General features: G+C 69.7%; 40 protein-coding genes. 20 read left to right on the plus strand and 20 right to left on the minus strand.

Features of this window, described 5'->3' with window-relative positions:
- Window positions 1–191: 191 nt before the first annotated feature.
- Together Ahu01nite_RS32265 and Ahu01nite_RS32270 are read left to right on the plus strand one after the other, a co-directional pair.
- A complete protein-coding gene (locus tag Ahu01nite_RS32265) occupies window positions 192–743 on the plus strand; it encodes a TetR/AcrR family transcriptional regulator (RefSeq protein ID WP_203840473.1) in 552 nt (183 codons plus the stop codon).
- Window positions 740–1,639, plus strand: a complete 900-nt coding sequence (locus Ahu01nite_RS32270; RefSeq protein WP_203840474.1) for an aldo/keto reductase — start codon at window positions 740–742, stop codon at window positions 1,637–1,639. The genes Ahu01nite_RS32265 and Ahu01nite_RS32270 overlap by 4 nt, the downstream gene beginning before the upstream one ends.
- A gap of 309 nt (window positions 1,640–1,948) precedes the next feature.
- On the opposite strand, the gene Ahu01nite_RS32275 is transcribed toward Ahu01nite_RS32270, so the two are convergent.
- Genes Ahu01nite_RS32275 through Ahu01nite_RS32290 form a run of 4 tightly spaced genes read right to left on the minus strand, consistent with a single transcriptional unit; the run spans window position 1,949 to window position 7,044 of the window.
- Window positions 1,949–2,893 (minus strand): phosphotransferase family protein, encoded by a 945-nt coding sequence (locus Ahu01nite_RS32275; RefSeq protein ID WP_203840475.1) that lies wholly within the window; start codon window positions 2,891–2,893, stop codon window positions 1,949–1,951.
- Between the two features lie 17 nt (window positions 2,894–2,910).
- Complete coding sequence (locus tag Ahu01nite_RS32280) at window positions 2,911–3,936, minus strand: LacI family DNA-binding transcriptional regulator (RefSeq protein ID WP_203840476.1); 1,026 nt, start codon at window positions 3,934–3,936, stop codon at window positions 2,911–2,913.
- Between the two features lie 45 nt (window positions 3,937–3,981).
- Window positions 3,982–5,181, minus strand: coding sequence for a cysteine desulfurase-like protein (locus Ahu01nite_RS32285; RefSeq protein WP_203840477.1), 1,200 nt, complete (start codon window positions 5,179–5,181; stop codon window positions 3,982–3,984).
- A gap of 9 nt (window positions 5,182–5,190) precedes the next feature.
- Window positions 5,191–7,044, minus strand: coding sequence for a nucleoside-diphosphate sugar epimerase/dehydratase (locus Ahu01nite_RS32290; protein WP_203840478.1), 1,854 nt, complete (start codon window positions 7,042–7,044; stop codon window positions 5,191–5,193).
- Between the two features lie 89 nt (window positions 7,045–7,133).
- Here Ahu01nite_RS32290 and Ahu01nite_RS32295 point away from each other — a divergent pair, with 89 nt between their 5' ends.
- On the plus strand, window positions 7,134–8,606 hold the full coding sequence (locus Ahu01nite_RS32295) for a tyrosine-protein kinase domain-containing protein (protein WP_203840479.1): 1,473 nt from the start codon (window positions 7,134–7,136) through the stop codon (window positions 8,604–8,606).
- Here Ahu01nite_RS32295 and Ahu01nite_RS32300 read toward each other — a convergent pair.
- Window positions 8,539–9,171, minus strand: coding sequence for an arsenate reductase/protein-tyrosine-phosphatase family protein (locus tag Ahu01nite_RS32300; protein ID WP_203840480.1), 633 nt, complete (start codon window positions 9,169–9,171; stop codon window positions 8,539–8,541). The two genes, Ahu01nite_RS32295 and Ahu01nite_RS32300, sit on opposite strands and share 68 nt — an antisense overlap.
- Before the next feature lie 63 nt (window positions 9,172–9,234).
- On the opposite strand from Ahu01nite_RS32300, the gene Ahu01nite_RS32305 reads away from it, so the two are divergent.
- From Ahu01nite_RS32305 to Ahu01nite_RS32320, 4 genes are read left to right on the plus strand one after another with little or no spacing between them, the layout of a single operon-like run.
- Window positions 9,235–10,365, plus strand: coding sequence for a DegT/DnrJ/EryC1/StrS family aminotransferase (locus Ahu01nite_RS32305; protein WP_203840481.1), 1,131 nt, complete (start codon window positions 9,235–9,237; stop codon window positions 10,363–10,365).
- Window positions 10,362–10,967, plus strand: coding sequence for a sugar transferase (locus Ahu01nite_RS32310; protein WP_203840482.1), 606 nt, complete (start codon window positions 10,362–10,364; stop codon window positions 10,965–10,967). Before Ahu01nite_RS32305 ends, Ahu01nite_RS32310 begins: the two co-directional genes overlap by 4 nt.
- Window positions 10,964–11,932: an ATP-grasp domain-containing protein gene (locus Ahu01nite_RS32315; protein WP_203840483.1), complete on the plus strand. Its 969-nt coding sequence runs from the start codon at window positions 10,964–10,966 to the stop codon at window positions 11,930–11,932. The genes Ahu01nite_RS32310 and Ahu01nite_RS32315 overlap by 4 nt, the downstream gene beginning before the upstream one ends.
- A complete protein-coding gene (locus tag Ahu01nite_RS32320; protein ID WP_203840484.1) occupies window positions 11,922–12,575 on the plus strand; it encodes an HAD family hydrolase in 654 nt (217 codons plus the stop codon). The genes Ahu01nite_RS32315 and Ahu01nite_RS32320 overlap by 11 nt, the downstream gene beginning before the upstream one ends.
- A gap of 1 nt (window position 12,576) precedes the next feature.
- Here Ahu01nite_RS32320 and Ahu01nite_RS32325 read toward each other — a convergent pair whose 3' ends face one another.
- Genes Ahu01nite_RS32325 through Ahu01nite_RS32380 form a run of 12 tightly spaced genes read right to left on the minus strand, consistent with a single transcriptional unit; the run spans window position 12,577 to window position 26,361 of the window.
- Window positions 12,577–13,296, minus strand: a complete 720-nt coding sequence (locus Ahu01nite_RS32325; RefSeq protein WP_203840485.1) for a class I SAM-dependent methyltransferase — start codon at window positions 13,294–13,296, stop codon at window positions 12,577–12,579.
- 14 nt (window positions 13,297–13,310) lie between these two features.
- Window positions 13,311–14,693 (minus strand): hypothetical protein, encoded by a 1,383-nt coding sequence (locus tag Ahu01nite_RS32330; RefSeq protein ID WP_203840486.1) that lies wholly within the window; start codon window positions 14,691–14,693, stop codon window positions 13,311–13,313.
- The gene (locus tag Ahu01nite_RS32335; RefSeq protein ID WP_203840487.1) at window positions 14,690–15,673 is read right to left on the minus strand and encodes a CgeB family protein; all 984 of its coding nucleotides are present in this window, start codon (window positions 15,671–15,673) and stop codon (window positions 14,690–14,692) included. Before Ahu01nite_RS32335 ends, Ahu01nite_RS32330 begins: the two co-directional genes overlap by 4 nt.
- 19 nt (window positions 15,674–15,692) lie before the next feature.
- On the minus strand, window positions 15,693–16,976 hold the full coding sequence (locus Ahu01nite_RS32340) for an oligosaccharide flippase family protein (RefSeq protein WP_203840488.1): 1,284 nt from the start codon (window positions 16,974–16,976) through the stop codon (window positions 15,693–15,695).
- On the minus strand, window positions 16,973–17,710 hold the full coding sequence (locus tag Ahu01nite_RS32345) for a class I SAM-dependent DNA methyltransferase (protein WP_203840489.1): 738 nt from the start codon (window positions 17,708–17,710) through the stop codon (window positions 16,973–16,975). The genes Ahu01nite_RS32340 and Ahu01nite_RS32345 overlap by 4 nt, the downstream gene beginning before the upstream one ends.
- A 29-nt stretch (window positions 17,711–17,739) precedes the next feature.
- Window positions 17,740–18,960, minus strand: a complete 1,221-nt coding sequence (locus tag Ahu01nite_RS32350) for a glycosyltransferase family 4 protein (protein WP_203840490.1) — start codon at window positions 18,958–18,960, stop codon at window positions 17,740–17,742.
- Complete coding sequence (gene asnB, locus Ahu01nite_RS32355; RefSeq protein WP_203840491.1) at window positions 18,957–20,771, minus strand: asparagine synthase (glutamine-hydrolyzing); 1,815 nt, start codon at window positions 20,769–20,771, stop codon at window positions 18,957–18,959. The genes Ahu01nite_RS32350 and asnB overlap by 4 nt, the downstream gene beginning before the upstream one ends.
- Window positions 20,750–21,922 (minus strand): glycosyltransferase family 4 protein, encoded by a 1,173-nt coding sequence (locus Ahu01nite_RS32360; RefSeq protein ID WP_203840492.1) that lies wholly within the window; start codon window positions 21,920–21,922, stop codon window positions 20,750–20,752. Before Ahu01nite_RS32360 ends, asnB begins: the two co-directional genes overlap by 22 nt.
- Window positions 21,919–23,031, minus strand: coding sequence for a non-hydrolyzing UDP-N-acetylglucosamine 2-epimerase (gene wecB, locus Ahu01nite_RS32365; protein WP_203840493.1), 1,113 nt, complete (start codon window positions 23,029–23,031; stop codon window positions 21,919–21,921). Before wecB ends, Ahu01nite_RS32360 begins: the two co-directional genes overlap by 4 nt.
- A complete protein-coding gene (locus Ahu01nite_RS32370; RefSeq protein ID WP_203840494.1) occupies window positions 23,028–24,251 on the minus strand; it encodes a glycosyltransferase family 4 protein in 1,224 nt (407 codons plus the stop codon). Before Ahu01nite_RS32370 ends, wecB begins: the two co-directional genes overlap by 4 nt.
- Window positions 24,248–25,330, minus strand: a complete 1,083-nt coding sequence (locus Ahu01nite_RS32375; RefSeq protein ID WP_203840495.1) for a polysaccharide biosynthesis C-terminal domain-containing protein — start codon at window positions 25,328–25,330, stop codon at window positions 24,248–24,250. The genes Ahu01nite_RS32370 and Ahu01nite_RS32375 overlap by 4 nt, the downstream gene beginning before the upstream one ends.
- Window positions 25,327–26,361, minus strand: coding sequence for a polysaccharide biosynthesis protein (locus tag Ahu01nite_RS32380; RefSeq protein WP_275411796.1), 1,035 nt, complete (start codon window positions 26,359–26,361; stop codon window positions 25,327–25,329). The genes Ahu01nite_RS32375 and Ahu01nite_RS32380 overlap by 4 nt, the downstream gene beginning before the upstream one ends.
- 100 nt (window positions 26,362–26,461) lie before the next feature.
- On the opposite strand from Ahu01nite_RS32380, the gene Ahu01nite_RS32385 reads away from it, so the two are divergent.
- Both Ahu01nite_RS32385 and Ahu01nite_RS32390 read left to right on the plus strand, forming a co-directional pair.
- Window positions 26,462–28,267 (plus strand): DUF4012 domain-containing protein, encoded by a 1,806-nt coding sequence (locus tag Ahu01nite_RS32385; RefSeq protein WP_203840497.1) that lies wholly within the window; start codon window positions 26,462–26,464, stop codon window positions 28,265–28,267.
- Between the two features lie 62 nt (window positions 28,268–28,329).
- Window positions 28,330–28,947: an LPXTG cell wall anchor domain-containing protein gene (locus Ahu01nite_RS32390; RefSeq protein WP_203840498.1), complete on the plus strand. Its 618-nt coding sequence runs from the start codon at window positions 28,330–28,332 to the stop codon at window positions 28,945–28,947.
- 60 nt (window positions 28,948–29,007) lie between these two features.
- Here the strand turns inward: Ahu01nite_RS32390 and Ahu01nite_RS32395 are convergent, their stop codons facing one another.
- Together Ahu01nite_RS32395 and Ahu01nite_RS32400 are read right to left on the minus strand one after the other, a co-directional pair.
- Entirely contained in the window at window positions 29,008–30,720 is a 1,713-nt protein-coding gene (locus Ahu01nite_RS32395) for a DEAD/DEAH box helicase (protein ID WP_203840499.1), read from the minus strand.
- Window positions 30,721–30,743: 23 nt separating this feature from the next.
- Window positions 30,744–30,992, minus strand: a complete 249-nt coding sequence (locus tag Ahu01nite_RS32400; protein WP_203840500.1) for a hypothetical protein — start codon at window positions 30,990–30,992, stop codon at window positions 30,744–30,746.
- 203 nt (window positions 30,993–31,195) lie between these two features.
- Between Ahu01nite_RS32400 and Ahu01nite_RS32405 the strand changes: the two genes are divergently transcribed.
- The 10 genes from Ahu01nite_RS32405 (at window position 31,196) to Ahu01nite_RS32450 (ending at window position 39,390) form a co-directional block, all read left to right on the plus strand.
- Window positions 31,196–31,765, plus strand: a complete 570-nt coding sequence (locus Ahu01nite_RS32405) for a MarR family winged helix-turn-helix transcriptional regulator (RefSeq protein ID WP_203840501.1) — start codon at window positions 31,196–31,198, stop codon at window positions 31,763–31,765.
- On the plus strand, window positions 31,738–31,992 hold the full coding sequence (locus tag Ahu01nite_RS32410) for a hypothetical protein (protein WP_203840502.1): 255 nt from the start codon (window positions 31,738–31,740) through the stop codon (window positions 31,990–31,992). The genes Ahu01nite_RS32405 and Ahu01nite_RS32410 overlap by 28 nt, the downstream gene beginning before the upstream one ends.
- Before the next feature lie 99 nt (window positions 31,993–32,091).
- Window positions 32,092–33,366 (plus strand): amino acid ABC transporter substrate-binding protein, encoded by a 1,275-nt coding sequence (locus tag Ahu01nite_RS32415; protein WP_203840503.1) that lies wholly within the window; start codon window positions 32,092–32,094, stop codon window positions 33,364–33,366.
- A 7-nt stretch (window positions 33,367–33,373) separates the two neighbouring features.
- Window positions 33,374–34,249, plus strand: a complete 876-nt coding sequence (locus Ahu01nite_RS32420; protein WP_203840504.1) for a branched-chain amino acid ABC transporter permease — start codon at window positions 33,374–33,376, stop codon at window positions 34,247–34,249.
- A complete protein-coding gene (locus tag Ahu01nite_RS32425; RefSeq protein WP_203840505.1) occupies window positions 34,246–35,175 on the plus strand; it encodes a branched-chain amino acid ABC transporter permease in 930 nt (309 codons plus the stop codon). The genes Ahu01nite_RS32420 and Ahu01nite_RS32425 overlap by 4 nt, the downstream gene beginning before the upstream one ends.
- A complete protein-coding gene (locus tag Ahu01nite_RS32430) occupies window positions 35,172–35,948 on the plus strand; it encodes an ABC transporter ATP-binding protein (RefSeq protein ID WP_203840506.1) in 777 nt (258 codons plus the stop codon). Before Ahu01nite_RS32425 ends, Ahu01nite_RS32430 begins: the two co-directional genes overlap by 4 nt.
- Window positions 35,941–36,645, plus strand: a complete 705-nt coding sequence (locus Ahu01nite_RS32435; RefSeq protein WP_203840507.1) for an ABC transporter ATP-binding protein — start codon at window positions 35,941–35,943, stop codon at window positions 36,643–36,645. The genes Ahu01nite_RS32430 and Ahu01nite_RS32435 overlap by 8 nt, the downstream gene beginning before the upstream one ends.
- Window positions 36,646–37,047: 402 nt before the next feature.
- Window positions 37,048–37,368: a hypothetical protein gene (locus Ahu01nite_RS32440; protein WP_203840508.1), complete on the plus strand. Its 321-nt coding sequence runs from the start codon at window positions 37,048–37,050 to the stop codon at window positions 37,366–37,368.
- A 150-nt stretch (window positions 37,369–37,518) separates the two neighbouring features.
- Window positions 37,519–38,532 (plus strand): GNAT family N-acetyltransferase, encoded by a 1,014-nt coding sequence (locus Ahu01nite_RS32445; protein WP_239159314.1) that lies wholly within the window; start codon window positions 37,519–37,521, stop codon window positions 38,530–38,532.
- A 216-nt stretch (window positions 38,533–38,748) separates the two neighbouring features.
- Window positions 38,749–39,390: a hypothetical protein gene (locus Ahu01nite_RS32450; protein WP_203840509.1), complete on the plus strand. Its 642-nt coding sequence runs from the start codon at window positions 38,749–38,751 to the stop codon at window positions 39,388–39,390.
- Between the two features lie 83 nt (window positions 39,391–39,473).
- On the opposite strand, the gene Ahu01nite_RS32455 is transcribed toward Ahu01nite_RS32450, so the two are convergent.
- Entirely contained in the window at window positions 39,474–40,187 is a 714-nt protein-coding gene (locus Ahu01nite_RS32455) for a hypothetical protein (protein ID WP_203840510.1), read from the minus strand.
- Window positions 40,188–40,349: 162 nt separating this feature from the next.
- Between Ahu01nite_RS32455 and Ahu01nite_RS32460 the strand changes: the two genes are divergently transcribed.
- Window positions 40,350–40,586, plus strand: a complete 237-nt coding sequence (locus Ahu01nite_RS32460; RefSeq protein ID WP_203840511.1) for a hypothetical protein — start codon at window positions 40,350–40,352, stop codon at window positions 40,584–40,586.
- Window positions 40,587–40,840: the final 254 nt, after the last annotated feature.

The following is a 40,840-nucleotide window of genomic DNA, read 5'->3' on the forward strand; positions in this document are numbered from 1 at the left end:
CCGACGCACCTCGCCCCGACCCACCTCACCCTCCCCCTGACCCCTCCCAACCCCGCCCCTGCCGACCCCGCCCTCTGACCCCCCTTCCGGCCCTGCCCTCCGGTGTCACGCAGAGGCACCAAACAAAATGGTTGTTCTTGTTGTAGAGTCTCAAGGAGAACTACTATTGCGTTTGATGCTCAAGGAGGGTCATGCCCAGGCTCACCGAGGCCCGGCGCGACATGCGGCGCGACCAGATCGCCGACGCCGCCATGCGGTGTTTCGCTCGCAACGGCCTCGACCGCACCTCGATCGCGGACATCGTGGCCGAGTCAGGGCTCTCCGCCGGCTCCATCTACGCCCACTACCGCAACAAGGCCGACCTGGTCACCGCGGTCACCGGCCAGGTGCTCGACCGCAAGAGCACCGTCCTGCAGGAATGGGCCGCGCAGGATCCCCCGCCGCACCCCGACGAGATACCGGCCCGCCTGGTCGCCCTGATGAGCCCCGAGAAAGCCCGCGTGGCGGTGCAGACCTGGGCCGCGGCGACCGTCGACCCGGGGGTGCGCGCCGTGCTCGCCGGGATGTTCGACGGCCTGTGCGCCCTGCTCCAGGACTACGCCACGACCTGGCTGATCACGACCCAGGACACGACCCGGACCGACGCCCGGGAACGAGCCGTCCACATGGTCCGCCCCCTGGTGGCCCAGTTCCAGTCAGAGATCCTCAGCAGAGCCCTCGATCTGAGAGTGAGTCCACAATGACCGCAACCCCCGGCGGCACCGCACCCCTCGCGGGCCACCCCGCTGCCCGAGTCGGATTCGGCGCGATGCAGCTGCCCCGCCACGCCGACAAGGAGCGGTCGGTCGCCGTCCTGCGCCACGCGATCGACCTCGGCGTCAACCACGTCGACACCGCCGAGTTCTACGGCTTCGGCTACGCCAACGACGTGATCCGCCGGACCCTGCGCGACGGCGACAACGTGATCGTCGTCAGCAAGGTCGGCGCCGACCCGGACCCGGACGGCCCCGTCCCGCTCAAACTCGCGCAGCGCCCCGAGCAACTGCGCGCCAGCGTCGAGGCCAACCTGCGCAGCCTCGGCACCGACACGATCCCGCTGGTCAACCTGCGCCGCACCGACGGCGGCCCCGGCGTCAGGGCCACCGGCGACCAGCTCGTGGACCTCGACGACCAGCTCGCGGTGATGACCGCCCTGCGCGACGAGGGCAAGATCGGCGCCATCGGCCTCAGCGGTGTGACCCTCGACGTCCTGCAGCGTGCCCTGCCGGCCGGGATCGCCTGCGTCCAGAACGCCTACAGCCTCGTGGCCCGCGACGACGAGAAGCTGCTGGAGCTCTGCACCGCCGAGAACATCGCCTGGGTCCCGTTCTTCCCCCTCGGCGGCGCATTCCCCGGCATGCCCAAGGTGACCGACGAGCCGGTCGTGCTGGAGACCGCGGCCCGCCTCGGCGTGACCCCGGCCCAGATCGGTCTCGCCTGGCTGCTCCACCACGCCCCGAACGTCCACCTGATCCCGGGCACGGCCGACCTCGGCCACCTCGACGCGAACATCGCCGCCGGCGCGATCACCTTCGACGCGGAGACCCTGGCAGCCCTCGACGCCGTGCCGTCCCGGTCCTCGCAGATCTCGCTCGGCTAGGGCGGCAAGCATCTCGTCGTAGGAGTTCCTGGCGTTCCGCCGTGGACCTCGGCACTGTCCACGGCGGGCCCGGACGTGACTCGCCGGGTCGGGATGCTGCCGGCCGCACGGCCAGATGTTGCGCTGGGCACAGGAAAGCGACAACTTTGTGCGGTGTTGTTCGTCAAGCCCGGGCGATCATGCCTGAACGCGAAACATATGTTCCCTGGCCAGACGTGATTGGCTCACGATTAACACCCGACGCCGCAGAAGGTTGCGGCAATGCGGGCTCCGGCACAACTTCGTGGACCGCGGGCGGAGGACCCGCGGCTATCCGAGGCGCCGTAGTGCTGTCTCGACGGTGACCTCGACCCGGGAAGTCATGCCGGGCCCGTCGACGGGACGGCGCCCGGCGACCTGGCCACGGATCCACTTCGGCCCGCTGTCGTCATAGTGCAGGAGGGCGTACAGGTCCCACCACGGATCGAGAGCCACCCCGGCGATCGACTCGTAGAGCGACCGGAGCTGCTCCGGCCACTCGGGTGAGTAGAGCGCGGCCAGGTATCGCCGGCAGTGCCCGACGTCGATCGCGCGCGGCCCCCGGTGGATGGCGTTCCAGTCGGTCAGTCCGGTGATCCTGCCGCGCGACCACAGCAGGTTGACGGGCAGGAGATCGCAGTGCAGAAAGACGGCGGTGTCCTTCGGCGGCGGCTCCGCCATGACGGCGAACGCCGCCTTCCACACGGCCGGCTTCTGTGCGCCGGCCGGCACCTGAAACCCGTCCCGGGGAGCGATCCAGGAATCCGTCCAAGGTCTGAACGTCGGCGCGGGGAGATCGAGGGAGTGCAGCAGCACAGCGATCTCCGCGATCCTCGTCATCCACGACCGGGGTTCCTGGGGATTGAGGTGAACATGGCCCTGCAACCGTGTCATCAGCAACGATGGTGCGCCTCCCGTCGAAGCACCATCGACGTCAGCAGCCAGGATGCCCGGGACCGGGAGCCCGCTTCCCGCCACCACACCGAGATTGGTGATCTCCTTCTCCAGGCTCCCCCGCAGGCCGAGCCCACCCGGGTACTGCCGCAGTACGACGAACGTCCGGATTCCGCGGCGTTCGACGGTCAGCCGACTCACCGCGGAGCTGACGCCACCGGTCATGCGGCGGCAGCCGACGATGCGACTGCCCCGGCCCATCGACGCCGCGACCCAGGCCAGGGTCTCCGCGGAGGGCCGGCGCTGCCGGAACCCGCCATCCCTCCAGTCGCCATCGGTCATGGGCGCGAGGCTGTCCGTCAGAGGCCCGGCGCCGGGCGGGGCGGGGCGGTGCTGTCCCGGACGACGAGGTGCAGGTTGGCGCTCGGGGCCTCGAACTGGTCGCCTGTCAGCCGGCCCAGCAGGAAGCCGACCGCGCTGCGGCCCAGCTCCGCGAAGTCCTGGGCCATCGTGGTCAGCGCCGGGGTCCAGAGCTGGGCGAGGGGGTGGTCGTCGAAGCCGGCGACGCTGATGTCGTCGGGGACGCGCAGGCCGGCGTCCTGGAGGCCTTTGATCACCCCGAAGGCGACCTCGTCGTTGCCGCACAGTACGGCGGTGACGTCGTCGCGCTTGGCCAGCTTCAGGGCGGCGTCGTAGCCGGAGCGGGCCGTCCAGTCGGTTTCCAGGGGGCGGGGCACCGGGGCGCCCGCGGCCTTCAACGCCTCCCGCCAGCCGAGCATGCGGCCGCTGGGCCGGCCCGAGCCGGGGACGGCGACGTGGTGGACCGTGCGGTGGCCGAGGCCGAGAAGGTAGTTCGTGGCGTCCCAGCCGCCCTGGTGGTCGTCGAAGAGCGCGCGCGGGATGCGGCGGTTGCCCGCCGTCGAGGACACCGCGGCCACGGCGACGGTGTCGGGCAGGGCGGCCAGCGCACGGCTGCCCTGGATGTCGAACTCGAGCACGATGACCCCCGCAAGGGGCTGGCCCAGCGCCAGTCCGACAGCGGCCCGGACCGCCTCCTCGTCGGCGGCACCGACCACGGTGATCGCCACGACGAGGCCGGCGGACCGGGCCGCTTCCTCGATGCCCTGGATCGTGCTCGCGTACCCGTAGCGGGTGGTGTCGCCGGTGAGGACGCCGATTATCGAGCGCTGCCCGGTGACGAGGGCGCGGGCGGCCGCGTTGGGGTGGTAGCCGAGCTCCTCGATGGCGCGCATCACCTGGACGCGCTTGTCCTCGCTGACCCGGGTCGCCCCGCTGAGCACCCGGGAGACCGTGGGGACCGAGACACCCGCCGCGCGCGCGACATCGGCGAGCACGGGCGGGCGTTTGAGGGGGCGGGCGGTCACGCCGGTCAGCGTACTGGCCGCGGCCCTGCCAGGCGGGGTCTGCACCTACGCGGCGCCGAGCGCTTCGAGCAGCCGGTCGATCTCGTCCTCGGTGTTGTAGTGGTAGATGCTGGCCCGGACGGCGCCTCCGCTGTCGCGCAGCTGCGCTGCCTCGAAATACTCGACCGCGTAGTAGTCGCCGTTGGACACGCAGATGTTCTGTTCGCCGAGGATGCGGGCGGTCTCCGCGGGTGCCTGGCCGGCGAGCCGGAACGACACCGTCGGGCAGCGGTCGGCCGGGGCCGCGAGGACGGTTACCCCGTCGATCTTCTCCAGCCCGGTGAGAAACCTTTCGAGCAGGCCATTTTCGTACGCCGTGACAGCCGTCAGACTCTCGACCAGCCGCTCGCGCCGCGTCCCACCCGTGGCACCGGTCAGCCCGGCCAGGTGATCCACCGCCGCGGTGATCCCGGCGAGCAGTTCGAAGCTCAGCGTCCCGAACTCGAAGCGCTCCGGCACCGACTTCGGCGACGGCACCAGCTTGACCGGCTCGAGCGGCTCCCAGATCGCCGGATCCGCGACCACGGCGGCGTAGTGCGGCCCGGACCACTTGTAGGCGCTCGTGACGTAGAAGTCGGCGCCGAGCTCCTTCACGTCGGTCACCCGGTGCGCGGTGGAGTGCACCCCGTCGACGAACGTCAGCACCCCGGCCGCGTGCGCGATCGCCGTGATCTCCCGGACCGCCGGCATGGTCCCGGTGGCGTTGCTGGCCGCGGTCACGGCGACGAGCCTGGTCCGCGGCCCGATCAGCTCCCGGAACTGCGCGACGGGCAGCTCCCCGCTGCGCACGTCGACGTCGGCCCACCGCACGGTCGCACCCACGGACTCGGCGGCCTGGATCCACGGCCGCACGTTCGCGTCGTGGTCGAGCCGGGTCACGACGATCTCGTCCCCCGGCCCCCACCCCTGCGCCAGCGTCCGCGCGACCAGGTACGTCAGCGCCGTGGCGCTGGCCCCGAACACCACCCCGGCAGGATCCCCGCCGACCAGGTCGGCGATGGCCGCCCGCGCCGACGCCACGATGTCCCCGGAACGCCGCGCCGGCTTGTAGCTGGTCCCCCGGTTGGAGACGGCGGCCTGCATCACCCCGGTCACGGCGACGACAACCGGCGAGGCGACCTGAGTGCCCCCGGCCCCGTCGAAGTGCACAAATCGCTCATCAAGGGCGGGATACGCGGACCTGATCCGAGCCACATCGAAGACCATGCAACGACACTAAGTCGCGGAGGGCGTACGCGTGATGGTGGGGTCCATGCGCCGCAGGCCGGCGGTGTTCTCGTGGCGGGGCAGCCGCAGGGTCTGGTCGCAGAGCCGGGCCAGCTCGGCGGTGACCACCTCGGGGGTGGCATGGCTGTCGAGGAAGCGCACCTCGGCGGGGTCAAGCGGCGGCACCTGCACGTGTGAGATGAGCGGGTGCAGCGGCCGGCGGTCGATCTCGCCCGTGCCGAAGAGCTCCTCGTGCAGCTTCTCGCCGGGGCGCAGGCTGGAGAACTCGATGTCGATCGGGACCGGGGCGAGCTGGGCCATCTGCCGGGCCACCTCGGCGATGCGGACGGGGCTGCCCATCTGCAGGACCAGGGCCTCGCCGCCCTGGCCGATCGCGGCGGCCTGGATGACCAGGTGGACCGCCTCCTGGATGGTCATGAAGTAGCGGGTGACGTCCGGGTGGGTGACGACCATCGGGCCGCCCGCCGCGATCTGCGCGTTGAACGCGGTCAGCACCGAGCCGCGGCTGCCCAGCACGTTGCCGAAGCGCACGCTCAGGAACGAGCCGGGCCCGGCCGCCGCCGTGTGCGCGGTGAGCCGCTCCGTGATGCGCTTGCTGTAGCCGAGCACGCTGATCGGGTTGGCGGCCTTGTCGGTGGAGATGTTGACGAACCGCTCGACCCCGGCGGAGGCCTCCAGCACGGTCAGCGTCCCCCAGATGTTGGTCTTCACCGCCTCGCCCGGGTAGCGCTCCAGCAGGGGCAGGTGTTTGAGCGCCGCGGCGTGGAACACCACCTGCGGGCGGCGGACCTTGAAGATCGACCGGACGGTGGCGGCGTCACGCAGGTCCGCGAGGATGACGGACGGGTCGTCGAGCGACGCCCGTCCGTCCAGCGACAACTGGACCGCGTGCAGGGCGGACTCGTCGCGGTCGAGCATCATCAGCTCGGCGGGGGCGTACCGGCTGAGCTGGCGGCACAGCTCCGAGCCGATCGAGCCGCCGGCGCCGGTGACCAGGACCCGTTTGCCGGTCAGGTAGCCCGCGATGGCGTCCAGGTCGGTGTCGATCTGGCGGCGGCCGAGCAGGTCGGTGATCCGTACGTCACGGACGTCCGTGACGCTGACCCGGTCGTCGATCAGCTCGCTGAGCGCGGGCACGACCTTGAACCCGGCCCCGGCGGCGACGGTGATCCCGCGGACCTCGCGGACCAGGGCGGCGTCGGCGTTCGCGACGGAGAAGACGACCGTGCCCGCCCCGGTCGCGGCGAGTGCGGCGGGGATCGCCTCCCTGCCACCCAGCACGGGTACGCCGTGCACCCGCAGATGCCGCTGCACCGGATCGTCGTCGATGACCCCGACCGGCAGGTAGCGCCCGCGCCGGTCGCTCAGCATGGACCGGGTCAGGACGTGCCCGGCGGCTCCCGCGCCGAAGAGCAGCACGGGGGTGGCGGTGCTCGGGTCCGGCCGGGAGCTGTATTCACGCTGGAGCCGGCGCAGGTACCGCACGGCGAGCATGAGCACGAGCGCGATCATCCCGCCGACCACCGGCGCGCTGGCCGGGATCGGGCGTGACGGCAGGCCCAGGTCGGCGACGAGGACGAGGAACGCGGTCAGCAGGACGGTCAGCGAGACCGCGCGTACCTCCTCGAAGCTCGCGAAGCCGTACCGGCCACGGTAGAGGAACTGCAGGTGACCGATCACCGCGTGCAGGACGACGGTGCCGAGAACGGCCAGCGTCGTCGTGACGAGCTGGCGGGTGCCCAGCGCGAACTCGTACCGGGTGAGTACCGCGGCGGTCAGGCCCGCGCCCCACGCGGCACCATCGATGACCAGGGCGGCGATGGCCCTTCCCCGTGCGCGCATGGAACTCAGACTAGGAACTTCCGGGCCCCCGGAAGGACGAAATACGCATTCTCCCCTTTGTGCCCCTTATGGACTATATCTTGGGCGATATGGAGTTGCGTGACTACATCCGCGTCGCCCGGAAGCGCTGGTGGATGGTGGTCACCGCCGTCGCGGTGGCGCTCGCCCTCGGCACCCTGCTCACGGTCCAGGCCGTCCCCCAGTACGCGACGTCGGTGACGTTCTTCGTCACCACCCCCAGTGCCGGGGTGTCGGACGCGTACCAGGGTGGACTCTTCTCCCAGGAGCGGGTGAAGTCCTACTCGACGCTGCTCAGCGGCGACCGCATCGCCCAGCTGGTCGCCGGCTCGCCCGGCATCGACCTGGACGCCACCGAGGTCCGTGCCCGGATCTCCGCGCAGGCGGTCCCGGAGACCGTGCTGCTGCAGGCCACGGTCACCGACAGCAGCAAGGACCGCTCCCGGCTGATCGCCGCCGCAATGGCCGAGCGGTTCAAGACGCTCGTCGAGTCGCTGGAGACCCCGCCCGGCAAGAAGGTCTCGTCGGTGAAGGTCGAGGTCGTCGCCGGGCCCGAGACCGCGGACACCCCGGTGAGCCCGCGCCCGCTGCGCAACCTGGCCCTCGCCGCCGTGCTCGGGCTCATCGTCGGTGCCGCCGCCGCGGTGCTGCGCGAGGTCCTCGACACCACCGTCAAGACCGCCGAGGCGTTGCAGGAGCTCGCCTCCGCGCCGGTGCTGGCCGGGGTGCCGTTCGACAACGACGCCAAGGGCGGCCCGATGACGCTGACGGGCGGCGGCCACTCCGCCCGCGCCGAAGCCCTGCGGCAGCTGCGCACCAACCTGCAGTACGTCGACGTCGACCGCCCGGTGAAGACCCTCGTGGTGACCAGCGCGGTCCCCGGCGAGGGCAAGTCCTCGACGGCGTGCGGCGTCGCGATGCTCTTCGCCGAGGCCGGGCAGCGGGTCCTCATCGTCGACGCCGACCTGCGCCGTCCCCGCATCGCCGACTACCTCGGCCTCGAGGGCGCCGCCGGGCTCACCACGGTGCTGGCCGGCAAGGCCTCCGTCGACGACGTCCTGCAGCGTTACGGCAACCACCTGTGGGTGCTGCCCAGCGGTTTCCTGCCGCCGAACCCCAGCGAGCTGCTCGGCTCCCAGCACATGGCGACCCTGATGGACGAGCTGCGCGAGGTCTTCGACACCATCATCATCGACTGCCCGCCGCTGCTCCCGGTGACCGACGCGGCCGTGGTCGCGGCCCGCGCCGACGGCGCCCTGCTGCTGGCCCGCTCCCGCCGCACGACCAGCGCCCAGGTCACCGGCGCGGTCAAAGCCCTCAAGTCGGTCGACGCCCGGCTGCTCGGCTGCGTCCTGAACATGGTCGCCGCCAAGGGCCCCGACGCGTACTACTACTACGACGAATACTCGGTGAAGGGCCACAGCGCGGGCCGCCGCGCGAGCGGGCGCCGCGAACCGATCGGCGTCGTGCCCGACGTCATGGCCGCCCGGGACGCGCCGGCAGCCGATGTCGTGTCAGCGCCGCCGGTGGGATCGGTGCGATGAGGCCGCCCAGTGCGTCGAACACCGTCTGCAGCTGCGCGGCGCACCGCCGGAACGCCTCGACCGGCTGGTCGACCGGGTCCGCCAGGTCGTCGTCCACCGGCAGGCCGACCGGCACCGACGCGCGGACGACCGGGAGCAGGTCGAGCAGCCGGCGCAGCCGGCGCGGCGTGGTGTCGATGCCCGGCAACGCGTCCGGGGACGTGGCCTGCACGTACCGTCCGAACTGCGGGATCGTGAAGGTGCGCCGCACCGCCACCGGATCCAGGGCGACACAGGCCGAGCGCTGCTGCCGGGTCGCGGTCAGGATCAGATCAGCCGTACGCACCTGCAGCTCGCCGAGCCGCCGGGTGCGGAAGCCCGTCGTGTCGACGGCGTGCTCGCCCAGCACCTGCTCCGCGTACGGATGCATGGGCTGGTTGCTCCACGCGTGTGTGCCGGCGCTGCTCACCTCGACCACCTCCGCAGCCGGGCCGAGGCTCTGGCGTGCGAGCCCCTCGGCCAGCGGCGACCGGCACAGATTGGCGTGGCAGACCACGAGAATCGAAAACCGCTCATCGGATGTCATCGAGGCTCCTCCCGGGTCGGGTCACCCTAACCCGCCGCATCAGCGCGTGAGAGGAGTATCGCGATGAGTCACCAGGTCCTGCTGTCCAGCCCCGATATCGGCCCCCTGGAGCAGGAATACGTCCTCGCCGCCCTGCGCTCCGGCTGGGTCGCCCCCATCGGACCCGACCTCGACGCCTTCGAACGCGAGCTGGCGGAACGCACCGGCGTGGCCCACGCGGTCGCCCTCAGCTCCGGCACGGCCGCGCTGCACCTGGCCCTGCTCGGCGTCGGCGTCGGCCCGGGCGACGTGGTGGTCGTGCCCACCCTCACGTTCGCGGCCACGGCGAACGCGGTCGTCTACACCGGTGCCACCCCCTACTTCGTCGACTGTGACCCGGCCACCGGCAACCTCGACCCGGACCTGCTCGGCGCCGCCCTCGCCGGTCTGCGCCGCGACAGCACACCGGTCGGCGCGGTGCTGACGGTGGATCTGTTCGGGCTCTGCGCCGATTACGACCGGGTGCTGCCGATGTGCGAGCGGTACGGCGTACCCGTGATCGAGGACGCCGCGGAAGCCCTCGGAGCCGACCATCGCGGCAGACCGGCCGGATCCTTCGGCCAGGCCGCGGCCCTGTCCTTCAACGGCAACAAAATCATGACGACATCGGGCGGCGGCATGCTGCTGACCGCCCATGCCGCGCTCGCCGACCGGGCCCGCTACCTGGCCACCCAAGCCCGTCTTCCGGTCCCGCACTACGAGCACACCGACATCGGCTACAACTACCGGCTGAGCAACGTGCTCGCCGCTCTGGGTCGTGCCCAGCTCTGCCGCCTCGACGAGATGATCGCCCGGCGGCGTGACCTGCGACGGCGCTACAGCAAGCTCTTTGCGGGTCTCGAAGGCGTACGCATCCTCGGTGACTCCGATGGCACGAACGCCTGGCTCACCCCGGTCGTCGCCGACCCGGAGGAGGCCGGCTGGTCCACGGCCGAGCTGGCGGCCCACCTGACGGCGGCCCGCATCGAGACCCGCCCGATCTGGAAACCGATGCACCTGCAACCCGTCTTCACGGGCAAACCGGGTCTGCTCAGCGGCGCCGCCCAGCGCCTCTTCGACACCGGCCTCATCCTGCCGAGCGGCTCGTCCCTGGGCGAGGAACAGATCGCCCACGTGACCGGCGCTATCACCGACTTCCTGGACGACCACGCATGACGTACGACTCCCGCAAACGCCTCCTCGACGTGTCGGCCGCCGCCCTCGGCCTGCTGCTGACAGCCCCGTTGATGCTGCTCCTGGCACTCACGGTGGCGCTCGCCCTCGGCCGTCCCGTGCTGTTCCGCCAGCGCCGCGCCGGCCGCCACGGCACCACGTTCACGCTGCTGAAGTTCCGCACGATGGTCGACGAGGACCCGGAGCACGGCCTGCTGACCGACGCGGAACGCCTCACCGGCTGGGGCCGCTTCCTGCGCTCGACCAGCCTCGACGAACTGCCGTCGCTGGTCAACGTGCTCCGCGGCGAGATGAGCCTGGTCGGCCCCCGCCCGCTCCCGGTGCGCTACCTGGACCGCTACACCCCCGACCAGGCCCGCCGGCACGAGGTCCTGCCCGGCATCACCGGCCTCGCCCAGGTCCGCGGTCGTAACCTGCTCACCTGGGAAGAGAAGTTCCACTACGACGTGGCGTACGTCGGCGACCGCTCACTCTCGCTCGACCTGCGGCTGCTGGCCGCCACCGCCCTGGCCGTACTCCGCCGCGACGGCATCAGCGCCCGCGACGAAGCCACCGCCCCCGAGTTCAAGGGATCCCCGGTATGACCTTCACGATTCTGCTGTCTTCCGCCGGCCGCCGGGTCAGCCTGTTGCGGTCGCTGCGGCACGCGGCCACCGCCGCCGGCCTCGACGCCCGGGTCATCGCGTGCGACCTCGGCTGGACCGCCCCGGCGATGCACCTGGCCGACGCCGGGTTCACCGTGCCACGCTGCACCGACCCGGCCTTCGCCGCCCACGTCACCGAGTTGTGCGATCAGGAGCAGGTCGACCTCGTCGTGCCGACGATCGACACCGAGCTCCCCGTCTGGGCCACCCTCAAACCCGACCTCGCCACCATGGGTACGACCGTCGCGGTCTCCAGCCCCGAAGCGATCGCCGTCGCGGGCGACAAGCGGCTCACCAACCGGCACTGCGCCGAGTCGGCGATCCCGTGCCCACGCCAGGCACCCCTCGCCGACGTGCAACGCGACGCCAGCGGCTGGCGGCTGCCCCTGATCGTCAAGCCAGCCGGCGGCTCGTCGAGCGTGGGCCTGCACCGGGTCACCACCTGGGCCGCCCTGGACGCGATCCCCGCCGATCCCGGCCTGGTGGTCGAGGAGACCGCCCCCGGCATCGAGCACACGGTGGATGTCCTCGTCGACCGCGACGGCCACGCCCACGGCCCGGTCGTCCGGCGCCGGCTCGAGGTACGCGCCGGCGAGGTCAGCAAGGCCCAGGTCGTCCGGGACGACCTGCTCGCGTCGCTGGCGGTGCGCACGGTCGAGACGCTGCCCGGCGCGTACGGCCCGATGAACGTGCAGATCTTCTCCGACGGCACGACCGCCGCGGTCATCGAGATCAATGCCCGCTTCGGCGGCGGCTGCCCGCTGAGCTTCCAGTCCGGCGGCAGGCACGCCGAATGGCTGATCCGCGAGGTCGCCCGCAAGGAGGCCCCGCCCGCCGCACCCGTCATCGAGTACGGCCTGATGATGCTGCGCTGGGACGACGAGGTGTTCGTCCGTGCGGACTGACGTCGTCGTCTTCGACATCGACGACACGCTGTACCTGGAACGCGACTACGTGGCGAGCGGGTTCGCGGCGGTCGAGGCGGAACTCGGCATCCCGGGATTCGCCGCAGCCGCCTGGAACGGGTTTCTGGAGGGGCGCCGGGGCACGATCTTCGACGACGCACTCGCCGAGCTCGGGGTGCGGGCGGATGTCGGGCGACTCGTCCGGGCGTACCGGGACCATCGCCCGCGGATCGAGCTCTTGCAGGATGCACTGAACGCCTTCGAGGAACTCCGCGACCTCGACGTCGACGTGGCCTTCCTGACCGACGGACCACGCGCCAGCCAGTCCGCAAAGGTGCGAGCTCTCGACCTCGCCGCATATGGATCGCCCATCGTCATCACCGATGAACTGGGGCCGGGCTTCGGCAAGCCGGATCCCCGCGGCTTCCAGCGGATCGCGGACCGGACCGGCGCCCAGACGTTCGCCTATGTGGCGGACAACCCGTCGAAAGACTTCGCCGGCCCCAAGAGCCTGGGTTGGTCGACCATCAGGGTCAGACGGCCGGGCGGCCTGCATCATCGGGATGCGAGCGGCCCGGACGTCGATGTGACCCTGACGGACCTCACCGGTCTCACAGCGGCCCGGGCCGCGTGCTCGGCGTAGCTCAACCACAGAATTCGTAGATGAGGAAATCAGCGAACGAGGTCTCCGTCCGACTGCCCTGGTAGGGGTACCTGTTCGGGATGCGGTCGCTGAGGCGCCACCGCGGGAAACGTTCGGCGACGTCGTGAAGCACCCGCCGGTGCAGAACGTGGGGCGAGGTCCGCTCGATGACCGTGAGGGAGTCGGCATCGCTGGTGTAGAGAACGACGAGCCGGCGGGCTGACCCAAAAACATGATCCAGGTGCAGGTCGTAGACGTCATCCTCCACCAGGTGATAGATCACGTCGAGGGAGAGCGCCAGATCGGCGCTGATCAGCCCGGCGTGGTCCACGAACCGTGCCGGGTCGTAGTACAGAAAGCTCTTCGTCCGGTCGCCGGCGAACTGCGCCATGGTGGCGGTCAGCGTCGTAGGAGAGACATCCAGGCCCAGATAGCGGGGATAGTCGGCAAGAGCGAGCTGCTCACCGTCGCCACAACCGAACTCGATGACCGAGGAGACGCCATACCGGGCGACGACCGCGTTGAGCGTCTCGGCCTTGAAAGCGGCAAGCCGGCCGATCGACCCGTGCCCCGAGGTTCCCCCCGTCGCGTAGTGGTCCTCCCAGTACCGCTGCGATCCGGTGAAGGACCGGTCACGCAGAAATCTCGCTACGCCGGACAGCACCGGGCCCGCACCGGGCACCTGCCGGATCCGCCGCAGCATGGTTCGTTCCACAGTCATCCCATCCTCCGTCATCATCGGGTCGTCACCGGCGATGCCGGCTTCGGGGTCGCTGTCCGGCGGGCCGCCGCGCCGTTCCGGTTGTTCACCTGCTGGATCACCCACAACAGGAACGCGAAGAGCAGTACTCCACGCATGGCCGCCGGGTAGTACGCCGGCCCCTTCTCATAGCTCAAGGCACAAAGCGTCAGCCCCAGCCCCAGAATCATCCGCAGCGGCGACGCCCGGTCGAGGATCCACCTGTCCACGACCGCCCACACCATCCCGATCAACACCGCGATCAGGACAAGTCCCAGCGGGCCGTAATAGCTGACGATCGTGCCGAACAGACCCGGCAGATAGTCCACGGTCAGGGGCAACCCGTACCGTTCCATCAGGTAGACCTCTTCGCTCCGATCGCGCAGCGGGGTATCGATCTTCGTCGGATAGAGAAGGCTGGGAACGGCCAGCAGAAGGTCGTTCTTCACGGTGGTGAGGCCGACAGTCTCGGCGCCGCGGCTCAGGCTCTCGGTGACGATTGCCCCGAACGCATTGCCATCGAAGCGGTAGACGACGTCGTCAAGGACGGCACCGTCCGCTCTGGGCAGATTCTCCACACCCTGGGCCACCGCCAAGATCCGGCCCGTCAGATCTCCCCCCGAGGCGAAGGCATCCCGGCCGACCGCGGCACGGGCCGACGAGATCGCCATGGCCAGGAACGCCAGAGCCAGCACCGTGGACGTGAGCTGCTTGCGGGTCGGCCGGACGCCGCACACAGCGGCTCCGTAGAGCGACAGAACACATGCGATCACGACAGCCATGCGCTGCCCGGCCAGGGCGATGAGGCCGCCCTGGACGACGAAGAGCGGAAGCATCCACCGGGTGCCGTACCGCGCGATCAGGGCCGCGCCGCAGATCCCGACGAGAAGGACGTAGAACTGCTCGGTCAGACCCGCGAGGGCGTAGCCGGTCTGCGTCACCCCGTTCGACGTCGTCGTCTGTGCCGTCTCCCCACGACCGGTGAGTGCGGTGATCATCAGAGGAACGATCGATATCAGCAACCAGCGGAGCTTGAGGTCGCGCAGGTATCCGGCCGGGTCGGCCGGTGCACCGTGCGGGAGTCCGGTTCGCCGGCCGGCCAACCGGAGCGATCCGACATAGCCGACCGCGAACAGCAGGATCGCCGCCGACACCAGCAGCACCCAGTTGTCGATGGCATCCTGTCTGACCAGGTACCGGTAACTGTGCTCACGGCCCGGGAACAAGCTCTGCATGAGCTCGGTGACGCCTTGGTAGATGACGGCGACGGTGAGCAGCATCGCCCCGGTGTGCCGGAGCCACTGTCCCCGGATGGTGACGTGCACGAGCCAGAGAGCCAGGAGTTGTAGCAACAGGCCGATCACCACCGACACCGTCATGTCAGCCGCTCCAGAATCGCCGGCATCCGCACGTCGTACGCGTGCTCCGCATGAGCCCGTTTGCTCGCCGCGTCGCCGTACTCCGCGCCGAGCCGCTGATCATCGAAGAGCTCACGGATCCGTTCGGTCAGCTCGTCGAAGGTGCTGTACGGAACCACCTCCCGGTCGAGGTCGAACAGCTCGCCGAGGACAGGACGCCGCTCGCAGAGCACGGCCGCGCCGGCGCCGCTCGCCTCGAACAAGCGGCAGTTCACCCCTGACATCTCCCCGGGATGCAGGTTGTTCAGGACCGCGACCGCCGAGCGGAACACCATGGATTTCTCCTCCCGGTAGACCGACCGGCCGGCATAGAGATCGGGCGGCAACAGCCCCCTGATCCAGCGGGCGGGCGGCCCCCCGTATATGCGAAGCGGCACGCCGGCGGCATGCAAGCGTTGCAGCAGCACCACCCGGCTCGGGTAGATGTTCCCCGCGACCACGACGACGCGTTCGGTCCCGGCGGCTCCGATCGGCCGGTGCCAGCGCGGATTGCAGGCCTCCGGCAGGTAGCCGACCGGCAGCCCGAGGACGTCACGCAACCGTTGCACGAGCAACGGATCCTTGAAGAACATCGCTGAGTACGGGGCGGTCAGCATGCGCTGGCGACCCATGTTGGTCACCGCGTCCGGAAACCACAGGACGACCGGGATCCTGTTACGCCGCAACATGCCGACCACCGCGGGCGGCAGGGAACCGTCAGTGGTGATCACGGCCTGACAACCACTGCGACGGGCGGCGTCCGCCAGGTGACGCTGATATCGGTCTTCCGCCCGCGGGTGCGCGGCGAGTGCCAGATCGGTGAGTCTCGCGCGTACCCGCCCGCCACGCTCCGACCGGACCACGCCGAGGTGCGTCACCTGGTGCCCGAGCCGCACCAGGGCATCGCCGATGTTGTGCAGAAACATGTCCGGCGCGTAGGGACCGATCAGACCGAGGTGCACGAGGGTGCTTCCTTCCGTATCAGTTTCGGGTCCGCGCATGCCGAGGTGACACGCCGCCAAGCCCGGACAGAGCGCGCATCAGCAACACCATCGCCACAGTGGCGGAAACCGTGGTGGCGACGGCCGCACCTCGCGCGCCGTACGGCGGGGTGAGCAGAAACAGCAAGGTGACAGTGAGCGCCGCCGCGACAACCTGGATCCGGGCCACGGCGAGGGGTCGGCGAAGCCCGAGCAGAAGATCGGTGCAGACCTGGTTGCAGGCGAGGAACGCACCACCCGGCGCGAGAATGACGACGAGCAGGACGGCGTTGTGATAGGAACTCCCGAAAACCAGCGGCACTATCCAGGTGGCCAGTCCCGCGAGCGGCACCATCAGGGCGGCACCGATGGCGAGGCTGCCGAGCATCGCGCCGCGCTGCAGCCGTGCGGCATCGGTGTCGGCTGACAGCCGGGCGAGACGCGGGAACGCGACGCTGCCGATCGCCGACACGAGCGGCACCGCCAGCGAGGTGAGGGACACGGCGACCGCGTAGTTGCCCAGGTCCGCCGTGGACGTGACGAGTGACAGCACCACGAGGTCGACCCGCGCGACGATCACAGCGGGCAGGGATCCGGCCAATTGACCCAGGCCGTATCGAACCAGCGGGCGGGCACGTTCCAGGCGGATCCGGCCGCCGGTCAGCCCGGCCCGCCTGCAGACCTCGTAGGCCACCACCGCCTGGCACAGCACCGTGCCCGCGAGCCCGGCGAGCAACGTTCCCAGGGTCAGCCGGCCGGCGGCGTTCAACAGCAGGATCACGGCCAGGTAAAGCAGTGGCTGCAGGAATCGGATCACGTTCCATCGGGCGATGCTGGTGGCCTGCAGGCTGAAGACGTAACCGGCGCCGAGAAGACTGACCAGGCAGGCCACGACCATCAGGCGATAGCCACTGAGCAGGCCGGCGCTCCCGGACGCGAGCCACGGCGCGGCCAGCAGGCCGACAACGAGCGTCGCCGCACCACTCACTGCCAGGATCGTCCGGGTAGTGGCCAGGTAGTCCCTGGCCCGGGCCGGCTCGTGCGATACGTGATACGTGATCGACGCCGTCTGGCCCAGCTCACCGATGGTGAGCATGATGCCGAACCACGCCGTCACCGCCGCGTACTCGCCGCGTGTTCCGGGCCCCAGCGATCGTGCGATGACGACGCCGGCGACGCCGGCTGCCGCCAGCGAGCCGATGTTGCTGGCGGCTGTGGTGGCCATGTCCCGCCAGATTCCCGGCATCCGGAAGCGGCGCAGCCCGGCGAGGACAACCGCCGTCATCGGCCGGGCGAGCGCTGCGGTACCGGCTCCCGGCGGGCAGTGAACGTCAGGTTATGGGTGACTATGTGTCCGCGCAGCTGCCCGGTCTCCGCGGCGAGCGACAGCTTCAGCATCCCGCTGATCGGTTTCCAGAGCGCGGCGCGGACGGCGCTCGTCAAACCGTGGGCCGGTGGCGGGCAGGCGAACACCCGGACCGTGGCGAAACCGGCCGCCGCGGCGAGCTGCCGAACGCTGCGCTGCGTGAACCAGGTCCGGTGGGTGATGTCACCGAACATAAGGTGCCCGCCGGTGGGGCTCACCGCGTTCGGGACCCTCGCGATGAACACGCCGCCCGGCCGCAGCGCCCGGCTGACCTCGTCGAAGGTGCGCAGGATCTCGTCGGCGCCGAGATGTTCCAGCACATCGGTGGCGATCACCGCGTCCCAGGCGGAGTCGGCAGTACCGAGACGGGCGTGGAAGTCGCCCAGTCGTACCTGGCTCAGGCCGGCGGCGTGGGCGAGCGCCACCTGTTCGGCGCTCACGTCCACGCCCTCGGCGGCGAAGCCATCCGCCGACAACAGCCGTACCAGTTCGCCCTGTCCGGAACCGATGTCGAGCACCGTGGCGCCCGCGGCTCCGGCCGGTAGGCAAGGCCGGATGTCACGCCGGTAGATGAACCTGGTGCTGCTGCCGTCGGCAGGTCCGGTGTGGGTGGACACGTACGCCTGATACATCCGCTCGTCGAGAGCACTCATCCGGTTACCTGCTCCCTGTGAGGTCGATGTCATGCCGGCCCTGACATGACCGCACTCCGCCGGTGCAGCACCGCGTCGTAGACATCTAGGAAACGTCGCAAGCCGGCATCTGCCGAGAATTCCGCCACGCAGCGTGCCCGGCCTCGGAGACCGGCCCGGCTGCCGCCGCTGTCCAGAGCGATCTCCACCTTGTCCGCGACCGCCTTCACGACATCGGGGGTCGCAGGCTCCACGAGCCAGCCGGTCTCGCCGTCGATGACGGTCTCCCGCGTCCCGTGGGTGGCGGTGGCCACCACCGGAAGGCCGCACGCCATGGCCTCGAGGACGGCGATCCCCAGGCCCTCCTCGGCGGAGGTCTGCAGGAAGATCGAGGCCTGCTGGTAAAGCCGGACCAGATCCACCCGGGTGACGTCGGCGCAGACCCGGATCCGGCCGGTCAGTCCGAGCCGGTGGATGAGGTGACCCAGCGCCGGAGGGATCGAGCCGTAACCTGCCAGGATCAACGGTGGCGAGGCTCCCCTCCGCTCCACAAGGTGGCCGTACGCCCGCACCATCAGCTCCAGGTTCTTACGCGAATCGTTCAGGCGGCAGACCGTGAGCAGGGGCCCGTCATGACACCACCCGGAAGCGGCCGGCACGAACGTGCCGGTATCGATGCCCGGTGCCACTTTCCAGGCCCGCGGGTGACCACCGGCGTGGACCCGGTCGAGCATCGCGTCGTTCTCGACCAGGACCACGTCGGCCCCGCCTAACGCGGCGGATTCGATCCGGCTGGTGAGGGCGGTCATCAGCTCGCGCCATCTCCGCAGCGCGAAGCCCGACTCCGATCCGGTCACCGCGCGCTCCCACGCCGCGGTCGTCGCGACCTGGACAACCACCGGCCGACCGCAGCCGAGTACGGGGGCAGCCCAGGCCGGCGACCCGGCAACGACCTGAATCAGGTCGTACCCCCGTAGGGTCTCGGTCAGCTCTCGTCGCCGGTGGTATCGCATGACCTCGACTTCGACGGCGTTCGCGCCCCAATTCTGGTGCGGCACCGGGTGCCGGCCTTCACCTCGCAGGCTCGGGCGCCGCCAGGAGGACGGGCTGGTGAGGCGGCGGCTGGCGGGGTCCGTCCGGGAGGTGGCGAGGTCGTGGATGTCGACGCTGTATCCGCCGTGGGCAGTGAGGCTCTCCTGGAGCCATTGGGCGATGGTGGGCACGCCGCCGCCCAGTGCGAAGCCGTGGGTGACGAGCGCGATCCTGGTCATCGGTCACCTGCCCCGGGATCGTCGTGCAGGACCGGGGCCGGGTCCAGGGAGGTCAGCCAGGAGTTCAGCGCGGTGAGGGACCAGGCCCGGGACCAGGCCGTGCGGCCGGACCGCCAGGCAGCCATGATCTCGTCGATGCCCCGGGGGTCCAGGATGGCGCGGAGCGGTGCCTCCGGTGACGCCACGGCCTGTACCGCCGGGGACAGGGGGCCGGTTCGCATCCACCCGTCCATCGGCAGATGGAAGCTCTTCTTACGGCCCCGGGCGATCGGGTCCAGCTCGGCGCTGCCGAGTGCCCGGGCGAAGCCTCGTTTACCCACTCCCCGGCGCCGGTCGACGGACAGTGCCACCCGGGCGAACTCGACATCGACGAACGGCACCCGCATCTCCACCGACCATGCCATTGAGAACGCGTCGGTGTCCGGGAGCAGGGTGCCGCCGAGATACCGGTCGATCTCGCTCTGGGCGAGGGCTCCGGCTGAGCCGTCCCGGTCCGCCGCGCCCGGTCGGGGCTCCGGCGCCGCCCAGGGCGCCAGGGCCCGGATCTGCTCGTCCATCAGCACCCGCCGGGTGAGCCGGCCCAGCCCGTCCGAGCTGCGGGGGCCGGCCGGGCCGAGCAGGTTCGCCAGTTTGGCGTTCCCTCCGCGGTAGAGCCCGGCGGCGAGGTGGGTGGCGTGCACCGCGTCGCCGGCCCTCAGCAGGGGGAGATAGCGAAGAAGTTTGAATGACGGATATCCGGCCAGCATCTCGTCGCCGCCCGTGCCGCTGAGCGCCGCGCGTCTGCCCAGTGCCGCGACCGCCCGGCTGACGAGGAACACGTTCAGGCCGTCGACGGACGGCCTTTGCATGGCGGCGAAATAGCGGGCGACAAGCTCGGCGTCGGGTGTGGCCGACGCGACTTCGTGGTCGTGGCCGAATCGCCGGGCCAGCCGTGCCGCACCGGGCGACTCGGAGGTGCCGCTGCCCATGTCGACGGTCACACACGTGACGTCGGTGCCGAGTTCCGCGCAGGCCCAGGCCAGCGCGCCCGAGTCGAGACCCGAGGAGAGCAGCAGGGCCATCGGTACGTCGCTGAGCAGATGCAAGGACACCGACTCCAGGAACGCGGCCCGCAGCTGTCCGTGGCCGGCACCGGCCGGATGGACGAGCGGGTCGGCCCGCACCACGCCGGCGGTGCGGCTGAGGTTCGCGTCCCACTGGATCCAGCCGTTGGCCGGGACGCTCTGGATCTCGGTGAACGGCGACTGGTCACGGCCCATGGCACCGAACATGAGGTAGTGACGTAGGGCCGCACGGCTCAGCCGGGGACGCGGCACGAGGTCCGCCAGCGGCCGGACCTCCGACGCGAGCACGAGTCCCTCGGGCATCCGCAGCCAGTACAGCGGTTTGACGCCGAAGGTGTCCCGGGCCAGGGTGACCGTCCGCCGCACCGTGTCGTAGATCGCCATCGCGAACATTCCGCGGAGCTCGGCGAACATCGCGGTGCCGAGCCGCTGCCAGAGTTCGGGCAGGATCGCGCCGTCGCACCGGCCCGGGGACGTGAGGCCGTGGGTGCGGCGTAGCTCGTCATGGTTGTAGATCTCGCCGTTGAAGACGACCGACACCGACCCGTCAGCCGTGGTGAACGGCTGGTGGCCGCCGTCGGTCAGATCCATCACGGCGAGCCGGGTCTGTCCCAGCACCGCGTTGGCGCCGGACCACAATCCGGTGTCGTCCGGGCCGCGATGGTGCTGCCGCACGTTGAGGCGCCGCACCGTGGTCAGGCTTTCGCCGCCCGGGTGCGGGGTGATCACGCCGGCGATGCCGCACATGACGCCGTCCTCTCCCGGATCAGGTCCAGAACGTTGCGATCGTTGTTTCCGGCGTGCCAGGCGCGGTACGCGGCACCGGCGGTCTCCCGGGCCTGTAACCGCTGGTCACTGGTCATGGTGGCAACCCGGTGGAGTTCGGCGCTGAGTTCCGCGACGGTCCCCTCGCGCAGGACAACGCCACCACCGGCACGCAGCACCGCGCTCCACGACGTGGCGTCCGAGCAGATCACCGGGCAGGACGCCGACAGGCTTTCCGCTATCACGTGCCCGAAATTCTCACCGCGGGTCGGGAAGACGAAGGCGTCGTAGCCCGCGAACGTGCTGCGAACCTCGTCCGGGGCCAGGAGGCCGCAATAGCGGACCACAACGTTGTCGCCGAGACGGTCAATCATCTGGCGGCAGCGGTTCCAGTAGGGACCGTCCTCCACGGGCCCGTAGATGTCGAACCTCACCGGCGCGGACAGGGCACCCAGCGCCTCGAGCGTCAGGTCCAGGTTCTTCATCGGAGATATCCGGCCGATGTACGCCAGCCGTGCAGTGCGGCCACCGGGCCTGGCCGTCATCGGCTCCCCCGGGAGCGCGACCTGGTTCAGGCTGATCTCGACGTCGGCCCAGGGGTAGACCGCACGGATATCGTCCGCTTCCCGGCTGGTGGAGGCATGCCAGAGCACCCCTGCCCGTTTCACAAGCCGGCCCCAGAGAAGCAGGAAGAGCTGCTTCTTGGCGGCCTTCAGAGCCAGGGCTCCCCGGGCGAACTCACCACGTGGTGCGATCAGAAGCCGCCGCGGGCGTACCAGGCGGAGGTGGGCGGCCAGGATCGGCGCCAGGGTGAATCGCGGCGAGAAGAAGCTGTTGACGTACATGAGGTCGAAGGTGACGGTCCGCAGGTCCTGCCAGAGCCTCAGCCATTGCAGGGGAGCCCGGGTGTTCAGGTAGTAGACGCTGGTCCGGCCGCGGGTGATCCATCGTCCGGACAGTCCGGGGTAGGGTTCGGAGGTGCCGAGGTCGCGGTCACTGGTGATCAGGACCGCGTCGATGTCGCCGGGCAGCGTGTCGAGGATCTGGGCCAGCGAGCGGACCGGGCCGCCGCCGCGGAAGCCGGGTTCGAAGACGCCGCAGGTCATCAGGACCCGGTAGCGGTCGTCGGTCATCGGCGGATCCCGGCCCAGTCGTGGTGGCGGCGGACGGTGGAGAGGATGAAGCGGACGACTCGGTCCGAGGTGTCCGGGATCTCGTAGTCGGCTGGGCAGGCGGCGCGTCGGGAGGTTGCCACGTCGATGGCTTCGAGGAGGCCGGCGGGGTCCAGGCCGGTCATGATGGTGACGCCCGTGTCGAGGGCTTCGGGGCGTTCGATGGATTCGCGCAGGGAGACGGCGGGGAAGCCCAGGATCGCGGATTCCTCGCTGATCGTGCCGCTGTCCGACAGTGTGCAGCGGGCTTGTAGTTGCAGGTGGACGTAGTCGAAGAAGCCGAAGGGCGGGTGGAACGTCAGGCCGTTGAGCAGTTCCGGGTCCGTCGTGGCACGTTTAAGGCGGTCACGGGTACGCGGGTGCGTCGACACCAGTACCGGAAGGCCCCACTTCTCGCGTACGGCGTGCAGGCAGCCGAGTAGCCGGGCGAGGCGGGCGGGGTCGTCGACGTTCTCCTCGCGGTGGGCGCTGACGACGAAGTAGCCGCCCGGTTCGAGGCTGAGGCGGTCGAGGACCGGGCTCGCGTCGATGCGGGGGCGGTAGTGGTCGAGGACCTCGCGCATCGGGGAGCCGGTGTGCAGGATGCGGCGGGGGTGGAGGCCTTCGGCGAGCAGGTTGCGGCGGGCGTGTTCGGTGTAGACCAGGTTGAAGTCGCTGACGTGGTCGACGAGGCGGCGGTTGGTCTCCTCGGGGACGTTCTGGTCGAAGCAGCGGTTGCCCGCTTCCATGTGGTAGACCGGCACCTTCATGCGGCGGGCCATCAGCGCGGCGATGCAGCTGTTCGTGTCGCCGAGCACGAGCAGGGCGTCGGGGCGCACCTCCTCGAGGGCCTTCTCCACACCGGTGAGGACGCCGGCGAGGACCGTGCCGAGGGAGGTCGTGTCGACGGCGAGGTTGCGGGACGGCTTGGGGAGTTCGAGCTCGTCGAAGAAGACGTCGCTGAGAGCCGGGTCCCAGTTCTGGCCCGTATGGACGAGGGTGTGCTCGACGGTGCGGTCCAGGGTGACCAGCACGCGGGAGAGCCGGATGAGTTCGGGGCGGGTGCCCACCACGGTCATCACGCGGGTCATCGGGCTACCCCCACCAGCATGTCCTCGAGCTGGTCGAGGCCGGCCCGGCGGGACATCCGGGCGCGGTAGGTGTCCAGGGCGTTGCGGCCCATCTCGGCGCGGGCCGACGGTGACAGGGCCGCTGCCTGCCGGAACCGGGCTGCCAGTGCCTGCCAGTTCTCCGGCGGGCAGGCGAGGCCGGCGCCGCTGCCCTCGACGAGTGCGGCGGAGTCGCCGGGGACGGAGACCAGGACCGGGGAGCCGCAGGACAGCGCGGCGGGCAGTTTCGAGGGGATCGTGCCGCGGAAGATCGGCAGGTCCTTCAGCGTGACGAGCTGGTAGTCGGCCGCGGCGTAGAGGGCCGCCATCTCGTCGACCGGCAGGCGGCCCAGGAAGCGGACGTTGTCGGCGCCGAGGCTGGCGGTCAGGGTGCGGGCGTCGCTCTCGCCGATCCCGGAGCCGGCCAGGACCAGGTCGACGTCGTCGCGGGCCGCGGACGCCGCGCGGATCGAGTCGCCGATGTTCTGGAACGGGCCCATCGCGCCGGCGTACATGATCGTGCAGCGGTCGCGGTGACCGAGCCGGGCGCGGGCCGCGGGGTCGACGCCGACCGGGCGGAAGAGGGATTCGTCGGCCCAGTTGAGCACGACCCGTACGCGCGAAGCCGCAGCACCGCGCGCGACGACCAGGTCCCGCATCGACGGCGCGATGACGGCGATGGCCGACGCCATCCGATAGGTCTGCCGCATGGCCGCGTGCAGCACCGAGCCGGCAAGCCGTCCGGCAGCGCCCCCGGGGAGCATGCCCGAGGACGTCACCGACTCCGGCCAGATGTCCTGGACGTGGATGACGACCGGGATCCCCCGCACCAGGCGCAGCAGGGCCGGGGCCGCGAACGCCGTCGCCGGGGTCAGGTAGACGTAGACGACGTCGGCCGCGCCCAGGTAGCTCAGCGCGGCGGCGGCGCTGCTGGCCGCGAAGGACAGGTAGTTGGCCGCGCGGCGGGTGCCGGAGCGGTCGTGGCTCGGGTAGAGCGGCACCCGGCGTACGGTCACGCCTTCGATCGTCGCCGTGTCGTGGCGGCGCTGCCGGTATCCGGGGTAGAGCTTGCCCGCCGGGTATGTGGGGTAGCCGGTCAGCACCCGGACCCGGTGCCCGCGCGCGACCAGTCCCGTGGCGAGGTCGGCGGGGATGTACGCGGGTTCCGGCGGGTACCACTGGCTGACTATGCCGATCTTCACGCCACCACCCGTTCCGGGAACGTGTCGGGCTGTCCCGGGTCGAAGACCTCGTTGGACCAGAAGAGGGTCAGCAGATCGGAGTCGCCGATGTTGGTGATGCTGTGCGCCCACATCGCGGGCATGTCAACGAAGGCGGGGCGCTCACCGCGTACCCGGAAAGTGTGGATGTCGTCGTGCAGCACCCGGCGTACCCGGATGAGTGCCTCGCCGCGCAGAACCAGGAAGCGCTCCACCTTGGCCAGGTGGAAATGTTCGCCGCGGGTGATCCCGGGGTTGGTGGTGGAGACGAACGTCTGGCCGCCGCCGCCGTGCACCTTGACCGCCTCGACCAGGTCGCCGCGGGTGTCGCTGTGGCACGGCAACGGGAACGGCGTGGTGGCCGGGAAGAGGTGCGAGCGGTAGGTGTTGAACAGCCGCACGTCGAAGCGGCTGGTCAGCGACGGGATCTCCCCCACCGCGTAGCGCGCGGCCATCTCCCGCAGCCGGTCGAGCAGGTCGCCCACGCCGCACCGGGTCGGGCCGGCGGCGGGCAGCCCGGCCAGCAGCGCCGCGGCGTCGGTGGCGTGCAGCAGGTCCAGCGGCCGGTCCTGGTCGACGCGCGGCGTGTTGCCGTCGGCGAGCTCCCGGCAGAACGTCGCCACGACCGAGTTGTAGTACGGCCGGCCGTGCTCCCCGAACAGGTTCGGCAGCCGGACGTCCTCGAAGCGGGACCCGGACCATTCGGTGGCCTCGGCGAGCGTGGCGGCTGCGGCTGCCTTCCCGTCACCGTACGCAGTGCCGTTGCCGGCCTGGATCGAGTTCGCGAACACGACGGTCTTCGGCGGTGTCGCGCACCGCCGCAGTCCCGCCGCGAGCTGATCGGCGAGTTCGCGGTTGCCGAGGTCCGCCTCGCCCCGGTTGACGCCGGCGACGTGCAGCACCCGGTCGGCACCGCTGAGCAGCCCGGCGAGCAGGTCGGGGCGGCACAGGTCGGCGCGGGTGACGGCGATCGGGTCGGGCAGGCCGTGCGCGCGGGCCAGGACCCGGACGTGCCAGCCGAGGAAGCCGCTCGCGCCGGTGAGGATCAGCGGGGACGTCATCCGGCCGCCACCAGGGTGCCGAGCTCCGCGCGGATCTCCGGGAGGGTGAGCAGCAGGGCCTCGATCTCCGGTACGTCGAGCCGTGGCGCGTTCGCGGAGTTGAAGTCGAACAGCCGCTCGGTCCCCTGGTCGCCCTGCTCGACGTACGGCGCGTAGTTCAGGTCCCGGGTGTCCAGTGGCACCCGGAAGAACTCGCCGAGGTCCTGGGCGTGCCGGAGCTCCTCGCGGCTGGCGAGGGTCTCGTCCATCTTCTCGCCGTGCCGGATGCCGAGGATCTCGAGCTTCGGGGTGACACCGAACAGGTTGCCGAGGGCGAGCGCGAGGTCCCCGATGGTGCAGGCGCTGGCCTTGCGGATGAACACATCGCCCGGTACGGCACCCGTGAACGCCCGCTCGACCAGCTCCACCGATTCCGCGAGGGACATCAGGAACCGGGTCATCGCGGGGTCGGTGACGGTCAGCGGGCGGTTGGTGCGCAGCTGCTCCACGAACAGCGGGATGACCGAGCCACGCGAGTACATGACGTTGCCGTACCGCACGCAGGAGACCGTGGTGGGCGAGTCCGGGCTGGTCCGGGCGTGCGCCTGGGCCACCTTCTCCATCAGTGCCTTCGTCATGCCCATCGCGTTGACCGGGTAGACGGCCTTGTCGGTGCTGAGCAGCACGAGCGACCCGACGCCGTTGCGCTCGCAGGCCTCGACGACGTTGGCGCTGCCCAGCACGTTGGTACGCAACGCCTCGAGCGGGAAGAACTCGCACGACGGCACCTGTTTGAGGGCCGCGGCGTGGAACACGAACTCCACACCGCGGGTCGCCTTGCGCACGGTGTCGCGGTCCCGGACGTCACCGACGTAATAGCGCACCCGGTCGTCGCGCAGGCGGCCGCGCATCTGGTCCTGCTTGGCCTCGTCACGGCTCAGCACGCGGATCTCCGCGGCGCCGGCGGCGAGCAGGTGGCCGACCATCGCCTGTCCGAACGAGCCGGTGCCGCCGGTGATGGCGAAGCGGCGGCCGGAGAGCGGGACGGGCACGGGTGCCTCCCTTTCGATGGGCGAAAGAGCCTGTAAACGCATTATGCGGACTTGACGGCTTCGTGTCCCTAAAATCCATTTTGTTACTGAGGAGGAGCGCGTGACACAAGGCCGTAGGCGTCGTTCGGGGCGCCGTCATGTCCGCAGAGCGCTGGCCGCTGCGCTGGTGGTGGTGGTCGCGGGCGCCGGGGGGACGGCGTGGGCCGGGATGCGGGCGCGCAGTTCCCAGGACCACCTGCAGGAGGCGGCCGTCCTCGTACGCCAGCTCCGCGCGCAGTTGCAGACCGGCGACCCGGCAGCCACCGCGACGCTCGCCGCATTGCAGAGCGAGACGCGCGCGGCCCGCAACGACGTGCACGACCCCGTCTGGCAGGCGGGCACCCGGTTCCCCGTGGCGGGTGACGACCTCGCCGCCGTGCGGACCGTCGCCGACGCCCTGGACGACTTCGCCCGCGACGGCTTGCCCCCGCTCGTGGAGACGGCCGGCTCGGTCCGCCTCGACACCCTCGCGCCCCGCAACGGCCGGATCGACCTCGAACCGATCGAGCGGGCAGCGCCGAAGCTCGCCGCGGCGGACGCGGCGCTGCGCCGGGCCCGGGAACGGGTCGACACCATCGCCGTGGACGGGCTGGTCGGCCAGGTCCGGACGGCGGTGACCGGGTTGCGCGACGATCTGCGGCGGGCCTCCTCGCTGACCGCCATCGCCGCGCGCAGCTCGGCTCTGGTGCCGCCGATGCTCGGGAGCGCCGGGCCGCGTACCTATCTGGCACTGTTCCAGAACCTCGCCGAGGTCCGGGCCACCGGCGGGATGCCCGGCGCCTACGTGGTGATCACGGCGGACGAGGGCCGGATCACGATCACCGACCAGGGCTCGGCCGCGGCGGACCTGCGTACGTTCGCCAAGCCGGTCCTGGCGCTGACGGCGACGGACCGGGCGCTCTACACCGACAAGATGGCCACGTTTCCCGCCGACATCAACGTGTCGCCGGACTTCCCCACCGCGGGACGGCTGGCCCGGGAGATGTACCGGCGGCGGACCGGCACGACTGTGGACGGCGTCTTCGCGACCGACCCGGTGGCGCTCTCCTACCTGCTGGGCGCTGTCGGCAAGGTGAGCGTGCCCGGCGGCAAGGACCTGACCGCCGCGAACGTGGTCTCCGTGCTGCTGTCCGAGACGTACCTGTCGAAGTCCGCACCCCAGGAGCAGGACGCGTATTTCGCCGCCGCTGCCACAGCGGTGTTCGAGGCGGTGGTGGCACGGCCGCTGAAACCCGCCGCGATGCTGAACGCGCTGACCCGGGCGACCGCCGAGCGCCGGTTGCTCGTCTGGAGCGCGCATCCGGCGGAGAACGAGTTGCTCGCGGGCAGCGCCCTGGCGGGAGTGCTGCCGGCCAGCGACGGCACCGAGCCGACCGTTGGGGTCTTCCTCAACGACGGCAGCGGGGCGAAGCTCGGCTACTACCTGACGCAGCGGGCCGCCCTTAAGGTCACGCCGAGGTGCCGGCGCGACGGGCGGCGGGAGATGACGCTCAAGGTCACGCTCGGGTCGGCGGTGCCGGAGTCGGGGCTGCCGGAGGCTGTGACGGGGCTGGCGCTGGCCGGGGATCCGTACACCGTGCGTACCAATGTGTCGGTCTACAGCTCGACCGGGGGCAGCATCGTGGGGATGCGGCTGGACGGGTCTGCCGCGGCGTTCGGGTCCGGGACCGACCGGCGGCGCTCCGTGGGGATCGTGACCGTGGATCTTCGGCCGGGCCAGCGGCGGTCGCTGGAGGTTTCGCTGCTCACCGGCATCCCGGCGGGCGGTTACGGGAAGACTGTGACGCCGCGGTTGCAGACGACGCCGGGGATCACCCCATGGGACCAATCGGTCGATTCGGCGGACGGATGCCCGCAAGCTCGGTAAGTTTTCTCCTGAGCTAATAAACACTTTCATGTGCATCTGTCGTGAATTGTCGGGGGACAACCGTGCGCGTACACCGCATCCTGGGGCTGCTAGTCGCCACCATCACCGCAGTTCTCATTGCGCCGGGGGTCGCGCACGCGGCGCCGTACCCGGTGGATCCGCCGGCCTCCAACGTCTCGGACGGCACCGTGTCGGACGGCGGCACCGTCACCTTCACCGCGTCGGGGTTCATCCCGTTCGAGCGGGTCACGATCACCATCAGCTACGGCGGCGGGAACTCGTCCGCGGCGTTCACGTCGCAGCGTAACGACGGTCTCGTCCTGGCCGCGGTGACGCTGCCCCGGCGCGCGACCATCACCGCCACCGCCGACGCGCAGGGTTCCATCAGCGTCGAGGTTCCCCTGACCGAGGTCGGCACGGCCACGCTGATGGCCACCGGGGTCACCTCCGGCGTCACGATCACCCAGAACGTCAAGGTGCTGGACAGCGATGACAGCGACAACGGCGGAAACGGCGGCGGTGACGACAGCGACGACACCGATAACGACGCGGCGGCGCTGCCCACGACCGGACCGTCGGGCACCCCGCTGCTGATCGCCCTCGCCGGTGGTCTCGGCGCGATCCTGGTCGGTGCCGCCCTGCTCTTCGCGACCCGGTCCCGCCGGCGCGGCAGCCTCTGACAGCCATACACGAAAGCGGGGCCCGGTCATGTGACCGGGCCCCGCTTTCGTATGTCCGCTTTAGTTGGGACGCTCCCGGCGCACGGTCGCCTTGCGGCCGCGGATCGTGGCCCGGCGCAGGGCCGCGATGACCATGTCGGCGGACCGTTCCGGGACCTCGACCAGGGTGAAGCGGTCGGAGATCTGGATCTGGCCGATGTCGCGGGCGCTGAGCCCGGACTCCCCCGCGATCGCGCCGACCATGTCCTGCGGGCGCAGGCCGGCCCGCTTGCCGATGCCGAGGAAGAGCCGCGCCGAACCGGCGTTCGCCGGGCGGTTGCCGCCGGGACGGCCACGCCGCTCGTCCGGGCCCCGGTCGTCGTGGCGGGCGCCACGGTCCCGGCTGCCCTTGTCGCGCGCGCTGCGCGCCACCGACGGGATCTCGACGTCGTCGCCGTCGCCGCCGGATGCCTCGTGCAGCATCTTGATCGCCGCCAGCACCACGGTCTCGAGGTCGTGCTCCTCGGTCAGCTTGCCGAGCACCCCGCGGAAGCGGTCCAGGTCGGCGGCGCCGAGGTGCTCCTCGATCGCCTCACGGGTCTGCTCCTGCCGGCGGGCCCGCAGGTCGGCCACCGTCGGCACGTTCTCGATGGCGATCGGCTGGCGGGTGAGCCGCTCGATCGCGGCGATCATGCGCTGCTCACGCGGCTCGGCGAGGGTGATCGCGGCGCCCTCACGCCCGGCCCGGCCGACCCGGCCGATCCGGTGGACGTACGCCTCCGGCGCAGACGGCACGTTGTAGTTGACGACGTGCGTCAACTGCTCGATGTCGAGACCGCGCGCGGCGACGTCGGTGGCGACCAGCAACTGCGTGGCGCCGTTGCGCAACCGCCCCATGACCCGGTCACGCTGGTCCTGGCTGAGCCCGCCGTGCAGCGCCTCCGCCCGGTAGCCCCGGCCGTTGAGCAGCTCGGTGAGCTCGTCGACCTCCTCGCGGGTGCGGCAGAACACGATCGCGGCCTTCGGCGCCTCGATGTCGAGCACCCGGCCGAGCGCGGCCGGCTTGTGCGCGCGGGCGACGAGGTAGACGCTCTGGCGGACCTTGGGCATCTCGCCCGGCGCGGTGGTCGCGCGACCCATCTGGATCCGCACGGGATCGCTCATGTGCTGGCGGGCGATCGTCTCGATGCGCGCCGGCATGGTCGCGGAGAACAGCACGGTCTGGCGCTCGTCGGGGGTCTCGGCGAGGATCGCCTCGATGTCCTCGGCGAAGCCCATGTCGAGCATCTCGTCGGCCTCGTCGAGCACGACGGTGCGCACCCCGGCGAGGTCGATGGTGCCGCGACCGATGTGGTCGAGCACCCGGCCGGGCGTGCCGACGACCACGTCGACGCCCCGCTTCAGGGCGAACAGCTGCCGCCCGATCGGGGTGCCGCCGTAGACGGGCAGGACGCGCACACCGAGCGCGCTGCCGTACTTGTGGACGGCCTGGGAGACCTGCTCGGCCAGCTCGCGGGTCGGCACCAGCACGAGGGCGGCGGGACCCGCGTCGGGCTCGTGGCCCAGGTCGAGGTCGAGGGCGTTGAGCAGCGGCAGCGCGAACGCGGCCGTCTTGCCGGTGCCGGTCGCGGCCTGCCCCAGCACGTCACGCCGGTCCAGCAGCGGAGGGATCGCCTCCCGCTGGATCGGCGTCGGCTCCTCGTACCCCAGACCGGAAAGGGCCTGGAGCAACTCCGGTCGCAACGCCAGACCGGCGAAGCCGAACGGCTCCTCCTCGACGGGGTACTCAGTCATCATCAGCTCCGGGTTCGCGTTCGTCACTCAGCCGGGGCGTCTTCGTGCACCGGCTCGTCCACCGGAGAAGCCGTGAGCAGCTCCAGCTCCCAGCGCTCGGCGAGCGTGTCGCCATCCTCCTCCTGCTCCAGGTATGTCCGGACACGGACACCCAGGCCGAGCTGGCTCGCGGCGCGCAGATGCTCCACCACGTCGTCGATGCTCGTCAGGTAGTGGGTGGCGATAAGTTCGGGGGCCGCCTCGATCTCGGCAGCCTCTTCTAGGTCAGTCACGACGTCAAGGGTAGAGCGGTCGCCTCGGCGACGCAGATCCGCTCGCCCCTCAACCAGTATATTGCCCTATTAGCCCCCTTTACCCCCCTCCCACGTGGCCCGCCTCACACCCACCGAGGCCCCCAGCCACCCGGACCGTCGCCTCTCGTCGACATCGACACGGATTGCTGCGAATCTCCGCACGATCCCGGACCCAGTACTGCGTGGGCGGCGAGGAGTGGATCCGCGAGGGGGATCTCACGTTCGAGCAGGCCCAGGTCATCGGCTATCTGGAGCAGAAGCCGGGCGCGATCCAGCGTGACATCGCGGAGATGACCCGGACGACCGCGGCGAACATCTCGCTGCTGCTGAAGGTGCTCGAGCGCCGTGGGCTGGTCGAGCGGCGCACGGGCGGCGGCAACGAGCGCAGCAAACGGCTGGCCGCGGCCGAGGCCGTCACCTCGGTCTACCAGGTCATCAACGCCGGTTTCATCGGCTCCGTGCACGACACGTCGCTGCTGGCGGCGGTCAGGTTCGGCACGCCGTTGTTCGGCCTGGTCTTCGCGATCGCCGGCGCCGACGACACCGCCGTTCAGATCCCCGGCACCCTGATGATGGGCGTCACCGCCGGCGTCCTGCCGCTGTTCGCCTACACGTTCGGCAAAGGCGACCGCCGCCGCCCTGCGGGCCTCCGCCGGCACGGTCGGCGTCGTCGCCGCGGTCTTCGCAGTCCGGACTGTTCGTCTTCCGTTACCAGGTGTTCGCGATGTTCTCCGCCGACCGGTCGACCCTGACGATCGGCACCACCATCCTGGCGGCGCAGCTGGCCGCCATGATCGCGACCGGCTTCGCGAACCTGTTCACGTCCCTGTTCCAGGCGTCCGGCCTGGGCCTGACGGCAACCGTGGTGTCCACCACGCAGGGAGTGGGCATGTGGCTGGCCTACCGCAACGCCATCGAGCGCGGCCTGGCCGGGGGCGAACCCGGACGCGCCGGAGCGGCCCTGGATCTGGCCAGTTGACTGTCGGGCTTCTGTCGATCGTCATCTATCGATTGACACGGTGTTCACCAGGGTCGCAAGGTGGACTGGCCTAAGTGGACCGGAGTACCGCTCGCGGAAGTGAGTCTGCTCATGCCGTCGCGCCTCGCCAAAATCCTCGCCCTCTCCACGATTCTCGTGACCGCCGGTTGTGCTCCCAGCCAGGGAAATGACGACGACGGCGATTCCAGTGCGATTCCCAGCAAGATTGTGATCGGGTCGACGTTGCCGTTGACCGGGAGCGAGTCGAAGACCGGGGGGCGGTTCAAGCAGGGCTACGACCTGGCGATCGAGCAGGAGAACGCCGACGGCGGCGTGGATCTGGGCGGGAAGAAGGTGCCGGTCGAGCTCAATCTGCTCGACGACACGACCGACCAGGCGAAGGCCGTGAACCTCGCGCAGCGGCTGATCACCCAGGACAAGGTCAATTTCTTTCTGGGTACGTATTCCACGGCGCTCGTCGAGGCCCAGAGCACGGTCGCCGAGCAGAACAAGATCCCGTACGTGAACGGTGGCGGGGCGGCGACGTCTATCTACGCCAAGGGATTCCAGTGGGTTTTCGGGACGCTGGCGCCGGTGGAGAACCTGGCGAACACCGAGATGGAATGGATCGACCAGCAGCAGGCGGCGGGAAAACTGCCCAAGCCGGCCCGGGTCGCGCTGATCTGGGAGAACACGTCGCACGGCAAGGATTTCCGCAAGGGGATCCAGGACTTCACCAGGGCGCACGGCACGAATTACCAGGTCGTCACGGATGAGTCGTTCGCCTTGGACGGCAAGGATTTCTCGGCGATCCTGAGCAAGGTCCGGGCCGCGAAACCCGACCTTTTCATGGTGGACGCGCACCTGCCCGACTTCATCACCATGCAGCGGCAGTATCTCAGTTCCAACATGTGCACCAAGGTGCTGACCTACGGCGCCCGGGGCAGCGAGGCCGATGCCCGCACCGCGCTCGGTCAGGACGGCGTCAGTTATGTGCTGTCCGCGGTCTGGTGGAACAAACAGCTCGGCAACACCGGCCTGAACAAGGCGTTCGTGGACAGTTTCAAGGCGAAGTACGGCACCGATCCCGAGTGGTACCAGGCCCAGGGCTACGAGGCGGCGCGGGCATTGCTCACCTCGATCGCGAAGGCAGGCTCGGTGGACAAGTCGAAGGTCCGCGACCAGCTGGCAGGCCTGGACATCGAGTCGATCCTGCCGGGCGGGCGACTCAGCTTCCCCGCGGCGAACGGCGGTCAGGCCGACTACCCGTTCGTCGTGCAGCAGAACCTGCCGGACGGCACCTCGCCGATCGTCTACCCGGCGGACGTCGCCACCGGTCAGGGCGTGGCGCCGAACCCGAACTGCAAGGGCTGAGGCGGCGATGCGGGAGGTCTTCACCCTGGCCGTCTCGGCGGTGCTGCTCGCCGGCTTCTACGCGGCCATGGCGTACGGGCTGGGCCTGATCTACGGCGTGCTGCGCATCGTCAACCTGGCGCACGGCGGGATCATCATGGCCGCCGCCTACCTGACCTGGCAGCTGTTCGAGCGGTTCGGCGTCGACCCGTACATCGCGATCCCTGTTGCCCTGGTCGTGTTCTTCGCCCTGGGCGCCGGCATCTATCTGGGCCTGGTGCGTTTCCTCCCGCGCGGACCGGCCGGTGCGGTGCAGTCACTGCTGCTGTTGTTCGGCGTCTGGCTGATCATCCGCAACGTCGCCTATCTGCTCTTCACGGGCAACGAACAGGCCATCCACACGTCGTACGCGACCAGGTCGGTGACGGTGTTCGGCAGCAGCTTCTCGGTGACCCGGATCCTCGTGTTCGCGATCGCCGTCGTGGCGCTGCTCCTGCTGCATCTCCTGCTCACCCGCACCTACCTGGGCAAGGCGATCCGCGCGGTGGCCCAGAACCCCGACAGCTGCACGCTGGCAGGCATCGACGTGGAGCGCGTACGCATATTCACTTTCGGTCTCGGCACTGCTCTTGCCGGGCTTGCGGGTGTCCTGGCGTCCACGCTGTTCGCGTTCAACCCGTCGTTCGGCGCGGCCGAGCTGCTCAAGAGCTTCGTCATCATCGTGCTGGGCGGGCTCGGCAGCATCGTCGGCATCGCCCTGGGCGCCTGCGTGCTCGCGTTCGCCGAGGTCTTCTCCATCTACGTGGTGCCGCCCTACCTCACCTCGGCGGTCGGCTTCGTCCTGCTCGTCGTCGTGCTGGTGCTGCGCCCCGGCGGGCTCTTCGGTCAACGGGTGCTGAGATGAAGCGCCAGGCGGGCGGCTTCGTGCTGGCCCTGGCCGTGCTCTGGGTCGCGCCGCTGGTCCTGCCGATCGGCGACTACACGCACAACATCATCGGGCTGACGTTCATGTTCGCGGCCACCGCACTCGCCTGGAACTGGCTCGGCGGCTACGTCGGCCAGATCAGTTTCGGCCACGCAGCGATGTTCGGCGTCGGCGGTTTCGTGGCGGCGCGGCTGATCATCGCGTTCGGGCTCCCCACCGGGGTCGCGTGGGTCGTCGGCGGGCTGACCGCCGGGGCGTACGCGCTGGTGTGGGGGCATCCGACGCTGCGGCTGCGCGGCCCGTACTTCTCCATCGCCACGATCGGGGTCGGCGAGGCCAGCCGGCTGATCGCGACGTACTGGTCCGGCTTCACCGGCGGTTCCTCCGGACTGTCCCTGCCGCTGAGCGGTGGCCCGACCAAATACCAGCTCTACTGGTACGGGCTCTACCTGCTCGCCGCGGCCGTCGTGATCTCGTACTGGCTACGCACGTCCCGGATCGGCCTGGCCCTGCTCGCCATCAAGGAGGACGTCGAGGCGGCCGGCGACGTCGGGGTCAGCGCCACCCGCTACCAGAACCTCGTGCTGTTCCTCTCCGGCACGATGGTCGGCGTCTGCGGCGGCTTCTACGCGTCCTACCAGGCGTTCATCGACCCGCAGGACATGTTCAGCTTCGACCGCTCGATCTCGCTGATCCTCATGGCGGTCATCGGTGGCATCGGCACGATCCTCGGGCCGGTCCTGGGCGCCGTCGTCCTGGTGATCATCCAGGAGTTCCTGCTGGCCAGCTACTCCGACTACTACCTCGGCCTCTACGGCACCCTGCTCGTACTCATCATTCTCTTCGAGCCCCTCGGCCTGGCCGGTCTGCTGGCCCGCCTCAAACCTCTGAGGAGTACGCCGTGAGCGCCCCGTTGCTGGTCGGCGAACGCGTCAGCCGGCATTTCGGCGGCCTGCGCGCGGTGGACAACGTCGATTTCACGCTCCACGACGGGCAGATCCTCGGCCTCATCGGCCCGAACGGCGCCGGCAAGACGACCCTGTTCTCGGTCGCGGCGGGCTCCCTGCGCCCCACGAGCGGCCGGGTCCTGCTCGCGGGCACCCCGGTGAGCGGCCGGTCAGCGGCCCGCTCGGTCCACCTCGGCATCTGCCGCACCCACCAGATCGTCCGCCCGTTCGCCCGCCTCACCGTCCTCGACAACGTCCTCGTCGGCCTCCACTACGGCCGCCCGCCCGGCCCCCGCAGTGGCCTTCTCCGTGGTGGCCTGCTCCGCCGTGATCATCGCCGTCGTGACCCGCGGGACGCTGCCATGGAGATCCTGGACTTCATCGGCCTCGCGGACCGGGCCACCCGGTTGCCGGGCGAGCTCACCCTGGCCGGCCGCAAACGCCTGGAAGTCGCCCGAGCTCTCGCCACTGGCCCCCGCGTGCTGCTCCTCGACGAGGTGGTCGCCGGCCTCAACCCGGTCGAAGCCTCCCGCTTCGTCGACCTCATCCGCCAGATCCGCGACCGCGGCACGGCCATCATCATGATCGAACACGTCATGCACGCCGTCATGTCCCTCTCCGACCACATCATCGTCCTCGACCACGGCCGCAAGATCGCCGAAGGCACTCCGGAGCTCGTCGCCGCGGACCCCCTGGTCATCGAGGCCTACCTGGGAAGATCCGATGCTTGAGGTACGCGACCTCGAAGCCGGCTACGGCGACGCCCAGGCCCTCTTCGGCATCAGCCTGTCAGTCAACGCCGGCGAACTGGTCACCCTCGTCGGCGCGAACGGAGCCGGCAAGACAACAACACTGCGCGCGATCGCGGGCATCTGCCGCCCGGCCCACGGTTCCCTGCTCTTCGAGGGAAAGCCACTGAACGCTGTCCCCGCCCATCACCGGGCCGCGCTGGGAATCGCCCTGGTCCCCGAGGGCCGCGAGCTGTGGCCACAGTTGACGGTGCTGGAAAATCTGGAACTCGGCGCTTTTGAACGGGGGGCGCGCTCACGGCGTACCCAAAGCCTGGAAAAGGTTTTCGAACTCTTCCCGGTTCTCAAAGAACGAGCGAAACAGCTCGCCGGAAGCATGTCGGGCGGGGAACAACAAATGGTCGCCATCGGCCGCGCCCTGATGAGCCGCCCCCGCCTCCTGATGATGGACGAACCCAGCCTCGGCCTCGCCCCGGTCATGGTCACCCACATGTTCGCCATCATCCGCCGCCTCCACGCCGAAGGCCTCACCATCCTCCTGGTCGAACAGAACCTCAGCCGCGCCCTCGAAATCGCCGACCGCGGCTACGTCATCGAAACCGGCAAGGTCTCCCTGACCGGAACAGCCGAAGAACTACTCACCAACCCCGCCGTCCGCACCGCCTACCTCGGCATCTGACCGGCCGGCACACTGTCGCGGCAGATGCGGGCGTCTGACCAAGCGTGCCGTCGACGGGATACTCGATGCATGACTCACTCGTACCTACGCGACACCTGGATTCTCTCCAACGCTCCGCTTTGACGGTCGCCCTGGGCGAGCCCGGGCGTCGAGGTCCCGTCATGCCGCACAGCATTTCAACGTGGCGATCTGCACGTCTCGAGGATTGGTGCAAACCGTCGACACGATCGAGCCACCGGCCAAGCGGTGCCGTCGCGATCGGCTCGAGGTGCCGGCACCGCATCCGGGTCACTGCGTACCCTCGGCGCAGCAGTTCCATCGCGGCAGCGAACCGTAAGGGTTGTCGTTCGTCGTGGCGCTCAGCACGGTCCGACGACGGCACACAGTTGTTAGCATCAATGCATGGCAGGCGCTCGCGGCACCCGGGGACGAGTCGCGATCAGGAAAGCGGCGCTGGCGCTTCTGCTGGTGGTGTTGATCCTGGCGGCTCTGGTTCCGTATGGCCTCTATGTCTACAAGGTCGGGCGAGCCTGGGACGGGCCACCACCCTTCCGCGAATGGATCTGGCTGGTCGGTGCTCTCGTGCCATTCTGGATCTTCAGCGACTACATCGAATGGCTGATCGGCAAGGAAGGCGTCGAGTGGGAGGACCGCTACGTGGCGCTGGTTCCCCTGATCATCGGCGACATCGTGCTGGGAATCGGTTGGTGGATCCAGCACTGACGCACCCGACCGCCCCAACACCGGCGTCGGCGCGCCTGCCACCCTCGGCAACCCGCCAGCCTTTGCGCGCGGACCACCCCTTCGGCTGACGGCCGGCCCGTCGCCGAAGGAAGCTCCGCGCTGCAGCGAACACGTCGCGGCATGAGAATAATGCCAATCTGGGCTGGGTTGATTTTGTTCTGCTCTGCGGTTTGCATTGACAACCTTCATGCGCGCGAGTCATGGGCCGGCACTCTGGCGGTGAAAACCGATTGTGTGGTCTCTGTGGTGTGGTTAGGTCGGCGCATGTCGATCACGATGCAGCTTGCGACGCCGGATTCGTTAGGCGAGATCGTTGAGGCGGTAGCGGTCTGGCAGCACACCGGCGGGCCGGTGCAGCTTCATCCAGGCGACCTTGGGTGGCACTGGAGGTTCGGCGGGCGGGAGTTGGCCGAGGCCGTCCGGGTGTGGACCCGTAACGGGCAGATCCTGGCCGTTGGCATGGTGGACGACGGGGTGATCCGCATGGGTATCGCACCGAGCGTCGACGAGGACGCCGCGTTCGCCGCCCGGCTCCTGGCCGGTCTGTCGGATCCGGGGCAGGGGGTACTGCCCGACGGCGCCGGGGCCGTCGAGGCCCGCTTCGGCGCTGCTCTTCGAGACCTCCTCCGTCGCAGCGGTTGGGTGCCCGACGAACCGTGGACCCCGTTGTCTCGCGAACTGATCGAGCCGGTGGAGGACTGCGGGCTCAGGGTCGAGGTCATCGAGGCGCACAACGTTCGGGATCGGATCGTTGATGATCGGGTCGCGGTGCACCGGGCGGCGTTCGCCAACTCGACGTTCACTGTGGAGCGCTGGCGCGCGATGGCCGCTGCCCCGCCCTACCGTCGGGCCCGGTGCCTGGTCGGTTACGACGGCGCCGGCGATGCGGTCGCCGCGGTGACGGTGTGGTCGGCCGGGGACGGGCGACCGGGTTTGCTCGAACCACTGGGCGTTCATCGGGATCACCGTGGCCACGGATACGGCCGCGCCATCACGGTGGCCGCGGCCGCCGCGTTGCAGGAGATGGGGTCGTCCAGCGCGACAGTGTGCACCCCGAGCAGCAACGTCGGCGCCGTGGCGACGTACGTCTCGGCTGGCTTTCAGAAGATCCCGGACGTTACCGACTTCCGCCGCACGAGTTGACTGTGCCACCGCAACCGTGGAGGTAGAGGAAGCTCCCCATGATGAGTTTTCGCTTCTCGACGCGCGCGTCAGCCCGACGCACTACTTTCGGCACGAGCGGGCACATGATCAGCGTTCCGCGGACACGCACCGTCACGACGGTCTGGCGGGCGGCGCGCATGCTCAGCGGCAGATGAGTGTGTCGGCGTTGGGGACCATGGGATTACTATGCGCCGCATGCAGCCGATCAACCTCGCCGAATTCACCGCTGGAGCGATCTGGTGGCGTACCAAGACCACTTGGCCGGACGACTTTCACAACAGCGACTATCCGGTCTTGGCCGCGCAGAACCCGGATGGTCGGTTCGACGCCGCCTGGTGGGCTCGAGTACAACCCCGGTTGGCTGCGTGGAAAGCGTTTCGCCCGGTACCTCGAGCCGTCGTGGCGGCGAACGTCGTGGCGAATGCTGCAGACCTGACTCAAGCTTGGAAGACGTCCTGCGCTCCTTACCTCCACGCCGATATCGCGGATCCGGAGGTGACCTGGGAGGCGATCAGGGCCTTCCCCGAGGTGGTGTTCCGCCTGAAACCGACGCGGAGCCCGGTCTTTGCGTCCAAGCTGTGTCACTTCCTGCTACCGAAGGTCTTTCCCGTCGTCGACGGCTTGGCTTTGGGTGGACATTCGATGACCTATGAGGCGTACTTCCGACTGGTCAAGGACACGTGGGTGGTGACACCCGAAGAGATCCGATCGAGTCTGATTGCAGAAATCACAAATCTCGTGGAGTTGACGTACGGCAAACCCTTGGCCCCTGAGTTCCCCGCAGTCACAAAGATCGTAGAACTTGCCCTAATTGGTCGCAAGCATCCGCAGCCGTGACCTCAAGCAGCCCGGGGGTGTCGGCCTGAATGTGCGGCACGCGCAGAGGCCGGCTCTTATCAAGTCCGCAGGTGAGCCCGTCGCTACTGCGGCACCCCGATGCTTGTAATTGGCCAGCCCCGCGGCCTATCCACTGCAATAGTCGCCTCCCAATGTGGCGCCTCATTCGATCCGAGGGGCCGCTCGCACCTGCACGTCCAGTGTTCGACCAGGTCGACCTCAGCGGGCGGCCAGAACTTGAAACGCAGCATCGAAAATTCCGAACGCTGCCTATCCACCACAAGGTCCTCGAAAACGATTCTCACCGGGACCCCGGCACGGCAGAGAAGCGGCATTGACAGCGTCATAGGATTCGGGCTTCCAGACCGATAGACGGCCTCGCCGACAACGCGGTAGGTGCGAGCTGGGGTGAATTCGTATACCAGCCGATGATTCTTTTCCAGTTCGGGCACGTTGTTCAGCGACTCGCGGACCACCTGGAAACCGTGCGGCCCAGGCATCACGGGCCGATATGCTTCGTGGTCTCGGTCAAGCTCAAGACGCGCCATCTTCCCGTCCGCATCGGCCGACTTCTCCGCCGCACGAGCGGCGACGGTAGAACTGTCGGCCGCGGCTTCGGCCGCCTTGGCTGAGGTGCCGGCGTGCACGGCGGATTCGCGACCGGATTTGGCGGATTGGTGGCCTGAGTGGGCCGACCAGACGGATACGCCGAACGCGGCGAGGCTGGCCACGAGGGCGGCGAACGCGATCCAGAAGCCGCCGGTTTCGGTCCACGATGGCGCGGAGAGTGTGATCACGGCGGTGGACTTTAGTCATCGCCGGTGTACCGCTCCATCGTCCGGACGGTCGGATGGCACAGGCCGCCACCTCGATCGGCCGGCAACCGGTCGGGCCTCAACTCGCCCGAGCGCGCGTTATCGGCGGCTAGAGAGTGCACGCCTGGCGAGTAGCTTGTGCGAATGCATCATGATCCGTTGGAAGACATACCTGCCGCATCCCGCAAGGAGCTGGTAGCAGCCGTATGCGCCGCCATCGACGTCGATACGGCCGCTGCGGAGGACATCATTCGATCGGCTGAGCCGTTTTGGGACGCGATGGAACAAGCGGGTGGCCTCGTGGACTCATGGGGCGGCGGCGAGTTCCGTCACGTCCTGCCACGGGTCTTGTCGTTCATCCAGACGACTGCCAACCCGTAGCATGCCCAGCGACAGCCCGCGCCCTTACATGAGCAATTCGTAGACTGACCGAACGACAGTCGTGACGCGCCGTAGAGGGCCCATCGCGGCATGAGAGCGTGCTGCCGGAATAGTGGTCGAAGATTGGTTTGTTGCTCGATCGCGGCAGGGTTGCTGCCATTGCTGAGGCGAAGTACGGCGTGGGCGGGTCTCGCGAAGAAGGCGCGCAGGATTTCCTCTGTTACGGAGGAATGCCTGCTTGCGTTCGGCTCGTA

This window comes from Winogradskya humida, assembly GCF_016862215.1.
Classification (GTDB): domain Bacteria; phylum Actinomycetota; class Actinomycetes; order Mycobacteriales; family Micromonosporaceae; genus Actinoplanes; species Actinoplanes humidus.

What these genes read in the sequence shown, in the direction of transcription:
- Ahu01nite_RS32265 (WP_203840473.1), top strand. Translation starts at nt 192, where the DNA reads ATGCCCAGGCTCACCGAGGCCCGGCGCGACATGCGGCGCGACCAGATC.
- Ahu01nite_RS32270 (WP_203840474.1), top strand. Translation starts at nt 740, where the DNA reads ATGACCGCAACCCCCGGCGGCACCGCACCCCTCGCGGGCCACCCCGCT.
- Ahu01nite_RS32275 (WP_203840475.1), bottom strand. Translation starts at nt 2,893, where the DNA reads ATGACCGATGGCGACTGGAGGGATGGCGGGTTCCGGCAGCGCCGGCCC.
- Ahu01nite_RS32285 (WP_203840477.1), bottom strand. Translation starts at nt 5,181, where the DNA reads ATGGTCTTCGATGTGGCTCGGATCAGGTCCGCGTATCCCGCCCTTGAT.
- Ahu01nite_RS32290 (WP_203840478.1), bottom strand. Translation starts at nt 7,044, where the DNA reads ATGCGCGCACGGGGAAGGGCCATCGCCGCCCTGGTCATCGATGGTGCC.
- Ahu01nite_RS32295 (WP_203840479.1), top strand. Translation starts at nt 7,134, where the DNA reads ATGGAGTTGCGTGACTACATCCGCGTCGCCCGGAAGCGCTGGTGGATG.
- Ahu01nite_RS32300 (WP_203840480.1), bottom strand. Translation starts at nt 9,171, where the DNA reads ATGACATCCGATGAGCGGTTTTCGATTCTCGTGGTCTGCCACGCCAAT.
- Ahu01nite_RS32305 (WP_203840481.1), top strand. Translation starts at nt 9,235, where the DNA reads ATGAGTCACCAGGTCCTGCTGTCCAGCCCCGATATCGGCCCCCTGGAG.
- Ahu01nite_RS32310 (WP_203840482.1), top strand. Translation starts at nt 10,362, where the DNA reads ATGACGTACGACTCCCGCAAACGCCTCCTCGACGTGTCGGCCGCCGCC.
- Ahu01nite_RS32315 (WP_203840483.1), top strand. Translation starts at nt 10,964, where the DNA reads ATGACCTTCACGATTCTGCTGTCTTCCGCCGGCCGCCGGGTCAGCCTG.
- Ahu01nite_RS32325 (WP_203840485.1), bottom strand. Translation starts at nt 13,296, where the DNA reads ATGACTGTGGAACGAACCATGCTGCGGCGGATCCGGCAGGTGCCCGGT.
- Ahu01nite_RS32330 (WP_203840486.1), bottom strand. Translation starts at nt 14,693, where the DNA reads ATGACGGTGTCGGTGGTGATCGGCCTGTTGCTACAACTCCTGGCTCTC.
- Ahu01nite_RS32340 (WP_203840488.1), bottom strand. Translation starts at nt 16,976, where the DNA reads ATGACGGCGGTTGTCCTCGCCGGGCTGCGCCGCTTCCGGATGCCGGGA.
- Ahu01nite_RS32345 (WP_203840489.1), bottom strand. Translation starts at nt 17,710, where the DNA reads ATGAGTGCTCTCGACGAGCGGATGTATCAGGCGTACGTGTCCACCCAC.
- Ahu01nite_RS32350 (WP_203840490.1), bottom strand. Translation starts at nt 18,960, where the DNA reads ATGACCAGGATCGCGCTCGTCACCCACGGCTTCGCACTGGGCGGCGGC.
- asnB (WP_203840491.1), bottom strand. Translation starts at nt 20,771, where the DNA reads ATGTGCGGCATCGCCGGCGTGATCACCCCGCACCCGGGCGGCGAAAGC.
- Ahu01nite_RS32360 (WP_203840492.1), bottom strand. Translation starts at nt 21,922, where the DNA reads ATGACCGACGACCGCTACCGGGTCCTGATGACCTGCGGCGTCTTCGAA.
- wecB (WP_203840493.1), bottom strand. Translation starts at nt 23,031, where the DNA reads ATGACCCGCGTGATGACCGTGGTGGGCACCCGCCCCGAACTCATCCGG.
- Ahu01nite_RS32375 (WP_203840495.1), bottom strand. Translation starts at nt 25,330, where the DNA reads ATGACGTCCCCGCTGATCCTCACCGGCGCGAGCGGCTTCCTCGGCTGG.
- Ahu01nite_RS32395 (WP_203840499.1), bottom strand. Translation starts at nt 30,720, where the DNA reads ATGACTGAGTACCCCGTCGAGGAGGAGCCGTTCGGCTTCGCCGGTCTG.
- Ahu01nite_RS32410 (WP_203840502.1), top strand. Translation starts at nt 31,738, where the DNA reads ATGTTCTCCGCCGACCGGTCGACCCTGACGATCGGCACCACCATCCTG.
- Ahu01nite_RS32420 (WP_203840504.1), top strand. Translation starts at nt 33,374, where the DNA reads ATGCGGGAGGTCTTCACCCTGGCCGTCTCGGCGGTGCTGCTCGCCGGC.
- Ahu01nite_RS32425 (WP_203840505.1), top strand. Translation starts at nt 34,246, where the DNA reads ATGAAGCGCCAGGCGGGCGGCTTCGTGCTGGCCCTGGCCGTGCTCTGG.
- Ahu01nite_RS32435 (WP_203840507.1), top strand. Translation starts at nt 35,941, where the DNA reads ATGCTTGAGGTACGCGACCTCGAAGCCGGCTACGGCGACGCCCAGGCC.
- Ahu01nite_RS32440 (WP_203840508.1), top strand. Translation starts at nt 37,048, where the DNA reads ATGGCAGGCGCTCGCGGCACCCGGGGACGAGTCGCGATCAGGAAAGCG.
- Ahu01nite_RS32445 (WP_239159314.1), top strand. Translation starts at nt 37,519, where the DNA reads ATGCCAATCTGGGCTGGGTTGATTTTGTTCTGCTCTGCGGTTTGCATT.
- Ahu01nite_RS32450 (WP_203840509.1), top strand. Translation starts at nt 38,749, where the DNA reads ATGCAGCCGATCAACCTCGCCGAATTCACCGCTGGAGCGATCTGGTGG.
- Ahu01nite_RS32460 (WP_203840511.1), top strand. Translation starts at nt 40,350, where the DNA reads ATGCATCATGATCCGTTGGAAGACATACCTGCCGCATCCCGCAAGGAG.